This is a genomic window from Achromobacter sp. 1011791174, from assembly GCF_059760925.1.
On record NZ_JCBANH010000045.1, the window covers coordinates 1 to 48,434 of the forward strand.

The 48,434-nt window shown below is 68.6% G+C and carries 43 protein-coding genes; 14 read left to right on the forward strand and 29 right to left on the reverse strand.

Annotated elements, in window-relative coordinates:
- The 3 genes from AC6LJ5_RS16595 to AC6LJ5_RS16605 all read left to right on the forward strand — a co-directional run.
- On the forward strand, positions 1-721 hold a 721-nt coding region (locus tag AC6LJ5_RS16595), incomplete at its 5' end, for an HTD2 family dehydratase (protein WP_498141054.1).
- Positions 718-1,911, forward strand: coding sequence for a CaiB/BaiF CoA transferase family protein (locus AC6LJ5_RS16600; RefSeq protein WP_498141055.1), 1,194 nt, complete (start codon positions 718-720; stop codon positions 1,909-1,911). The genes AC6LJ5_RS16595 and AC6LJ5_RS16600, both read left to right, overlap by 4 nt.
- Positions 1,908-2,735 (forward strand): HpcH/HpaI aldolase/citrate lyase family protein, encoded by an 828-nt coding sequence (locus tag AC6LJ5_RS16605; protein ID WP_103272571.1) that lies wholly within the window; start codon positions 1,908-1,910, stop codon positions 2,733-2,735. Before AC6LJ5_RS16600 ends, AC6LJ5_RS16605 begins: the two co-directional genes overlap by 4 nt.
- A gap of 130 nt (positions 2,736-2,865) precedes the next feature.
- Here AC6LJ5_RS16605 and nadB read toward each other — a convergent pair whose 3' ends face one another.
- Positions 2,866-4,470 (reverse strand): L-aspartate oxidase, encoded by a 1,605-nt coding sequence (nadB, locus tag AC6LJ5_RS16610; RefSeq protein ID WP_498141056.1) that lies wholly within the window; start codon positions 4,468-4,470, stop codon positions 2,866-2,868.
- A 10-nt stretch (positions 4,471-4,480) separates the two neighbouring features.
- Positions 4,481-5,608: a quinolinate synthase NadA gene (gene nadA / locus AC6LJ5_RS16615; protein ID WP_498141057.1), complete on the reverse strand. Its 1,128-nt coding sequence runs from the start codon at positions 5,606-5,608 to the stop codon at positions 4,481-4,483.
- Positions 5,609-5,907: 299 nt separating this feature from the next.
- On the opposite strand from nadA, the gene AC6LJ5_RS16620 reads away from it, so the two are divergent.
- On the forward strand, positions 5,908-6,798 hold the full coding sequence (locus AC6LJ5_RS16620) for a sugar kinase (protein ID WP_498141058.1): 891 nt from the start codon (positions 5,908-5,910) through the stop codon (positions 6,796-6,798).
- Between the two features lie 160 nt (positions 6,799-6,958).
- Here the strand turns inward: AC6LJ5_RS16620 and AC6LJ5_RS16625 are convergent, their stop codons facing one another.
- Genes AC6LJ5_RS16625 through hda form a run of 4 tightly spaced genes read right to left on the reverse strand, consistent with a single transcriptional unit; the run spans position 6,959 to position 10,221 of the window.
- Positions 6,959-7,441, reverse strand: coding sequence for a 2-amino-4-hydroxy-6-hydroxymethyldihydropteridine diphosphokinase (locus AC6LJ5_RS16625; RefSeq protein ID WP_498141059.1), 483 nt, complete (start codon positions 7,439-7,441; stop codon positions 6,959-6,961).
- Between the two features lie 3 nt (positions 7,442-7,444).
- Entirely contained in the window at positions 7,445-8,818 is a 1,374-nt protein-coding gene (pcnB, locus tag AC6LJ5_RS16630) for a polynucleotide adenylyltransferase PcnB (RefSeq protein WP_498141060.1), read from the reverse strand.
- Between the two features lie 6 nt (positions 8,819-8,824).
- Positions 8,825-9,523, reverse strand: a complete 699-nt coding sequence (locus AC6LJ5_RS16635; protein ID WP_103272577.1) for an HAD family hydrolase — start codon at positions 9,521-9,523, stop codon at positions 8,825-8,827.
- Complete coding sequence (gene hda / locus AC6LJ5_RS16640; protein WP_103272578.1) at positions 9,520-10,221, reverse strand: DnaA regulatory inactivator Hda; 702 nt, start codon at positions 10,219-10,221, stop codon at positions 9,520-9,522. The genes AC6LJ5_RS16635 and hda overlap by 4 nt, the downstream gene beginning before the upstream one ends.
- 443 nt (positions 10,222-10,664) lie before the next feature.
- Here hda and purM point away from each other — a divergent pair, with 443 nt between their 5' ends.
- On the forward strand, positions 10,665-11,714 hold the full coding sequence (gene purM / locus AC6LJ5_RS16645; protein ID WP_103272579.1) for a phosphoribosylformylglycinamidine cyclo-ligase: 1,050 nt from the start codon (positions 10,665-10,667) through the stop codon (positions 11,712-11,714).
- Between the two features lie 116 nt (positions 11,715-11,830).
- Here the strand turns inward: purM and miaA are convergent, their stop codons facing one another.
- Complete coding sequence (gene miaA, locus AC6LJ5_RS16650; RefSeq protein ID WP_392411453.1) at positions 11,831-12,796, reverse strand: tRNA (adenosine(37)-N6)-dimethylallyltransferase MiaA; 966 nt, start codon at positions 12,794-12,796, stop codon at positions 11,831-11,833.
- 2 nt (positions 12,797-12,798) lie between these two features.
- A complete protein-coding gene (gene mutL / locus AC6LJ5_RS16655; RefSeq protein ID WP_498141061.1) occupies positions 12,799-14,880 on the reverse strand; it encodes a DNA mismatch repair endonuclease MutL in 2,082 nt (693 codons plus the stop codon).
- 77 nt (positions 14,881-14,957) lie between these two features.
- Here mutL and AC6LJ5_RS16660 point away from each other — a divergent pair, with 77 nt between their 5' ends.
- Positions 14,958-15,593, forward strand: coding sequence for a VTT domain-containing protein (locus AC6LJ5_RS16660; protein ID WP_103272581.1), 636 nt, complete (start codon positions 14,958-14,960; stop codon positions 15,591-15,593).
- Positions 15,594-15,675: 82 nt separating this feature from the next.
- Here the strand turns inward: AC6LJ5_RS16660 and AC6LJ5_RS16665 are convergent, their stop codons facing one another.
- Both AC6LJ5_RS16665 and tsaE read right to left on the reverse strand, forming a co-directional pair.
- A complete protein-coding gene (locus AC6LJ5_RS16665) occupies positions 15,676-17,058 on the reverse strand; it encodes an N-acetylmuramoyl-L-alanine amidase (protein WP_498141062.1) in 1,383 nt (460 codons plus the stop codon).
- A complete protein-coding gene (gene tsaE / locus AC6LJ5_RS16670) occupies positions 16,989-17,537 on the reverse strand; it encodes a tRNA (adenosine(37)-N6)-threonylcarbamoyltransferase complex ATPase subunit type 1 TsaE (protein WP_392411451.1) in 549 nt (182 codons plus the stop codon). The genes AC6LJ5_RS16665 and tsaE overlap by 70 nt, the downstream gene beginning before the upstream one ends.
- A 170-nt stretch (positions 17,538-17,707) precedes the next feature.
- Here tsaE and fumC point away from each other — a divergent pair, with 170 nt between their 5' ends.
- Entirely contained in the window at positions 17,708-19,102 is a 1,395-nt protein-coding gene (fumC, locus tag AC6LJ5_RS16675; protein ID WP_103272583.1) for a class II fumarate hydratase, read from the forward strand.
- A gap of 177 nt (positions 19,103-19,279) precedes the next feature.
- Here fumC and AC6LJ5_RS16680 read toward each other — a convergent pair whose 3' ends face one another.
- The gene (locus AC6LJ5_RS16680) at positions 19,280-20,173 is read right to left on the reverse strand and encodes an AEC family transporter (protein ID WP_103272584.1); all 894 of its coding nucleotides are present in this window, start codon (positions 20,171-20,173) and stop codon (positions 19,280-19,282) included.
- Between the two features lie 244 nt (positions 20,174-20,417).
- Between AC6LJ5_RS16680 and AC6LJ5_RS16685 the strand changes: the two genes are divergently transcribed.
- Positions 20,418-21,410, forward strand: a complete 993-nt coding sequence (locus AC6LJ5_RS16685) for a tripartite tricarboxylate transporter substrate binding protein BugE (RefSeq protein WP_103272585.1) — start codon at positions 20,418-20,420, stop codon at positions 21,408-21,410.
- 109 nt (positions 21,411-21,519) lie between these two features.
- Here the strand turns inward: AC6LJ5_RS16685 and AC6LJ5_RS16690 are convergent, their stop codons facing one another.
- On the reverse strand, positions 21,520-22,416 hold the full coding sequence (locus tag AC6LJ5_RS16690) for a LysR family transcriptional regulator (RefSeq protein ID WP_498141063.1): 897 nt from the start codon (positions 22,414-22,416) through the stop codon (positions 21,520-21,522).
- A gap of 146 nt (positions 22,417-22,562) precedes the next feature.
- On the opposite strand from AC6LJ5_RS16690, the gene ggt reads away from it, so the two are divergent.
- Positions 22,563-24,317 (forward strand): gamma-glutamyltransferase, encoded by a 1,755-nt coding sequence (gene ggt, locus AC6LJ5_RS16695; RefSeq protein WP_498141073.1) that lies wholly within the window; start codon positions 22,563-22,565, stop codon positions 24,315-24,317.
- Between the two features lie 32 nt (positions 24,318-24,349).
- Here ggt and AC6LJ5_RS16700 read toward each other — a convergent pair whose 3' ends face one another.
- The 3 genes from AC6LJ5_RS16700 to AC6LJ5_RS16710 form a co-directional block, all read right to left on the reverse strand.
- Positions 24,350-25,480: a CaiB/BaiF CoA transferase family protein gene (locus AC6LJ5_RS16700; protein WP_103272588.1), complete on the reverse strand. Its 1,131-nt coding sequence runs from the start codon at positions 25,478-25,480 to the stop codon at positions 24,350-24,352.
- 180 nt (positions 25,481-25,660) lie between these two features.
- A complete protein-coding gene (locus AC6LJ5_RS16705) occupies positions 25,661-26,638 on the reverse strand; it encodes a Bug family tripartite tricarboxylate transporter substrate binding protein (protein ID WP_498141064.1) in 978 nt (325 codons plus the stop codon).
- 58 nt (positions 26,639-26,696) lie between these two features.
- Complete coding sequence (locus tag AC6LJ5_RS16710; RefSeq protein WP_498141074.1) at positions 26,697-28,397, reverse strand: acyl-CoA dehydrogenase family protein; 1,701 nt, start codon at positions 28,395-28,397, stop codon at positions 26,697-26,699.
- A 115-nt stretch (positions 28,398-28,512) separates the two neighbouring features.
- Between AC6LJ5_RS16710 and AC6LJ5_RS16715 the strand changes: the two genes are divergently transcribed.
- Positions 28,513-29,418, forward strand: coding sequence for a LysR family transcriptional regulator (locus AC6LJ5_RS16715; protein ID WP_392411449.1), 906 nt, complete (start codon positions 28,513-28,515; stop codon positions 29,416-29,418).
- 45 nt (positions 29,419-29,463) lie between these two features.
- On the opposite strand, the gene purU is transcribed toward AC6LJ5_RS16715, so the two are convergent.
- From purU to AC6LJ5_RS16745, 6 genes are all read right to left on the reverse strand, one after another.
- Positions 29,464-30,318, reverse strand: a complete 855-nt coding sequence (purU, locus tag AC6LJ5_RS16720; RefSeq protein ID WP_103272592.1) for a formyltetrahydrofolate deformylase — start codon at positions 30,316-30,318, stop codon at positions 29,464-29,466.
- A gap of 35 nt (positions 30,319-30,353) precedes the next feature.
- Complete coding sequence (locus AC6LJ5_RS16725) at positions 30,354-31,466, reverse strand: NAD(P)/FAD-dependent oxidoreductase (RefSeq protein ID WP_498141065.1); 1,113 nt, start codon at positions 31,464-31,466, stop codon at positions 30,354-30,356.
- A gap of 49 nt (positions 31,467-31,515) precedes the next feature.
- Complete coding sequence (locus AC6LJ5_RS16730) at positions 31,516-32,040, reverse strand: flavin reductase family protein (RefSeq protein ID WP_103272594.1); 525 nt, start codon at positions 32,038-32,040, stop codon at positions 31,516-31,518.
- A 102-nt stretch (positions 32,041-32,142) separates the two neighbouring features.
- The gene (gene pdxH / locus AC6LJ5_RS16735) at positions 32,143-32,772 is read right to left on the reverse strand and encodes a pyridoxamine 5'-phosphate oxidase (protein WP_498141066.1); all 630 of its coding nucleotides are present in this window, start codon (positions 32,770-32,772) and stop codon (positions 32,143-32,145) included.
- A gap of 160 nt (positions 32,773-32,932) precedes the next feature.
- Positions 32,933-33,592, reverse strand: coding sequence for a gamma-glutamylcyclotransferase (locus tag AC6LJ5_RS16740; protein WP_103272596.1), 660 nt, complete (start codon positions 33,590-33,592; stop codon positions 32,933-32,935).
- A gap of 2 nt (positions 33,593-33,594) precedes the next feature.
- A complete protein-coding gene (locus tag AC6LJ5_RS16745) occupies positions 33,595-34,806 on the reverse strand; it encodes an MFS transporter (RefSeq protein ID WP_369869757.1) in 1,212 nt (403 codons plus the stop codon).
- Positions 34,807-35,274: 468 nt separating this feature from the next.
- On the opposite strand from AC6LJ5_RS16745, the gene AC6LJ5_RS16750 reads away from it, so the two are divergent.
- Genes AC6LJ5_RS16750 through AC6LJ5_RS16760 form a run of 3 tightly spaced genes read left to right on the forward strand, consistent with a single transcriptional unit; the run spans position 35,275 to position 39,796 of the window.
- Positions 35,275-36,444, forward strand: coding sequence for an efflux RND transporter periplasmic adaptor subunit (locus tag AC6LJ5_RS16750; protein WP_498141067.1), 1,170 nt, complete (start codon positions 35,275-35,277; stop codon positions 36,442-36,444).
- A gap of 2 nt (positions 36,445-36,446) precedes the next feature.
- Entirely contained in the window at positions 36,447-38,405 is a 1,959-nt protein-coding gene (locus AC6LJ5_RS16755) for a MacB family efflux pump subunit (protein ID WP_103272598.1), read from the forward strand.
- Between the two features lie 20 nt (positions 38,406-38,425).
- Positions 38,426-39,796 (forward strand): efflux transporter outer membrane subunit, encoded by a 1,371-nt coding sequence (locus AC6LJ5_RS16760; RefSeq protein WP_498141075.1) that lies wholly within the window; start codon positions 38,426-38,428, stop codon positions 39,794-39,796.
- Between the two features lie 43 nt (positions 39,797-39,839).
- Here AC6LJ5_RS16760 and AC6LJ5_RS16765 read toward each other — a convergent pair whose 3' ends face one another.
- The 5 genes from AC6LJ5_RS16765 to AC6LJ5_RS16785 all read right to left on the reverse strand — a co-directional run bounded on the left by AC6LJ5_RS16765 (position 39,840) and on the right by AC6LJ5_RS16785 (position 45,165).
- Complete coding sequence (locus tag AC6LJ5_RS16765; protein WP_498141068.1) at positions 39,840-40,181, reverse strand: hypothetical protein; 342 nt, start codon at positions 40,179-40,181, stop codon at positions 39,840-39,842.
- A gap of 319 nt (positions 40,182-40,500) precedes the next feature.
- A complete protein-coding gene (locus tag AC6LJ5_RS16770; protein WP_498141069.1) occupies positions 40,501-41,577 on the reverse strand; it encodes an HlyD family secretion protein in 1,077 nt (358 codons plus the stop codon).
- Between the two features lie 190 nt (positions 41,578-41,767).
- Positions 41,768-43,249, reverse strand: coding sequence for a TolC family protein (locus AC6LJ5_RS16775; RefSeq protein ID WP_498141070.1), 1,482 nt, complete (start codon positions 43,247-43,249; stop codon positions 41,768-41,770).
- Positions 43,242-44,441: an ABC transporter permease gene (locus AC6LJ5_RS16780; RefSeq protein WP_392411442.1), complete on the reverse strand. Its 1,200-nt coding sequence runs from the start codon at positions 44,439-44,441 to the stop codon at positions 43,242-43,244. Before AC6LJ5_RS16780 ends, AC6LJ5_RS16775 begins: the two co-directional genes overlap by 8 nt.
- On the reverse strand, positions 44,434-45,165 hold the full coding sequence (locus AC6LJ5_RS16785; protein ID WP_392411441.1) for an ABC transporter ATP-binding protein: 732 nt from the start codon (positions 45,163-45,165) through the stop codon (positions 44,434-44,436). The genes AC6LJ5_RS16780 and AC6LJ5_RS16785 overlap by 8 nt, the downstream gene beginning before the upstream one ends.
- Before the next feature lie 224 nt (positions 45,166-45,389).
- On the opposite strand from AC6LJ5_RS16785, the gene AC6LJ5_RS16790 reads away from it, so the two are divergent.
- Positions 45,390-46,247, forward strand: coding sequence for a tRNA threonylcarbamoyladenosine dehydratase (locus tag AC6LJ5_RS16790; protein ID WP_498141071.1), 858 nt, complete (start codon positions 45,390-45,392; stop codon positions 46,245-46,247).
- A 1-nt stretch (position 46,248) separates the two neighbouring features.
- On the opposite strand, the gene AC6LJ5_RS16795 is transcribed toward AC6LJ5_RS16790, so the two are convergent.
- Genes AC6LJ5_RS16795 through AC6LJ5_RS16805 form a run of 3 tightly spaced genes read right to left on the reverse strand, consistent with a single transcriptional unit; the run spans position 46,249 to position 48,384 of the window.
- Positions 46,249-46,560 carry a non-heme iron oxygenase ferredoxin subunit gene (locus AC6LJ5_RS16795; RefSeq protein WP_498141072.1) on the reverse strand — a complete coding sequence of 104 codons (312 nt, stop codon included), beginning with the start codon at positions 46,558-46,560 and terminating at the stop codon, positions 46,249-46,251.
- 16 nt (positions 46,561-46,576) lie between these two features.
- Positions 46,577-47,050 carry an aromatic-ring-hydroxylating dioxygenase subunit beta gene (locus AC6LJ5_RS16800; RefSeq protein WP_103272602.1) on the reverse strand — a complete coding sequence of 158 codons (474 nt, stop codon included), beginning with the start codon at positions 47,048-47,050 and terminating at the stop codon, positions 46,577-46,579.
- A 53-nt stretch (positions 47,051-47,103) separates the two neighbouring features.
- Positions 47,104-48,384, reverse strand: a complete 1,281-nt coding sequence (locus tag AC6LJ5_RS16805) for an aromatic ring-hydroxylating dioxygenase subunit alpha (RefSeq protein ID WP_498141076.1) — start codon at positions 48,382-48,384, stop codon at positions 47,104-47,106.
- Positions 48,385-48,434 lie beyond the last annotated feature (50 nt).

Below are 48,434 nucleotides of genomic sequence, written 5' to 3' on the forward strand. Positions count from 1 at the left end.
GGCCCGCGGCGACGCGTTGCCGCCGCTGTGGCAATGGGCCTTCTTCATCAGCGCCGTGGGCCAGGATGGACTGGGGACGGATGGCCATCCCTCGCGCGGCGGTTTCCTGCCGCCGGCGCATGACCGCAACCGAATGTGGGCCGGCGGCCGGGTCGAATTCGTCCGGCCGCTCAGGGTCGGCGTGCCGGCCGAGCGCGTGTCCACGGTGGCCGACGTCAAGGAAAAGACCGGCCGCACGGGTGCGCTGCTGTTCGTCACCGTGCGCCACGAATACCGCCAGGACGGCGAGGCCGCGATCCTGGAGGAACAGGACATCGTCTACCGCCAGCCCACGCCGCCCAAGCTGTCCGGGTCCGAGCCGGCGCCCGAGGCGCAGTGGCGCGACCGGGTCGAGCCGACTTCCGTGCTGCTGTTCCGTTATTCGGCCGTGACCTTCAACGGCCACCGCATCCACTACGATCATCCCTATGTCACCACTGTCGAGGGCTATCCCGGCCTGGTGGTGCACGGGCCGCTGATCGCCACCGAGATGGTCGCCGCCTTCGTCCGCGCCCATCCCCAGGCCAGGCTGAAGCATCTGTCGTATCGCGGCCTGCGGCCGTTGATCTCGCCCACGCCCTTCCATGTCGCGGGCCGGCTGGAGGGTTCGGGGCTGGCCAGGCTGTGGGCCGAGCAGGACGGCACCCTGGCGCACCAGGCCGAACTGAGGTTCGAGGCATGAGCGCGCCCGCCCCCCGCCCGCTGGACGGCATCACCGTCGTCAGCCTGGAGCACGCCATCGCCGCGCCGTTCTGCACCCGCCAGCTGGCCGACATGGGCGCGCGCGTGATCAAGATCGAGCGCCCCGGCGCGGGTGATTTCGCCCGTGGCTATGACGAGCGCGTGCGCGGCCTGTCCTCGCACTTCGTCTGGACCAACCGCTCCAAGGAAAGCCTGACGCTGGACCTCAAGCGTGACGAGGCCGGCGACGTGATGGAACGTCTGCTGGCCGGCGCCGACGTGCTGGTGCAGAACCTGGCGCCGGGCGCGGCCGCGCGGCTGGGGCTGTCGTTCGAGGCGCTGCATGCGAAGTACCCGCGCCTGATCGTCTGCGATATCTCCGGCTATGGCGAAGGCGGCCCGTACCAGGACAAGAAGGCCTACGACCTGCTGATCCAGAGCGAGAGCGGTTTCGTGTCCGTCACCGGCACGGCCGACGGCCCGTCCAAGGCCGGCTGTTCCATCGCCGACATAGCCGCCGGCATGTATGCCTATTCGGCGATCCTGAACGCGCTGCTGCTGCGCGGCAGGACCGGCGAGGGCAGCCGCATCGACGTGTCCATGCTGGAAAGCATGGTCGAGTGGATGGGCTATCCCATGTATTACGCCTTTGACGGCGCGCCGCCGCCGCTGCGCGCGGGCGCGGCCCACGCCACCATCTATCCCTACGGGCCGTTTCCCGTGGGCGGCGGGGCCACCATCATGCTGGGCCTGCAGAACGAACGCGAGTGGCGCGTGTTCTGCGCCCAGGTGCTGCGCCAGGCCGAACTGGCCGAGGATCCGCGCTTCCTGTCCAACTCGCAGCGCACCGCCAATCGCGAGGCGCTGCGCACGCTGATCGTCGACGCCTTCGCCGGCCTGGACATCGATCAGGTCACGCAGCGGCTGGAGGACGCACAGATCGCCAATGCCCGCGTCAACGACATGGCCGGGGTCTGGGCGCATCCCCAGTTGCGGGCGCGCCAGCGCTGGCGCGAGGTCGGCAGCCCGGCCGGCGCGCTGCCGGCGCTGTTGCCGCCCGCCACCAACAGCGCCTACGCGCCGCGCATGGATCCCGTGCCGGCCGTGGGCGAAAACACCGACGCGGTGCTAGCATCATTGGGGTACGCGCCCGACGAGGTGGCGCGACTGCACGCCGCGGAGGTCGTATGACCCATCCCATCGTTCGTACCGCGCTGTTCGTGCCGGCTTCCCGGCCCGAGCGCATCCCCAAGGCGCTGGCCAGCGGCGCGGACGCCGTGATCGTGGACCTGGAAGACGCCGTCGAGCATCTAGCCAAGGACAGCGCGCGCGAAGCGCTGTGCGACTTCCTGGGCACGCATCCTCAGGCGCGCCTGTGGGTGCGCATCAACGACGCCGCCACGCCCTGGCACGAGGACGATCTCAAGGCGCTGCGCGGCAAGGCCGGCGTGACCGCCATCCTGCTGCCCAAGGCCGAAAGCCTGGCGCAGGCGCGTCATGCGGCACAGACGGGGCTGCCGGTCATTCCCATCATCGAAACGGCGCGCGGCGTGCTCAATCTTGCGGAAGTCGCGGCCACGCCCGGCGTGGCGCGGCTGGCCTTTGGCAGCCTGGATTACGCGCTGGACCTGGGGTTGTCGCCTGACTCGCCGGGCGCCGGGATCGTGCTCGACCATGCCCGCATCCAGGTGCTGTTGCAGACCCGCGCGGCCGGGTTGCCGCCGGCGCTGGACGGGGTGTTTCCCGGCGTGCAGGACACCGCCGGCCTGGCGCGCGCAGCGTCCAGGGCGCAGCAGATGGGCTTTGGCGGCATGCTCTGCATCCATCCGGCCCAGGTGCCGCTGATCCATCAGGCTTTCGCGCCGGCCGCGGCCGAGCTGGACTGGGCGCGGCGCGTGCTTGCCGCGCATCGCGATGGCGGGCCGGGCGCGTTCATGCTGGACGGGCGCATGGTGGACGCGCCGGTCATCGCGCGGGCCAGGCAGGTGCTGGCGCAAGCGGGCGAGTCGGTATAGCGCGCGGGCTTGCCGGCCACTCGGCGTGCGCATTTGGGTGGGGCGAGACCAGGAGGGGAGGCTGCGCGGCCTGGCGACCGGGAGCCGCGTCCCGACTTCGCGTATCCCGCCACCGCGCCTGGAACTAGAGCTAGGGGCCGCCCGGCGCGTCGCTGGGGGCGGGCCAGTCGCTGCTGGCGTGCGCGCCCCGGCTTTCCCGCCGCCGCGCCGCCGCGTCGACGATCAGGCCGCACACATCCAGCTGGTTGCGCAGCGCCAGCCAGCGGGCGTCCCCTCCGGGATCCGCATCGGGCGGCAACTCGCGGCGCCATGCCGCTATCCGCCCTGCCGCGTCGGCCAGCCCCTCATCGCTGCGGATGATGCCCGCTTGCTGCTGCATCAGGCGTCGCAGTGCAGCGCGTATCGTGTCGGGCGTGTGGGGAACTTCCTCCGAGGCGGACCGCGCGGCCGGGCGCGCAGGCACTTGCGCCGGCGCCGCCATGCGCGCCGGCGATGACGCCGCCAAGGCTCCCGCGTTTACTGCATCGCCCGATGCGGCGATGGCGCTTGCCGCCGCCCGTCCCATCACCACGCATTCCAGCAGCGAATTGCTGGCCAGCCGGTTGGCGCCATGCAGGCCGGTGCGCGCGACTTCGCCTACGGCGCGCAGGCCGGCGATGCCGGTGGCGCCGTCCACGTCCGCGCGGACGCCGCCGCAGGCATAGTGCGCGCAGGGCGCGACCGGCATGGGCTGCGTGGCGATGTCGATGCCATGCGCGGCGCACAGCGCCGTCACGGCGGGAAAGTGCCGGTCCAGCCAGGCGCGCGGCCGGTGCGAGATGTCCAGGTGCACATAGGGCAGATCGAGACGCGACATCTCGGCCCAGATCGCGCGCGCCACGATGTCGCGCGGCGCCAGTTCCGCGCGCGGGTCGTGCGCGGGCATGAAGCGCTCGCCGCCCGGCAGGCGCAACACGGCGCCTTCGCCGCGCAGCGCCTCGGTCACCAGGCCGGCCGCGCGGCCATCCACCTGCAGCGCGGTGGGATGGAACTGCACGAATTCCATGTCCGCCACCTGGCAGCCCGCGCGCCAGGCCATGGCCACGCCGTCGCCGGTCGCGGCATCGGGGTTGGTGGTCTGGGCATAGACCTGTCCCAGTCCGCCCGTCGCCAGCACCGTATGACTGGCCAGCCAGGGCGTGATGTCTCCGTCGCCGACGCGCACCCGTGCGCCGAGGCAGCGCCGGGGCGCGCCGGCATCGGCGGGTTCGGCCAGCAGCAGATCCAGCGCGGCCGCATGTTCGATCAGCCTGATGTTGGGCCGCGCGCGGCATTGCCGCAGCAGCGCGGCGTGCACGGCCCGCCCGGTGGCGTCGGCCGCGTGGGCGATGCGGCGCGCGCCGTGGCCGCCCTCGCGCGTCAGGTGCAGCGAGCGGCCATCCTCGTCCCGCGTGAAGGGCACGCCGAGTCCGAGCAGCCAGTCGATCGCCGCGGGGCCTTGCGCCAGGATGCGGCGCACGGCGTCGGCGTCGCACAGCCCGGCGCCGGCGACCAGCGTGTCCTGCACGTGCGCCTCGATGCTGTCGTCCGGCGCCTGCGCCGCCGCGATGCCGCCTTGCGCCCAGGCGCTGGCGCAATCGTCCGCCGGGCCCTTGCTCAGCATGGCCACGCGCAGATGCGGCGGCAGCGACAGGGCGGTGGCCATGCCGGCCAGGCCGGCGCCGATGACGAGCACGTCTGTCGATTCCGGATGCATGGACCTGTCCTCAGGCCGGGCCGAAGTGGCGGTACAGCGCGCCGTCGCGCGCGAAGTCGCCGCTGCTGCGCACCGGCTGGCGAGCCGCGGCGGCGAAATCCAGCATGCGTTCGATGGGCCGGCGCGCGGCCAGCGCGATGGCCGGATCCAGCATGATTTCGCCTCGGCCCGAGGTCAGGGCCTGCTCCACGCCGTCCAGCGCGTTCATCGCCATCCAGGGACACAGCGCGCAGCTCTTGCAGGTCGCGCCATGGCCGGCGGTGGGCGCGGCCAGGAAGGTCTTGCCCGGGTGGCGTTGCCGCATGTCGTGGAGGATGCCCTGGTCGGTGGCGACGATGAAGGTGTCGGCATCGAGCCGGCCGGCGGCGGCGATCAGCTGCGTCGTGGAGCCGACCACATCGGCCAGCGCGGCGACGCCGGCCGGCGATTCGGGATGGACCAGGATGGCCGCTTGCGGGTGCTCGCGCGACAGCGCGGCCAATTCGTCGGCCTTGAACTCGTCATGCACCACGCAGGAGCCGTGCCACAGCAGCATGTCGGCGCCGGTCTGAGTCTGGATGTAGGCGCCCAGGTGGCGGTCGGGGGCCCACAGGATCTTTTCGCCGCGTGCGTGCAGGTGCGCCACGATGTCCTGTCCTACCGAGGACGTCACAACCCAGTCGGCCCGCGCCTTCACCGCGGCGCTGGTGTTGGCGTAGACCACCACGGTGCGGTCGGGATGGGCGTCGCAATAGCGGCTGAACGCGTCGGCGGGACAGCCCAGGTCCAGCGAGCAGGTGGCCTCGCCGTCCGGCATCAGCACGCGCTTGTGCGGGCTGAGGATCTTGGCGGTCTCGCCCATGAAACGCACACCGGCCACCACCAGGGTGGACGCGGGATGGCTGGCGCCGAAGCGCGCCATTTCCAGCGAATCGCCGACGCAGCCGCCGGTTTCGCGCGCCAGGTCCTGCAGCGGGCCATCCACGTAGTAGTGGGCGATCATCACCGCGTCGCGCTCACGCAGCAGGCGGCGCAGCCGGTCGGCGGCCTGGCGCTGCTGGTCGGGGCTTTGCGGCGCGGGCACGCGGGCCCAGGCCTGGCCAACGCCGCAGGCGCCGGCGGAAGTCGGGTGGTCGAACGCGACGGACTTGATGGACATGGCTGTCTCCGGTTCCGGAATGGGTTCGGGAAAATTATACTCATATTGAGTATTAAAGAAAGCGCCCGAAAGCGATGCCCGATTCCGCCGGTTCCAGACTGGCATCATGCCGGGCCGGCATCGCGACGGCGCGGGCGCGGGGAATGGCGTAGCATGGTGCGGCCCGAAGATGGGTGGTTCGCGCGGGAGGCGACCCTTGCACGGGCGGCCAGCCTCCGCCAGGCGGGCCAGCGCCACGACCATCATCCCTTTGCAACGCGATCGCCGCCTCTTGGCGGCGCGACCTACAAGGCAGGAACATGAGCTGCACGTCCCTATTCATCGGACATACCTATATCGACGTCACCCTGCTGGCCGATCATTGGCCGACCGGGGACGAGAAGAGCGTGGCCAGCGACTACGCGGTGTCCTTCGGCGGCAATGCCGTGACGGCGGCTTTCGCCTGCGCCAAGCTGGGCTCCGCGCCCGATCTGATCTGCTCCATGGCGCCGGACTGGCTGGGCCACATGTATGCCGACATGGCGGCGGCCCACGGCGTGGCGCTGCACACGCGCCAGGTGCGCCGGTCCTCGCTGTCCTGCATCATGCCCAACCACGGCAAGCGCGCCATCGTGCGCGCCCGCGATGCCGACTATCTGAACGATTTCCCCCGCCTGGACATCAGCGGCTACCGCGCGCTGCACCTGGACGGCCATCAGCCCGACGCGGCGCTGCACTACGCGCGCGCCTTCCGCCAGGCCGGCATCCTGACCTCGCTGGACGGCGGCGGCGTGCGCGAGAACACCGACGAGCTGTTGCGCTACATCGACGTGGCCGTATGCGCCGAGCGCATGTGCGAGCAGATGGGACTGTCGCCGCAAGGCCTGCTGGAATTCCTGCAGGCCCGGGGTTGCCGCGTCGGCGCCGTCACGCTGGGCGAGCGCGGCATGCTCTGGTATGGCGAGGACGGCAGGATCCGCGAACTGGCTTCACTGGGTGTGCCGGCCGAGCGCATCGTGGACACTTCGGGCGCGGGCGACGTGTTCCACGGCGCCTATGTCTGGTCGTACCTGAATCGTCCTGAACTGCCGTGGTCGGAGCACTTCACGTTTGCCCGCGCGGCGTCGGCGCACAAGATCCAGCATCTGGGCAACGAGGCGGGACTGCCCGGCGTGGAAGATGTTGAACGCGCGATGATGGAATTCAAATAGAGGACCCCACCGAGCGCTGCGCGCCTCCCGCTTCAACAGGGCGCCGCTACGGACCGGCCGAGCCGGCATCGTGCGGCCTCGATTCGGGAGGCCGGTGTGGGGCCGGGCGTGGTGCCTGGCTTGGATGTCGGGATGGGGAGGCGGTTGTCTCGCGGCGCCTTTACAGCGGGGAGATGGGCTGGTCGTGGATGTCGGCCAGCCAGTCGGCGGCCGGGCGGCCGGCGACGCGCAGGGTGGGGGCCAAGTCCAGCAGCGGACGCAGCACGAAGGCGCGCAGGTGCATGCGGGGATGGGGCAGGACCAGGCGCTGATCTTCGAGGGACTGGTCGCCGTGGAGCAGCATGTCCAGGTCCAGCGTGCGCGGCGCGTTCCTGTAGGGGCGCTCGCGGCCGTGGCGCAGTTCCAGGGCCTGCAGCACGTCCAGCAGTTCCAGCGGCGCCAGCGTGGTGTCCAGCGCCGCGGCGGCGTTGACGAAGTCGGGGCCGGTGGCCTCGACCGGAGCGGTGCGGTAGAAGCGCGAGGCGGTCACGGCGGCGATGCCAGGCGTCTGGCGCAGTTCGTCCAGCACCGTCTTGAGGGTGGCCGCGCTGTCGCCCAGGTTGGCGCCGAGCGCGATATAGGCGCGCACGCGATCCGCGCTCATCGCTTACTCCGACGCCGAGCCGCTACGCGGCGAGCGGCGGGGACGGCGGCGGCGACGGTTGGCCGAGGTCGAGGTCGAGGCCGGCGCGTCGGCGGGATCGCGCGGCAGGCGCGACACTTCCTCGATCATTTCGCCGCGCAGGTCGTCGTCGGCATTGGCCAGGTCCATCCACCATTGCGCCAGCACGCTGTCGAACTCGCCGGCGGCGGCGCGCAGCTGCAGGAAATCGCAGGCGGCGCGGAAGCGCGGCTGTTCGATCATGCGGTAGATGGTCTTGCCCATGCGGCGCTCGAAGCGCGGCTGCATGAACCAGATCTCTCGCATGTCCGACGAGAAGCGGCGCTGGATGGCCAGCTTTTCGGTCTGCTCGTCCAGCACCGAGTCGGCGGCCTGCGACAGCGCCGGGATGGTGTGTTCGCCCTGGGCGCGCAGCTGCTTCCAGCGCACCTCGACCTGTTGCCACAGCAGCGCGGCGAACAGGAAGCTGGGGCTGATGGTCTTGCCGGCGCGCACGCGGGCGTCGGTGCGTTCCAGCGCCAGTTCCACGAAATGCTCGCCGCCGGGCTGTTCCAGCACCACGTCCAGCAGCGGCAGCAGGCCCTTGTGCAGACCGTCGGCGCGCAGCTGGCGCAGGCAGTCCATGGCATGGCCGCAGGTCAGCAGCTTGAGCATTTCGTCGAACAGGCGCGAGGCCGGCACGTTCTCGATCAGGTCCGCCATGGTGCCGATGGGCTGGCGCGTGGCCGGGTCGATGGTGCCGTTGAGCTTGGCGGCGAAGCGCACCGCGCGCAGCATGCGCACAGGGTCTTCGCGGTAGCGCTTGGCCGGGTCGCCGATCATGCGGATCTGGCGCTTCTTCAGGTCGGACACGCCGTGGTGGTAGTCGATGACTTCCTCGGTGTGCGGATCGTAGTAGAGCGCGTTCATGGTGAAGTCGCGGCGCGCCGCGTCCTCGGCCTGCGAGCCGAACACGTTGTCGCGCAGGATGCGGCCGTGCTCGTCGGTTTCCTGGTCTTCCGAGGCGGGCGCGCGGAAGGTGGAGGTCTCGATGATCTCCTGGCCGAACACCACGTGCACCAGCTGGAAGCGGCGGCCGATGATGCGGGCGCGGCGGAACAGCGGGCGGATCTGCTCGGGCGTGGCGTTGGTGGCCACGTCGAAGTCCTTGGGTTCCAGCCCGACGATCAGGTCGCGCACGGCGCCGCCGACGATATACGCGTCATAGCCGTGCTGGCGCAGCACCTCGCAGACCTTGATGGCATGGCGCGAGACGTTGCGGCGGTCGATGCCGTGCTTGTCGCGGGCGATGCGCAGCGGTCCGCGATTAGCGGGCGCGAACAGGCGGCCGACGAATTTTTTTATGGTTTCGGTAATCATCAGGGTTCAGGACTTGGAATCTTCCATGTGATCGAACAGATCGATCACGCGCCAGCCGCGTTCCTGGGCGATCTTGCGCAGGGCGGGGCTGGGGTTGGCGGCGACCGGCTGGCTCACCTTTTCGAGCAAGGGCACATCATTGACCGAATCGCTATAGAAAAACGATTCGGGGAAATCCGTAAGCGCCGTGCCCATGCCGGCCAGCCATTGGTCCACGCGCACCACCTTGCCTTCCTTGAAGCTGGGCGTGCCGTGGATGCGGCCGGTGTAGCGGCCATGGCGGTATTCGGCGTCGGTGGCGATCAGGTGGGGGATGCCGAAAGCGCGGGCGATGGGAGCGGTGACGAAGCCGTTGGTGGCCGTGACCACCGCGCACAGGTCGCCGGCCTGCAGGTGCTCGTCGACCAGCGCGCGCGCGGCGGACGTGATCGACGGGCGGATCACTTCGGCCATGAAGGCCTCGTGCCAGGCGGCCAGCTCATAGGGCGGATGCGCGGCCAACAGGCCCAGCATGAATTCGGCCGCCTGTTCGGCGGTCAGCTCTCCCCGGTTGTAGCGCTCCATCAGCTCGTCGTTGCGGCGCCGGGCCTCGTCCGGATCGCCGGCGCGGCCGGTGCGCGCCAGGTAGTCGGCCCATTGATAGTCGCTGTCCAGCGGCAACAGGGTGTGGTCCAGGTCGAACAGGGCGAGACGTGGGGAGGTCATTTGGGTTGCGAGTCGGGGTCCGCGAGCATGGCGCGCAGCAGGGGCAGGGTGATGGGGCGGCCGTTGGCCAGGGAATAGCGGTCCAGCGCGTCGATCAGCGCTGCCAGCTTGCGGATGTCGCGCTCATGGTGCGTCAGCATCCAGTTGATGATCTCGGGCGCCAGGTGCATGCCGCGCTCGGCCGCCTGGGCGGACAGGGCGGCCAGCTTGTCGGCGTCGGACAGCGGATCCAGGCGGAACACCAGGTCCCAGCCCAGGCGGGTGCGCAGGTCCTCGCGCAGCGGCATCGACAGCGGGGCGCGGTCGCCGGCCACGGCCAGCGCGAAGGCGCGGCCGGTGGCGGCGGATTCGCGCCAGCGGTTGTACAGGGCGAACAGGCCGGCCTGCCGGTTGTCGTCCATGCGATGCACATCGTCCACCGCCACGAACTTCGGCATGGGCGACTTGGAGTCGGCGCCGGCCAGCACGCGCAGCATGTTCTCGCCGTTGGCGGCGTGGATGTAGACGGCGTCGGGGCGCGCGGTGAGCGCGCGCAGCAGATGGCTGCGGCCGCAGCCGGCCGAGCCCCATATGTAGAGCGCCCGGCCGGGGGCGAGCGTACGCACCGCCGCGAGCGCTTCCCCGTTGGGGCCGGCGATGAAATTGTTCAGCGAAGGCGCTGGCGCAGGAAGAACGTCGAGCAGCAGCTGGCGGTTCATGGGAAGCTATTCAATCAGGCTTGCTTGCGGAGCGGTCCGGACATCCGGATCCGCGCCACGGGACTCGCGCGGGCTGCCCGGCTGCGGCCAGGCCGCGCGCCGTGTCGCCAGGCCCGTCGCCGGCGCCGCCAGGCCACGCTGGCGGCAGGATCCGGCAACGGATTCCCGCAGTAAAAATCAGGTCAAACAGAATGGGTCAAGAATCGGGTCAATCGGTTGACCAAAACGGCTGGCCAAAACCGATATCGGCCAACCCTACACTTTAAACCACCTGAGGGGCTGTGTCGCGCCAGTCCGCCGTTCAGGCCCTGGCTCCCGGCGGATTCCGGGCGTTTGGGGGGCGTCGGCACCGGCTTGTGGCCAGCTTCGGGCCGCGGCGTCGTAAAATGCCGGGCAACCCACCCCAATTCCCAGCAATTGTTACATATCCCACGGCATTTCTCATGACGAATCAACCCTCCGCTCCCCTGACCTACCGCGACGCTGGCGTCGATATCGATGCGGGCGACGCCCTGGTCGACCGTATCAAGCCGCTCGCGGCCCGCACCATGCGTCCCGGGGTCCTGGCCGGTATCGGCGGCTTTGGCGCCCTGTTCGAAGTGCCGAAGCAGTTCAAGGAGCCGGTGCTGGTGTCGGGCACCGACGGCGTGGGCACCAAGCTGCGCCTGGCGTTCGAGTGGAACCGTCACGACACCGTGGGCATCGACCTGGTCGCCATGAGCGTCAACGACATCCTGGTGCAGGGCGCCGAGCCGCTGTTCTTCCTGGACTACTTCGCCTGCGGCAAGCTGTCCGTGGATACGGCGGCGTCCGTGGTGGGCGGCATCGCCAAGGGTTGCGAGCTGTCGGGATGCGCGCTGATCGGCGGTGAGACCGCCGAAATGCCCGGCATGTACCCGGACGGCGAATACGACCTGGCCGGCTTCGCGGTGGGCGCGGTGGAAAAGTCGGCCATCATCGACGGCAAGTCGATCAAGACCGGCGACGTGGTGCTGGGCCTGGCGTCCAGCGGCGCGCACTCCAACGGCTATTCGCTGGTCCGCAAGATTCTCGAGCGTGCCAACGCCCGTCCCGACCAGGACTTCCATGGCCAGCCGCTGGTCGACGTGGTCATGGCGCCTACCCGCATCTACGTCAAGCAGGTGCTGGCCGCGCTGGCCAAGCACGGCACCGCCATCAAGGGCCTGGCTCACATCACCGGCGGCGGCCTGCTGGACAACGTGCCGCGCATCCTGCAGCCCGGCCTGTCGGCCAAGCTGCACCGCGACGGCTGGGAAATGCCCAAGCTGTTCCAGTGGCTGCAGCAGCAGGGCGGCGTGGAAGACACCGAAATGCACCGCGTCTTCAACTGCGGCATCGGCATGGTGCTGGTGGTGGACGCCGCCCAGGCCGACGCCATCGCCGCGACCCTGCGCGAGCAGGGCGAGACCGTCAACCGCATCGGCGAGATCGTCGAGCAGCAGGACGGCATGGCGCAGACTTTCGTGGTCTGAGCGTGACCGGCCGTTGAACGGTCGGCAGGAAAAAGCCCGCTACGGCGGGCTTTTTCATTTTGGGAGGCAGACGGAGGGCGACGCGTCTGTGACGGGGAGCAGGCCCCGTGGACGTGTCAGGCGCGTTCGCCCAGCGCGGCGGCCACCGCGTCGATCGTGCGCGCCACCGCGTCCCGCGCCAGGCAATCGACGATGACACGCTCAGGCTGCGCCCGCAGCCAGGTGATCTGGCGCTTGGCCAGCTGGCGCGTGGCGGCGATGCCTTGCTCGCGCGCGCCGGCCAGGTCGATCTCGCCGTCCAGGTGCGCCCACATCTGGCGGTAGCCCACGCAGCGCACCGAGGGCAGGCCGGGATGCAGGTCGCCGCGCGCGCGCAGGGCGCGTACTTCATCGATCAGGCCTTGCGCCAGCATGGCGTCGAAGCGCTGTTCGATGCGCGCGTGCAGCGCGGCGCGGTCCGAGGGTTCCAGGCTGATCGTCAGGTACTGGTTGGCGTCCTCGTCCGGCTTGCGCTGCGCGCGCAGCAGCAGCGCGGACATGGGCTGGCCGGACAGGCGGCAGATTTCCAGCGCGCGCTGGATCCGCTGGCTGTCGTTGGGCGCCAGCCGCGCGGCGGTGATGGGGTCCAGCGTGGCCAGTTCGGCATGCAGCGCGGGCCAGCCTTCGCGGGCGGCGCGCGCTTCCAGTTCGGCGCGTAGCGCCGGGTCGGCCTGCGGCAGGTCGTCCAGCCCGTCGCGCAGCGCCTTGTAGTACATCATGGTGCCGCCGGCCAGCAGCGGTACGCGGCCGCGCGCGCGGATCTCGTCGATCAGGCGCAGCGCGTCGGCGCGGAATTCGGCCGCCGAGTACGACTGCGCGGGGTCCAGGATGTCCAGCAGATGCTGAGGCACGCGCGCCTGCTCGGCGGGCGAGGGTTTGGCGGTGCCGATGTCCATGCCTCGGTAGATCGTGGCCGAATCGACGTTGACGATCTCCATCGGCCAGCGTTCTGCCAGCGCCAGCGTGGACGCGCTCTTGCCGGCCGCGGTCGGGCCGGCCAGACAGATGACCGGCGGCAGGCCGGATGCGGAAGAAGAAGGCAAGGCTATTGTCCGCGCAGGAAGAGCTTGTCCAGGTCGGACACCGACCACTGCACCCAGGTCGGGCGGCCGTGGTTGCACTGATCCGCGCGTTCGGTGGCTTCCATCTGCCGCAGCAGCCCGTTCATCTCTTCGATGGTGAGCTTGCGGTTGGCGCGCACCGAGCCGTGGCAGGCCATGGTGGACAGCAGCTCGTTGCGCTGCTCGGTCAACAGGCGCGACACGCCCACGCCGCCCAGGTCGCGCAGCACGGCGCGGGCCAGCGTTTCGATGTCGCCGCGCGCCAGCATGGCGGGCACCGAGCGCACCGCGATCGAGGTGGGGCCGGACGGGCGCAGCTCGAAGCCCAGCTCGGCGAGCTGTTCCTCGAATTCCTCGGCGACGGCCACGTCCTTTTCCTGGGCGTGGAACACCACTGGCACCAGCAGGTCCTGGCGCGGCAGGCTGCGCGCGTCCAGCGCCTGCTTGAGCTGTTCGTAGACCACGCGCTCATGGGCCGCGTGCATGTCCACCAGCACCATGCCGCGCTTGTTCTGCGCCAGGATGTAGATGCCGTGGACCTGGGCCAGGGCCATGCCCAGCGGGTGTTCCTCGTCGGCGGGCAGGGCGGCCGAGTCGCGCAGCGGCGTCGTGCGCGGCGCGGCGTCTTCGTTCAGCGGACGGTACAGCGACTGCCAGTCGGCCGCCGGAATGCCGGCGGGTTCGGCGTGCAGGCGGAACGGCACCTGCGTATGCGGCCGTTGCGGCGCGGGCGAGGGACGCAGGCCGTAGGGCGCGGCGTTGCCGCTGCTGGTGTAGCCCGGGCGCGCGGATGACGGCTGCGAGGCGTGACCCGATGCGTGCATCCCGGATGCGGGCGTACCGGCGGCGGGCGTACCGGCGGCGGGCATGCCGGCGGCGGGCATGCCGGCGGCGGACGCGCCCGAGGCCGGCGCATGCCACGAGGCCCGCGAGGCATCCGCGTCCGGGGAGATGGATGCGTTCCGTGCGGCGTCCGTGGCGCTTGCGCCAGCGTCCTGCGCCGGCAGAGCGCCGGGTTCCGCGTCATGGGCTTGCGGCGTGACGGCGGACGCGCCGCCGGTCTGCGCCAGCGTCTGGCCGACCGCGTGCGAGACGAAGCGGTGCACGGCGCCGCTGTCGCGGAAGCGCACCTCATGCTTGGCGGGATGGACGTTGACGTCCACCGCGGCGGGATCGATGTCCAGGAACAGCACATAGGCCGGCTGGCGGTCGCCATGCAGCACGTCGGCGTAGGCGGCGCGCAGCGCGTGGCTGACCGTGCGGTCGCGCACGAAACGGCCGTTGACGTACAGGTATTGCCGGTCGGCGCGCGCGCGGGCCGCGGTCGGGCGGGTGATCATGCCGGCCAGGCTCACCGTGCCGACGGCATGCGACAGCAGCAGGCCGTGCTCGGCGAACTCCGCGCCCAGCACGTCGCGGATGCGCTGCGGCGGATCGGCGGGCAGCCATTGGCGCTGCGCGCGGTCGTGGTGGAACAGGCGGAACGCGATGTGCGGATGCGCCAGCGCGATGCGTTCCATCGCGTCCACGCAATGCCCGAATTCGGTGGCTTCCGAGCGCAGGAACTTGCGGCGCGCCGGCACCGCGTCGAACAGCTGGCGCACGTCCACGGTGGTGCCGGGCGGGCCCGAGGCGGGGCTGACCTGCAGGCTGCCGCCGTCGATCTGCCAGGCGTGCTCGCCGTCGCGCGTGCGCGAGATGATGGACACCTGCGCGACCGAGGCGATGGAGGCCAGCGCCTCGCCGCGAAATCCCATCGACGCCACCGATTCCAGTTCGGTCAGCGAGCGGATCTTGCTGGTGGCGTGGCGCGCCAGCGCCAGCGGCAGTTCCTCGGGCGGAATGCCGCCGCCATCGTCGGTCACGGCGATGCGGCGGATGCCGCCGCCTTCCAGCCGCACTTCGATGGCGCGCGCGCCGGCGTCGATCGCGTTCTCCAGCACTTCCTTGAGCACGGATGCCGGCCGCTCGATGACCTCGCCGGCCGCGATCTGACTGATCAGCAGGTCGGGCAGCGCGAGGATGGAACGGCGGTCGGTCGGGGGACGGGTATCGGGGGTGGCCATGGTGACGATTTTAGCCTCAGGACCGCCTGGGCTATAGTCGGTGACGGATTTCACTACCGCATGGCAGGATGGCGTCGATGCTGGATTTTTTCAATATGGTGTTGCATATCGACCAGACCTTGAGCGTCTGGGTCGACCAGTACGGCGCCTGGGTGTATCCCGTGCTGTTCCTGATCGTGTTCGCCGAGACCGGGCTGGTGGTGCTGCCCTTTCTGCCTGGCGATTCGCTGCTCTTCATCGCCGGGGCGCTGGGCGCGACGGGCAAGATCGATCCGGTCATGCTGTCGGTGCTGCTGCTGATCGCGGCGGTGACGGGCAATACCTTGAATTACACGATCGGCCGCTATATCGGTCCGCGCGTGTTCTCGATGAACCTGCGCTTCCTGGACCGGGGCGCGCTGATGCGCACGCATGCCTTCTATGAAAAGCACGGCGGCAAGACCATCGTGCTGTCGCGCTTCATCCCCGTGGTGAGGACTTTCGCGCCTTTCGTGGCCGGCGTGGCCGAGATGCCGTTCGGGCGCTTCCAGCTGTTCAACGTCGCCGGCGCGCTGGCCTGGGTGGGCGGTCTGGTGGCGGCCGGCTACTTCTTCGGCAACATTCCGTTCATCAAGGACCACCTGAACACCATCGTGCTGCTGGGCCTGGCCGCCGCCATCGTGCCGGTGGTCGGCGCGGGCCTGTTCAAGCTGATCCGTTCGCGCCGCCAATAGACGCGCCGCGCAAAAGAACAGGGCCATGCGCCGTCAGCGCATGGCCCTGTTCTTTTCAGGACGCGGGAATGGGACGTTCCGGTCAGCTCACATCGCCCAGCCTTGCCAGCGGAGGATTCGCGGTGAAGTAACGCTGGATCCCCGTCATCATGGCCTGCGCCAGCTTGTCCTGGTGCGAGGCGCTGCGCAGCAGCGCTTCTTCCTGCGGATTGCTGATGAAGGCCGTCTCGACCAGGATGGACGGAATGTCCGGCGCCTTGAGCACGGCGAAGCCGGCCTGTTCGACGCTGTTCTTGTGCAGCCGGTTGATCTTCTTGATCTCGTCCAGGAAGGAATTGCCCACCTTGAGCGAGTCGTTGATCTGCGCGGTGGTGGACAGGTCCAGCAGCACCTTGGCGACCTGACGGTCGTGGCTGCCCAGGTTCACGCCGCCGATCAGGTCGGCGGCGTTTGCCTTGTCGGCCATCCCGCGGGCCTGCGCGCTGGGGGCGCCGCGCTGGGACAGCGCGAACACCGACGAACCGTTGGCGGACGGCTTGATCCAGGCGTCGGCGTGGATGGACACGAACAGGTCTGCGTGCGCGCGGCGCGCCTTCTGCACGCGCACGTGCAGCGGTACGAAGTAGTCGTCGTCGCGCGTCAGGTAGGCGCGCATGTTCGGCTGGCTGTCGATCAGCGCCTTGAGCCGGCGCGCGATGCGCAGCACCACGTCCTTCTCGCGCAGGCCGCTGCTGCCGATCGCGCCCGGATCCTCGCCGCCGTGGCCGGGGTCCAGCGCGATGGTCAGCATGCGCTGCTTGCCGCGTCCGGCGGAGGCGGGCGGCGGCTTGGGCGTCGGAATCGGCGCGGCGGGCTGCTGGCCGCGCGCCAGCGGCGGCTCGGGCGGCGGGTTGTTCTTGCTGCCTGGATTGCGCTGGATGTCTTCCAGGATGCGGGCCAGCGGATCGTCGACGTCGGGACCGCCCTGCTTGTTGATCACCGCGATCAGCGGATCCTGCGCGACCTTGGGATACAGGTCCAGCACCAGGCGGTACTGATAGTCGGCAACGGGCTTGAGCGTGAACACCTGCGGCGCCACCGCCTGCTTCAGGTCGAACACCATCCGCACCACGTTGGGCCGGTTCTGCGCCACGCGCAGGCTCTGGATATAGGGGTCGTCGGGCCGGACCTTGGACACCAGATCATTGAGGGCCGCATTGATGGTCAGGCCCTCGATGTCCACCACCAGGCGGTGGGGATTTTCCAGCGTGAATTGTTCCGCCTTGAGCTCGCTGTCCAGCTCCAGCGTGACGCGGGTGTATTCGTCGGCCGGCCAGGTCCGCACCGCGAGGATGGTGGCGGCCTGGGCCAGGCGTGGCAATACGGGGAGGACGAGCAGCGTGGCGGCGACGCTGATCAGGCGGCGTCGGGCGGCGCCTGCCTTGGGCAGGGCGCTGGCGGCGGGGGGACAATCGCGTTCAACCATGTTTGTCCTCGGGCGGTGTACGCGGTCAGGCTGGCGTCGCGTCCTTCGCCCGCGTAGGCGAGGGAAATCTGCAGGTCGGGCGGGGGCAAGAGACCCTCTGCCCGCTCCGGCCATTCGATCAAAACGACCGCATCGTCACGCAGTAAATCCCGGAATCCTGCGTCCAACCATTCGCGCGAATCACTAAATCTATAAAAATCAAGGTGATAGAAGTATAAGTTAGAAACTTTATAGGATTCAAGCAGCGCGTAGCTTGGGCTTTTGATCCGGCCCTTGATGCCGCATTCGCGCAACAGCGCGCGGGTGAAGGCCGTCTTGCCCGCACCCAGGTCGCCTTGCAGGTGAATCGCGCCGCCCGCCGGGATGCCGGCCTGGCCGGAAACCAGCGGCGCGAGCTGCCGCGCCAGCGATTCCGTGGCGGATTCGTCGGGCAGGTGCAGGGTCAGGCTGCTCAGGGGGACAGGCTTGGGCGCGGACATGGGACAGGGCCAGAGGTGGTAAAAAGCGGTACAGGGATATATCGAATGTCAGCGATTATAGGAATGCGGGTTTCTGCTAACCTATAACGTTATCCATAATTGATTGCTATTCTCAAATGCGTCGGGGTGAATCCGCCCGCGAACGACGCCGCTACGGAGCTGTACGCGCCATGAAGACCCGCATCGAAAAAGATACCTTCGGCCCCATCGAGGTCCCCCAGGACCACCTGTGGGGCGCCCAGACCCAGCGCTCGCTGCATTTCTTCGCGATCTCGACCGAGAAGATGCCCGCGCCGCTGGTCACCGCGATGGCGCAGCTCAAGCGCGCCGCCGCCAAGGTGAACGCCGACCTGGGCGAGCTGGATCCGAAGATCGCCGATGCCATCTCGCGCGCCGCCGACGAAGTGATCGCCGGCAAGTGGCCTGACGAATTCCCGCTGTCCGTGTGGCAGACCGGCTCGGGCACGCAGAGCAATATGAACATGAACGAGGTGCTGGCCAACCGCGCCTCCGAGCTGCTGGGCGGCGAGCGCGGCGAAGCGCGCAAGGTCCATCCGAACGACCACGTCAATCGCGGCCAATCGTCCAACGATACCTTCCCCACCGCCATGCACGTGGCCGCCGCCGTCCAGGTCGAGCACCATCTGCTGCCTTCGTTGAAGGCCTTGCGCGCCACGCTGGCCGCCAAGAGCGCCGAGTTCTACGATATCGTCAAGATCGGCCGCACCCACCTGCAGGACGCCACGCCGCTGACGCTGGGCCAGGAAATCTCGGGCTACGTGGCCCAGCTGGACCTGGCCGAGCAACAGATCCGCGCCACGCTGCCGGGCCTGCACCAGCTGGCCATCGGCGGCACCGCCGTGGGCACGGGCCTGAACGCGCATCCGCAGTTCAGCGCCAAGGTCTCGGCCGACCTGGCGCACGCCACCGGCACGGCCTTCGTGTCGGCGCCCAACAAGTTCCAGGCCCTGGCCTCGCACGAAGCGCTGCTGTTCGCGCACGGCGCGCTGAAGTCGCTGGCCGCCGGCCTGATGAAGATCGCCAACGACGTGCGCTGGCTGGCCAGCGGTCCGCGTTCCGGCCTGGGCGAGATCAGCATTCCCGAGAACGAGCCGGGCAGCTCCATCATGCCGGGCAAGGTCAATCCGACGCAGTGCGAAGCCGTGACCATGCTGGCCGCGCAGGTGCTGGGCAACGACGTCGCCATCAACATCGGCGGCGCCAGCGGCAACTTCGAGCTCAACGTCTTCAAGCCCCTGGTCATCCACAACTTCCTGCAGTCGGTGCGCCTGTTGACCGACGGCATGGCCAGCTTCGACCAGCACTGCGCCCAGGGCATCGAGCCCAACCACGCGCGCATCGCCGAACTGGTCGACCGCTCGCTGATGCTGGTGACCGCGCTGAACCCGCACATCGGCTATGACAAGGCCGCGCAGATCGCCAAGAAGGCGCACAAGGAAGGGTTGTCGCTGAAGGAGTCGGCGCTGGCGCTGGGCTTCCTCAACGAGGAACAGTTCGCCCAGTGGGTGGTGCCGGCCGACATGACCAACGCCAAGAAGCCCTGAGGCCAAAGGCGCGGTCGACGCGCAGAGGCTGAAAGCACGAATGCCGCCCCGTCGGGGCGGCATTTTTTTGCGCGGACGCAGCAGGCGGAAGGCGCGCCGTTGCCAGGACAGCCGGCGCCACGACGCGCGTGGCGCGGGCGTCCGTTATCTTGCAATGGTTGGAAGGACTTGCCGCGATTATTGCGTCAGCATCAGCCACAGCGGAATGGTCAGCGCCGAGGCCAGCGTGCCCAGCGATAGCAGCAGGGCCACCATGCGCCCGTCGCCGCCCATGCGCATGGCCAGCACATAGGCGGCCGATGCCGTGGGCAGCGCGCCGAACAGCAGCAGCATGCGCGATTCCAGCGGTGGCATGCCCAGCAGATGCGCCACCAGCAAGGCCACCAGCGGCAGCGCGGCCAGCTTCACGGCCAGCATCCAGGCGATCAGCGCGCCATAGCCCTTGCCGCCTTCCCAGGCCAGGCTGGCGCCCACGCACAGGATGCCCAGCGCGATCGCCGCCGCGCCCAGCCGCGCCAGCACCGTGTCGACCGGGCCGGGCAGCTGCAGGCCCGCCAGGTTGCAGGCCAGGCCCGCCAGCGTCGAGACCACCAGCGGATTGCGCGCCAGCTCGCGCAGCAGGTTGGCGCCGCTGTGACGCGCCAGGCCATAGACCGCGACCACGTTGGCCATGGGCACGGCGAAGCCGATGATCAGCGCCATGATGGTCTGCCCCTGCGCGCCGCCGACGCTGGCCGACAGCGCCAGGCCGATATAGGTGTTGAAGCGGTAGCCGCATTGCGCGGCGGACGCCAGCCCGATCGACGAGGGTCGCAGCACCGGACCGGCCAGCCACGACAGCGCGACGCCGACAGCGATCATGGCGGCCGTGGCCTGCAGCAGCAGGGCGGCGTTGCCGGCGCTGATGGGGGTGCGCAGGATCGCCTGGAACAGCAGCGCGGGGAACAGCACGAAGTAGACGAGACGCTCGGCGCCTGCGAAGAATTCGCGCGAAAAGCCCAGCTTGTGGCGCAGCGCCCAGCCCAGCGCGACCAGCATGAAATCGGGGAAAACCAGCAGTGCGACCGACATGGGGAATGGCTTTTTTCGTTGCGCCGGCAGGGGATTTTCTGCCTAGGCGGGTGTAAGCATTTGCTGCTATTCTCCGACATTCTGGCGGGCGCGTGTTCCATCAGCAACGCATAATCAGCGCCGCACAACGCGGCGGCGCGCATAACTAAGCGCCCCCATCGCCAATCGTCGTCCGTCCACAGACGGCCGGCCCGCTACACAATCCGCACACAGGCGGATTCGCTATCTTGGAGGAAACACACCAATGAATAAAGCTCGCACCCTGGCCGTGGCCATCGCGCTGGCCACCGGCGCCGCCGGCACGCTGGGCGTCTCGGCCGCGCACGCCGCCGACAAGTATCCCAGCAAGGCCATCCGCGTCATCGTCCCGTTCGCCCCGGGCGGTTCCACCGACATCATCGCGCGCCTCGTGACGCAGCGCATGAGCCAGGAACTGGGTCAGCCCATGGTCGTGGAAAACAAGGGCGGCGCTGGCGGCGCCATCGGTGCATCCGAGGCCGCGCGCGCCGAGCCGGACGGCTACACGCTGTCGATCGCCACCGTGTCGACCATGGCAGTGAACCCGGCCTGCCGTCCGAACGACCTGCCCTACGATCCGATCAAGGACTTCCAGCCGGTCACCAACTTCGCCAACACGGCCAATGTGGTCGCCGTGAATCCGAAGTTCCCGGCCAAGGACTTCAAGGGCTTCCTGGAAGAGCTGAAGAAGAACCCCGGCAAGTATTCCTACGGCAGCTCGGGCACCTGCGGCGTGCTGCATCTGATGGGTGAGTCGTTCAAGATGGCCACGGGCACCGACATCGTGCACGTGCCGTACAAGGGCTCGGGCCCGGCCGTGGCCGACGCCGTCGGCGGCCAGATCGAAATCATCTTCGACAACCTGCCGTCCTCCATGCCGCAGATCCAGGCGGGCAAGCTGCGCGCCATGGCCATCGCGTGGCCGGGCAACATCGATGCCATCAAGGACGTGCCGACCTTCAAGGACGCCGGCTTCCCGGTGCTGAACCAGCCGGTCTGGTACGGCCTGCTGGCGCCCAAGGGCACGTCGATGGAAGTCGTGAACAAGCTGCGCGACGCCGCCGTCGTGGCGCTGAAGGACCCGAAGGTCATCAAGGCGCTGGATGACCAGGGCTCGGCGCCGTCGGGCAATACGCCGGAAGAGTTCGCCAAGGAAATCAAGGAACAGTACGACTGGGCGAAGGACGTCGTGAAGAAGCAGAACATCAAGCTGGACTGACGGCTTGACGCAGGGACCGGCCGGGCCGGTCCCGGGTTTGCACGGGCGCCCTGGGGCGCCCGTTTTCATTGCGGCCAGTCCTGGCGTCGCGATGGCGGCGCGCCCGCGATCAGGCTTCGGTCAGGCGCGCCAGCTGCGTGTCGCAGGCCGCGCGCAACCGTTCGATCAGGTCGCGGTGCAGGGCCGACATCGGGTCCTGGTTGCGCATCATGATGCTGATGGGCACGCGCAGCGCGGGTTCCAGCCGGCGCAGGTGCATGCCCGGCCGCAGCAGCGCACTGGCGGTGATGGCGTCGACGATCGCATCGCCGCAGCCGGCCTCCACCAGCGCGCAGGCCATGTAGTGCGTCTTCACCTGGATCGCGGGGTTCACCTCCACGCCTTGCGCGTCCAGCGCCAGCTGCAGCAGCGCGCCGGCGGCGTCGCGCGCGTCCAGCACGATCAGCGCGTGGTCCGGCGGCAAGTCGGCCAGGCGCAGCGGACCCGCTCCCGGATCCAGGCTCAGGTGCACCAGTTCGGTCTGGCCCAGGCCGATGCGGGTCAGGCCGGGATAGTCATTGGTGTCGAAGGTGACGATGGCGTCCAGCTCGCGCGTCAGCAGCCCCTGGACCAGCTCGGCGCTATGGTAGGTATGCAGGTCGAAGGTGACGCCGGGATGCGCGTCGCGGCTGGCGCGCACCACGCCGGGCAACAGGCCCAGCCCCAGCGCCGGCGCGCTGCCCAGCCGCAGATGGCCGTGCGGCCGGTCGCGCAGGCTGGCCGCCAGCCGGCGCACGCTGTTCAGGTCCTGGTTCAGCCGCGCCACCTCGGGCGTCAGGATCTCGGCCTCGCGCGTGGCCACCAGCCTGCCCTTGACGCGCTCGAACAGCTTGAAACCCAGCTGGGCCTCGGCATGCGCCAGCAGCTTGCTGGCGGCGGGCTGGGAAATGTGCAGCGCGGCCGCGGCCTCGGTCAGTGAACCGGTGCGGCGGATGGCTTCGAAAATCTCGATGTGACGCAGGCGCATGACGCGAAAAGCGGGAAGAGCGGGCAGTGCCGGAACCGGGATTCTATGCCGGATGCCTGCAGGGCGCCCCGGCCGCGCCCTTGGCGGATTTGAATATCATTGGGGGCTGCCACGCCCACCGTTTCCAGCCGGAGTCCGCCATGCCCTTGCCCGTTCGCGCCGTTCTTGCCGCCGTCCTTATCGCCGCCGGCGTGTCAGCCCCGCCCGCCGCGTGGGCGCGCGGCCCGCAGGCGGCGGACCGGAATCCCGAGGCGGCGACGGGCTATGCCGAACGCGAGCTGGTGCGCGCGCCGCATTTCATGATGGTGTCGGCCAATCCCTGGGCCACGCGCGCGGGCGACGAAATGCTGCGGGCTGGCGGCAGCGCCGTGGATGCGGCCATCGCCGCGCAGCTGGTGCTGAACCTGGTCGAGCCGCAGTCCTCCGGCATCGGCGGCGGCGCTTTCCTGGTGCTGTACTCGGCGGGGAAAAAGCGCGTCCTGACCTACGATGCCCGTGAAACCGCGCCGGCGGCCGCTCGCCAGGACCGCTTCCTTGATGCCGACGGCAAGCCCTTGTCCTTCGCGCAGTCCGTCAACAACGGCATGGCCGTGGCCACGCCGGGACTGCTGCGCGGGCTGGAGCTGGCGCACAAGGAGCACGGCAAGCTGCCCTGGGCGGACCTGTTCGCGCCGGCCATCCGCCTGGCCGAGCAGGGCTTTCCGGTATCGCCTCGCTTGCACGCGCTGCTGGCCGGCAACAAGGCGCTGCCGAAGCAGCCGGCCGCCGCGGCCTATTTCTACGCGCCCGACGGCCAGCCCTGGCCGGTGGGGCATGTGCTGAAGAATCCCGAGTTCGCCCAAACGCTGCGCGAGATCGCGGCGCGCGGCGCCGACGCCTTCTACCGTGGCGCGATCGCGCGCGATATCGTCGCGGCCGTGCACGGTCACGCCAAGCCCGGCGATCTGAGTCTGGACGACCTGGCGGGCTATCAGGCCAAGCGTCGCGAGCCGGTCTGCGGCGCGTACCGGGGCTACGAGCTGTGCGGCATGGCGCCGCCCAGCAGCGGTCCGCTGGCGGTGTTGCAGATGCTGGGCGAGCTGGAGCAGTACCCCATGTCCCGCTACGCGCCCAATAGCGCGCAGGCCGTGCACTACTTCGCGGAGGCCGGCAGGCTGGCCTTCGCGGACCGCGATTTCTACGTGGCGGATCCCGACTTCGTGAAGGTGCCGGTGCGCGCGCTGCTCGATCCCGCCTATCTGCGCGCGCGCGGCGCGCTGATCCAGCCGGACCGCAGCATGAAGGTCGCGCTGCCCGGCGACCCCGAGGGCAAGCTGCTGGGCCTGGGCCGCGACGCGGCGCTGGAACAGCCGTCCACCAGCCACCTGGTGGCCGTCGACGCGCGCGGCGACGCGATCAGCATGACCACCACCATCGAGAACGAGTTCGGCAGCAAGATCTTCGTGCGCGGCTTCCTGCTTAACAACGAGATGACCGATTTCTCGTCGTCGTTCAAGGATCCCGAGGGCCGGCTTGTGGCCAACCGCATCGAACCGGGCAAGCGCCCGCGCAGCGCCATGGCGCCCATGATCGTGCTGCGCGACGGCAAGCCTTACATGGTGGTCGGCTCGCCGGGCGGCAGCGCCATCATCAACTACGTGGCCAAGACGCTGGTGGGCGTGCTGGATTGGGGCCTGGACATCCAGGCCGCGATCTCGCTGCCCAACATGGGCAGCCGCAACAAGGATACCGAACTGGAAAAGGGCACGGCGCTGGAGGCGCTGGCGCCCGCGCTGGAAGCGATGGGGCATCCGCTGCGCATCACCGAGTTTCCCAGCGGCATCCACGGCATCGTGATCGGGCCGGACGGCTTGCAGGGCGGCGCGGCTCCGCGCCGCGAAGGCCTGGCGCAGGGCGGCTAGGCGAGCCGCGCACGCGGCCCTGCGCCGCGCCGCTAGCCGGCCTCTGGTTCCAGGCCGCCCAGCGCCGGCGGCAGCCTGCGCAGCCTGGCGGGCGTGCGCGACAGCTTGATCGGCGAGCCCACGCCCCGGTAGTCGCCCTGTTCCAGCAGCATGCCGCGATGGCGGGTATGCGGATGGGCCAGGGCCTGGTCCACGGTCTGCACGGCGGCGGCGGGCACGCCCGCGCGCAGCAGCCGGTCCGCCAGCGCAGCGGCCTCGTGCGTCGCCAGCAGCGCCGACAGGGCGTCGCGCAAGGACTGGCGGTTGGCCAGCCGGTCGGCGTTGGCCGCGTAGCGCGGGTCTCGCGCCAGTTCGGGCGCGCCCAGCGCGGTGGCCAACTGCGCGAACTGGCGGTTGTTGCCCACGGCCAGGAAGATCGGGCCGCTGGCGGTGGGCAGCGTTTCATAGGGCGCGATGTTGGGATGCGCATTGCCGCTGCGGGCCGGCGTCTTGCCGCTGTAGAAATAGTTGGGCGCGTGCGGGTGCAGCAGCGACAGCGCGCAGTCGTACAGCGTGATGTCCAGGAACTGCCCCAGGCCGCTGCGCGCGCGCTCGTTCAGCGCCAGCAGCACCGCCACGGCCGCGTTCAGGCCGGTGACCATGTCCACCACGGGCAGGCCGACGCGGGTGGCTTCGCCATCGGCCTCGCCATTCACGCTCATCAGGCCGCACATGGCCTGGGCGCAGGCGTCGTAGCCCGGCAGGCCGCCCAGCGGCCCGTCGGCGCCGAAGCCGCTGACGCGGCAATGGATCAGCTTCGGGAACGCCTGGCTCAGCGTCTCGTAGCCCAAGCCCCATTTCTCCAGCGTGCCGGGCTTGAAGTTCTCGACCAGCACGTCGGCGTCGGCCAGCAGCGCGCGCAGCAGCTCCTGGCCCGCCGGCAGCGACAGATCCAGCGCCATGCCGCGCTTGTTGCGGTTCACGCCGATGAAGTAGGACGCCGTCTCGCCCAGGAACGGCGGCCCCCAGCCCCGAGTTTCGTCGCCGCCCGGCGGCTCGATCTTGAGCACGTCGGCGCCGTGGTCGGCAAGAATCTGCGTGCAATACGGACCGCCCAGCACGCGGGACAGGTCGATCACCGTGCAGCCGGCAAGCGCGCCGGCGTCGGAAAGCTTGGGGAACATAGGTACTCGCTGGTTCGTGGTCAGTGTTGCTTCCCTGGGGAGCAGATGCGTCATGCGCCTGCCGCCACACCCCCGGCGCTCCGCACCCAGCGGCTGTCCCAAGATCGGGGCAGCGCGGATCCGGCTCCGCCGGTCCGCAGCTGCGCCCCCTGGGGGGAAGCGCGCAGCGCTCGGGGGGGCTCAATCTATAGAGACGTTGGCGCTTTTGATCAGCGCGCGCCATTTGGGCACTTCCTCGGCGATGAAGCCCGTCAGCGCGGCCGGACTCTGGTCCTGCGCCGCAACGATGCCCTGGCTTTGCAGCGCCTGTTTCACGTCGGGGTCCGCCAGCGCCGCGCGGAACGCCTGGTTGAGCTGGTTCACCGTCGCGGCCGGCGTGTCCTTGGGCGCCACGATGCCGAAGAACACGCTGACGTCATAGCCATTCAGCCCCTGTTCCGAAATGGTGGGCAGGTCGGGCAGCGCGTCCGAGCGCTGCGCGCTGGCCAGGCCGATGGCGCGCAGCTTGCCGGCCTTGATGTGGGGCAGCGCCGTCAGGATGTCGGTGAAGGACATGGATACCTGGCCGCCGAGCAGGTCGTTCAGCGCCGGGCCGGTGCCCTTGTACGGGATGTGCATGATCTGCGTGCCGGCCATCTGGTTGAACAGGATGCCGGCCAGGTGCGAGGACGCGCCGTTGCCCGACGAGGCGTAGCTGAGCTTGTCCGGGTGCTGCTTGGCGTAGGCGATCAGCGCCTGCACGTTGGTCGCCGGTACCGAGGGATGAACCACCAGGATGTTGGGCAGGTGGCCGATGCGGATGACGGGCGCGAAGCTTTTCTCGGGGTCATAGCCCTGGTTCTTGTACAGGCTGATGTTGATCGCCAGCGGGCCGGAGGTGCCGAACAGGATGGTGTAGCCGTCGGGCTTGGCGTGCGCCACATATTCCGAGCCGATGTTGCCGCCGGCGCCGGCGCGGTTCTCGACGATGACGTTCTGGTTCAGCGGCTGCCTGAGCTTTTCGGCCAGGCGGCGCGCCATCGCGTCGGTCGGGCCGCCGGGCGGGAAGGGCACGACCAGCGTGACGGGACGCGTGGGGTAGGCGTCGGCGGCGGACGCTGGCGCGGCGGCGGTGAGCGTGGCGCTGGCCAGCAGCAGCGGGATGAGCAGGCGTTTCATGGTTGTCTCCATTGTGGTGGCGCGCCGGCTGTGCCGCCGGCGTCGTGGGCGCGCGGTGCTACAGCGCGTATTGCAGGATGGCGGCGCAGTCGGCGCTTTCGTTCGCGGGCGCCGAATACGGGTCGCGCGCGGCCAGGCGATGCCGCAACACCAGGTCGGCCAGGACCGCGCGCGTTTCCAGGCCCGGCTCGCGGGCTTCCCGGCGCAGGGCGGCGATGGACACGGCGTGATACAGCAGCGTCGCCGCCTGCCGCGCCAGTTCCGCGCGGTTGCCCTCGGCCGCCATGGCGGCGAACGCGAAGCTGCGCTCGATGGCGTCCTGCTGCGTGGCGGCCAGCGCGTCCGTGCACGGCACGCCTTCGGCCAGCAGCCGGTCGACGTGGCGGCGCAGGGCCGGCAGCGAGTTTTCGCGGTTGATGGCGCGCAGTACGTCCAGCGCGACGATGTTGCTGGTGCCTTCCCAGATCGAGCCCAGGTGCGCGTCGCGCACCAGGCGCGGCTCGGTCCATTCCTCGATGTAGCCGCAGCCGCCGCGCACCTCCATCGCGTCGCCGGTGACCTTGCGGGCGTCGCGGCAGGCGCGGAACTTGATCAGCGGCGTCAGGATGCGCGCCAGCGCCGGGTCCGCGCGGCCCTGGTCGGCCTCGGCCAGCGCGCGCGCCGTCTGGAACATCACGCTGCGGGCCTGCTCGGCCCAGACCGTCATCTTGGCCAACTGGCGGCGCATCAGCGGCATGTCGATCAGGCGCTGGCCGAAGGCGCGGCGCTGCTGCGAGAAGTAGACCGCCTCGGTGACGGCGCGGCGCATCAGGCCGGCCGCGCGCATGCCGTTGGACAGGCGCGAGTTGTTGATCATGTCGGCCATCTGCTTGAAGCCGCGGCCGCGCTCGCCCACCAGCCAGGCGGTGGCGCCTTCCAGGCGGATCTCGCCGCTGGCCATGGAGCGGGTGCCGAGCTTGTCCTTCAACCGCAGGATGCGGTAGCGGTTGCGGCTGCCGTCGTCCAGCTCGCGCGGCAGCAGGAACAGCGACACGCCCTTCAGGCCGGGCTGCGTCTCGCTGCGCGCCAGCACCATGGCGAAGCCGGCGTCGGGGTTGGAGCAGAACCACTTGTCGCCGCTAAGACGCCAGCTGCCGTCCGGCCGCGCCTCGGCCACGACCTCGGTGGCGCTGACATCGGAGCCCGCGCCCTGCTCGGTCATGAACATGGCGCCCTGGCGCAGGCTGTCGAAGTCCAGGCTCGTGACCTGCGGCAGCACCTTGTCGACGAGTTCCGGCGCGCCGAACTTGCGCAGCGTGCGCGCCAGCGAATCGGTCATGCTGACCGGGCAGCACAGGCCGAACTCGGCCTGCACGAACAGATGGCTGAGCGCGTACTTGGCCGCTGCCGGCATGGGCTCGGGCCAGCCCAGCGCGCCGCCGCGATGCGACAGCGCGGCCAGGCCGAATTCGCTGTAGGCCAGGCGCTCCAGCTCGACGTAGGCCGGGTGCTTGTCGATGCGGGATTCGTCGGCCCCGGCGCGGTTGCGCACCGACAGCGTGGGCGGATGCCTGTCGGCGTCGGCGGCCAGCTCGTCCATGCGGCCGCCGGCCAGCGCGCCCAGCCGGTCCAGGTGCGGCAGCAGGTGCGCGTGCAGCGCCGCAGGCAGGTACAGGCGGCTGAGCGCGGCCGCGTAGGGATCGGCGCGAAACAGGTTCAGGCCGCGCGAATCGGGCACGGGCGTGGCGGCGGTCGGCGGGGCAGGCATGGCGGTGTCCATGGGGCGGTCCTGGGCAGCGGAGGGATGCTGCATGGTGCGCGGCTGGATTAATCTATGCAAATACTTGATTTGTCTGGATTGATCCAAAAAAAATATTGATGATGGGAGACAGGCGATGGACCTGGAACCGCGCCTCTTGCGCTATTTCATCGCCGTGGCCGAGGAGCGGCATTTCGGCCGTGCGGCGGCGCGGCTGCATATTTCCCAGCCGCCGCTCAGCTATGCCATCCGCCAGCTGGAGCAGGGCGTGGGGGCGCGCCTGCTGGAGCGCACCAGCCGCCAGGTGGCGCTGACCGAGGCGGGCAAGGTGCTGTACCGCGAGGCTCAGGCGCTGCTGCGGCAGGCCGAGGACGTGCGCGTGCTGGTGCGGCGCGTCGATGCCGGGCTGCGCGGGCGGCTGCGCATCGGCTTCGTCGGTTCGATGCTGTACCGCGGCCTGCCGGCGCTGTTGGCGGCCATGCGGGCCGAGCTGCCGGAGGTGGAGCACGTGCTGGCCGAGCTGAATTCCCATGACCAGATCGAGGCCGTGCATCGCGGCGAGCTGGACCTGGGCTTCATCCACGCCAACCCGTTACCCGAAGGCGTGCAGGCGCAGGACCTGGTGGCGGAACCCTTCGTCGTCTGCCTGCCGTCCGGCCATGCGCTGGCGCGGCGCGGCAGCCTGGCGCTGGTCGAGCTGGCCGGCGAGGACTTCGTGTTCTTCGCGCGCGCGGCCTCGCCCAGCTATTACGAGACGGTGCTGTCGCTGTGCGTGACGGCCGGCTTCACGCCGCTGGTGCGGCACGAGGTGCGTCACTGGCTGAGCGTGGCCGCGCTGGTGTCGCAGGGGCTGGGGGTGGCGATCGTGCCGGCCTGCCTGTCGCGCAGCGGGCTGGCCGGCACGCGCTTCATCGGCTTCGAGCACGAGGCGCGCTCGGTCAGTCAGGCGATCTGGCCGGCCGGGGGCCGCACGCCGTTGCAGGAAAGCGCGATGCGGCTGGTGATGGCGCGCATGCCGACGTTGCGGCCTGAAGCGGGCTAGGGCAGGGCCGGAAGGGCAAGGCCGCCGCCGGCCGGATCCGCGCGATCAGCGGAAGACGACGGTCTTGTTGCGGTTCAGCAGGATGCGGTGTTCGACGTGGCTGCGCACCGCGCGCGACAGCACCAGCGATTCGATGTCGCTGCCCACCTGGGTCAGATCGGCGGCCGTCATGGTGTGGTCCACGCGTTCGATGTCCTGGTCGATGATGGGGCCTTCGTCCAGGTCCGAGGTCACGTAGTGGGCCGTCGCGCCGATGATCTTCACGCCGCGCGCGTGCGCCTGGTGATAGGGGCGCGCGCCCTTGAAGCTGGGCAGGAAGCTGTGGTGGATGTTGATGGCGCGGCCGTTCAGCGCGCGGCACATGTCCGCCGACAGGATCTGCATGTAGCGGGCCAGCACCACCAGGTCGATGTGCTCGCGGGCCGCCAGGTCCAGCACCTGCTGTTCTTGCTGCGCCTTGGTGTCGGGCGTGACGGGCAGGTGGTGGAAGGGGATGCCGTAGGTGGCCGCCAGCGGCGCGTAGTCGTTGTGGTTGGAGACGATGGCCGCGACTTCGGCGCGCAGCTGGCCGCTGTGCACGCGGAACAGCAGGTCGTTCAGGCAGTGGCCCTGCTTGCTGACCATGATCAGCAGGCGCGCCTTGCGGCGGGCGTCGTGCAGTTGCAGGTCCATGCCGAACTCGGCCGACAGCGTGTCCAGGCGCGCGCGCAGCGCATCGGGCTGGATGTCCGACGGCAGGTCGAAGTGCACGCGCAGGAAGAAGCGGCCGGTTTCGTCGTCGCCGAATTGCTGGGAATCCAGGATGTTGCAGCCCAGTTCGAACAACAAACCGCTGACGCGATACACGATGCCCGTGCGGTCGGGGCAGGACAGGGTCAGGATGTAGTCGTTGTGCTGCATGGTCTGGAGGATGCGTGGATGAAAGGAAGGTCGGATCAGGCGGCAGCCAGGCGCGCCAGGGTTTCGTCGGCCAGGGCCAGGCTGGACGTCAGGCCGGGGGATTCTATGCCGAACAGATTGACCAGGCCGGGCACGCCGTGGTCGGCGGGGCCGGCGATCATGAAATCGGCGGCCGGCTCGCGCGGGCCGGAGATCTTCGGGCGGATGCCAGTGTAGCCGGGCGCCAGCGCGTGGTCGGGCAGGGCGGGCCAGTAGCTGCGTACCGCCTCGTAGAACACGTCGGCGCGGGCCGGGTCCAGGGTGTAGTCCTCGCTGTCGACCCACTCGGTGTCGGGACCGAACTTGGCCTGACCGCCCAGGTCCAGCGTCAGGTGCACGCCCAGGCCGGCGTGCTGCGGAACGGGGTAGATCAGCCGCGAGAACGGCGCGCGGCCGGACAGCGTGAAATAGCTGCCCTTGCACAGGTAGCTGGCGGGGATGCTGGCGGCCGGCACGCCGTCGATGCGGCGCGCCAGCGCCGGCGCCTGCAGGCCGGCCGCGTTGATCAGGGTGTTGCAGCTCAGGCGCATCGCGTCGGCGCCGCCGAATCGCAGCTCGAAGCCGCCCTCGGGCCGCACGCGCCCGGATTCCAGCGGCGTGTGGAACACGCACTGCGCGCCGGCGTTCTCGGCGTCGCCCTGGTAGGACAGCATCAGGGCATGGCTGTCGACGATGCCGGTGGATGGCGACAGCAGCGCGGCGGTGCAGCGCAGCGCCGGTTCCAGCCGCATGGCCTCTTCGCCGGAAATGTATTGCAGGTCGTCCACGCCGTTGGCGCGCGCGCGCCGGGCGATGTCCTCCAGCTGGGCCGCCTGGGCCGTGTCGGTGGCCACGATCAGCTTGCCCAGGCGCTTGTGCGGCACGCCGCGCTCGGCGCAATAGGCGTAGAGCAGATGCTTGCCGCGCACGCACAGCCGGGCTTTCAGGCTGCCGGCCGGGTAATAGATGCCGGCGTGTATGACTTCGGAGTTGCGCGAGCTGGTGCCGGTGCCGATGGCCTCGGTGGCTTCTGCCACCAGCACCTCGCGTCCGCGCAGCGCCAGGGCCCGCGCGATCGCCAGGCCGACCACGCCCGCGCCGATCACGACGCAGTCGATGTCGGCGCTCATCGGCGGGCTCCGGCGGCGGACAATGCCTGTGCGCGAGAGCGGCGGGTCGTCATGGCGTTTTCCTGGCGGCGTGGGCGCCGGCGGGGGTGAGGTCGAAGCCGCCGGCATGGAAGACCAGCGGCGGCTCGCCGCTGTGGCCGCAGCGCTCGACTTCGCCGACCATGATGACGTGATCGCCTTCGACGTAGCGGCTGCGGTTGTGGCATTCGAACCAGGCGGCGCAGCCGCCGTCCAGCATCGGCGTGCCGCCCGGCGCCCGCGCCACGGTCAGGCCGTTGAAGCGGTCGGGCGTCCTGCCGGTGGCGAAGCGGCGCGCCAGCGCGATCTGGTGGGCGCTCAGCACATTGACGACGTAGCGATCGCAGCGCTCGAAGGCTTCCCGCGACGACGAGCCGCCGGACAGGCTCCACAGCACCAGCGGCGGATTCAGCGACACCGAGTTGAAGGAGCTGACCGTCAGCCCGATGGGCGCGCCATCGGCGTCGGCGGCGGTGACCACCGTCACGCCGGTGGCGTAGCGTCCCAATGCGGTGCGGAAGAAGGCGGCGTCGAAGTCAGGCTTGGAAACAGTCATGTAAGTTCACGGCGGCGCCACCCTTATCGGGGCAGCGCGGATCCGGCTCCGCCGGTCCGCAGCTGCGCCCCTGGGGGAAGCGCGCAGCGCTCGGGGGGGCCTCTACGGCGATAGGCGTTCGATCTTCCAGCCGGCGCCGTCGGGGACGTAGCGCAGGCGGTCGTGCAGGCGCGACGGGCGGCCCTGCCAGAATTCGAAGGCGGTGGGTTTCAGGCGGTAGCCGCCCCAGTGCGGCGGGCGCGGCGGCTGGTCGCCGTAGCGGGCGCGGAATTCCTGCTCGCGGGCTTCCAGTTCTTCGCGCGTGATGGGCTGGCTCTGGCGCGAGGCCCAGGCGCCGATCCGCGAGCCGGCGGGCCGGCTGTGGTAATAGGCGTCGGATTCCTCGGGCGCGACCTTTTCCACCACGCCCTCGATGCGCACCTGGCGTTCCAGCGGCTGCCAGAAGAACAGCAGGCAGGCGCGCGGCTCGGCCAGCAGGTCCGTGCCCTTGCGCGATTCGTAGTTGGTGAAGAAGGTGAAGCCGCGCTCATCGTAGCCCTTGATCAGGACGATGCGCGCGCTGGGCTGGCCGCTGGCGTCGACCGTGGCCAGTGTCATGGCATTGGGTTCGGGCACCTTGGCGGCCTGGGCCTCGTCGAACCAGCGGGAAAACTGTTCCAGCGGCGAAGCGCTGGCCTGGCTTTCCAGCAAGACGTTCTTTTCGTAGCTTTGACGCAGATCGGAGACGGACATGGGACTTTGATTCAGCGTTGATGACAGGGAGTTTATACCGCCCGGGCGGGCGCTCCCCTATTGACCCTGCGCAGGGCTTGCTCATATCGGGCGCAGGCGGGAGCCGGCCTGTCCGGCGCCTGTTGCCGGATTGCGTCGCGCCGGCGTGTCCGGGCCGCCGTCAGGCCGTCTCGGGCAGCGCGTGGCTGTCGGCTTCCAGGCGGCGGGCGATGGCGTCCAGCCGGGAATCATGGATGCCCGCCGCGCGCAGCGCCTGGGCGGTCTGCACCACGTATTCGGTGCAGGGGCCGTAGCGGCCGGAGGCCCGGCGCACGATGGCCAGCAGCTCCGGCTCGGGCAGGGCGCGGATGTAGGCCGGGTTGTCGCGGTTCATGACGAAGACCAGGGCACGGACCTGTCCGGCCTCGGTGCTGCAGTTGATCCAGCGCGGCAGATAGGCGCCGGTGGACATCTCGCGGTCCCACAGCGCCGGGAAATAGTCGGGCACCTGGTCGCCGGCCAGCCGGTAGGCCACGCCGCGGCAGGAGCCGCCCCGGTCCAGGCCGAACACTAGTCCGGGGCATTCCGGCGTGCCCCGATTGACCCGGGACCACAGGCACAGCGCCCGGTGATGGCCGTGCAGCGTGGCCAGCCGCCGTTCCTCGAAGGCGAAATCCGGGCGCCAGATCAGCGAGCCGTAGCCATAGACCCACACGTCCTCGCCCTTGCGCCAGTGGCGCAACGCCTCGTCCAGCGAGGCCTGGCGCTCTTCACGGGTCCAGAGCCGGAAAGGCAGGCTGGCGCCGGAAACGCCGGCGTCTTGAGTGGCGGGGGACTGCATGGTTACGGTTTGGCGTCGGTTTCGAGCGGCGGATTGCGGTTCGCCCAGCCTCCCGCCATCAGGGCCACCGAATAGGCCCAGAACAGCGGCGCGACCCCGATCACCGAGCCGAGCGCGCCGAACGTGAGCGGCAGCGACACCTGGGATCCGTTGATCAGCGCCATGCGCAGGCCCACGGCTTCGGCCGCGCGGCCGGGCGGGGAGTGCTGGTGCAGCAATGCAAGCATACTCGGTTGGCAGCATCCCAGCGCAAGCCCCAGGATGAATGACAGCACGATCAGCACGCTAACGTCGCTGAACAGCGGGTAAAGCAGGAAGTCCACGGCCGCCGTGGCCATGGCCGCGCGCACCAGGGTCCAGGAACGGACCCGGCGCTGGATCAGCGGCAATACCAGCCGGATGACGAAGGTTGCCGCCGCGAACGACGCCAATATGATGCCGATGGTGGTGGCCGACAGACCGATCGCCACGCCGAAGATGGGCACCACGAACAGATGCGTGTCCCAGGCGCCGGACAGGATGGTGTTGACCATCAGGATGCGGCGCAGGGCCGGCACCGCCAACAGTTCGGTCACGCGGCGGCGCTCGGCTTCCTTGGCGCCGGCCAGCAGCTGGGAGTTGATCGCGGCGAGCTGGCGCCGCAGCAGGTACAGGCCGCCAGCCGACAGCAGCGGACCCAGCGTCAGCAGCCCGAAGGCCAGCCGCGTGCCCAGATGGTCGATCGCCAGCCCCGCGATCAGCGGCCCGGAAAAGCCCGAGCCGGCCAGCGCCAGCGACATCAGGGAGAAGTTGCGCAGCCGTTGCGTGGGTTCGGCGTGGCCGAGCAGGTCCTGGGTGGCGACCTGGTGCAGCATGAAGCCGATGCCAATCGAACAGGAGGCGATCAGCAGCGCCGCCTGGGTCTGGGAAATGAAGGGCAGCGCCGTGCCGACGGCGACCAGCGCCGTGCCGATGATCAGCGGGCGCTGCACGCCGACCCGGTCCACCCAGCGGCCGGCGCGTACCGAGAACAGCATGGGCAGCACGGCGAACACCGCCACCAGCGTGCCGACCTTGAAGGTCGACAAGCCCATCTGCAGCGCGGTCAGGGACACGGTGATGCGCCCGCCGGTCAGGGCCACATGGTTCATCATGGCCAGCAGGCAAAGCAGCGCCGCCCCGGAAAATTCCGGGGAAACAGGCTTGGAGGAGGGGGAGCGATGAGAGGTAGACACGGCGTAACTTGGATTCATTCTGTCGGCATCGTCGCGCTATGTCGAGGCGAGGATGTTTTGCGCTGCCGCAAATACTTTGTCAGATGCGTAACAAGATAGGAGCCATCTAGCGGCCAAGTCGCGCCGTTAGGCGGCAGGTGCGCGCAAGATGGCGGCACGTTCGCGGCAAGGCCATGGGCCGCCGGGCCGCCGGGCGCGCCGTCCAGGCTGTATCGTTCTCGCAACGGAACAATCCGGCGGGGCCGGCGGCCCCGCAAAACAGGCCGGGCGGGCGGCTTTACCGATCTTCACCCTTTTGAGACACATTGCCGGTTCTTTGGATGCCCGATGTGTTTAGGATGTGGGGGACATAAGGAAGCCAGGATCAATGAACCGCAACGCCCACGTATCATCCGCCCTGCGCACCGCATGCGCCTGCCGTTCCCTGCCGGGGCGCGCCCTCCGTTCCGGGACGGCGGCAATATGAAGATGAAGCAGCCTCGCAGCAAGCTCGCGCGCTACGGCCTGATCGCCGGCGTCCTGCTGGTCGTGGCCTACGGCGTGCATGCGGCATTCCTGTCGTCTCCCCCGCCGCCGACCTTCGCGTCCGCCGAGGTCACACGCGCCGACCTGGAGGACAGCGTGCTGGCCAGCGGCACCATCGACGCCATCGAGCGAGTCAGCGTCGGCGCCCAGGTGTCCGGCCAGCTCAAGTCGCTGAAGGTCGCGCTGGGCGATCGCGTCCAGAAGGGCCAGCTGGTGGCCGAAATCGACGACATGACCCAGCAGAACGAGCTGCGCAACAAGCAGGCCGCGCTGGAAATGCGCCGCGCCGCCCGCACGGCCAAGGTCGCCACGCTCAAGCAGTCCGAGCTGGCCTATCGCCGCCAGCGCCAGATGCTGGCGGCCGACGCCAGCTCGCGCGAGTCCTTCGAGTCGGCCGAGGCCACGCTGGCCGTGACGCGCGCCGAGATCGCCTCGCTGGACGCCCAGATCGTGCAGGCCGAGGTCGACGTGGACATCGCCAAGGTCAACCTGGGCTATACGCGCATCGTCTCGCCCATCGACGGGGTGGTGGTGGCCGTGATCACCAAGCAGGGGCAGACCGTCAACTCCATGCAGAGCGCGCCCACGATCATCAAGGTCGCCAACGTGGCCACCATGACCATCAAGGCGCAGATATCCGAAGCCGACGTCACCCGCGTCAAGCCCGGCCTGCCGGTGTACTTCACCATCCTGGGCGAGCCGGACGAGCGCTATCACGCCACGCTGCGCGCGGTGGAGCCGGCGCCGGACTCGATCCAGAAGGACGAGACGACGGCGTCACTGACGTCCGCCTCCGGCAGCGCGACCAGCGCGGCGATCTACTACAACGGCCTGTTCGACGTGCCCAATCCCGACGAGCGGCTGCGCATCTCCATGACGGCGCAGGTCTTCATCGTGCGCGGCGAGGCCAAGGACGCCATCGTGGTGCCGTCCTCGGCGCTGGGCAAGCGCGGCCAGGATGGGCGCTACGCCGTGCGCGTGGTCGGCAAGGACAACAAGACCGAGGAGCGCCAGGTGCGCATCGGCATGAACAACAATGTGCGCGCCGAGGTGCTGGAAGGGCTGCAGCCCGGCGAGCGCGTGGTCACGGTCGATTCGGTCGCGGGCCATTGATCATGGGCAGTCCCCTGATTTCCCTGTCTGGCGTGCGCCGGGAGTTCCCGGCGGGCGAGCAGACCATCGCGGTGCTCAAGAACGTCGACCTGACCATCGAGGCCGGCGAGATGGTGGCCATCGTCGGCGCGTCCGGCTCGGGCAAGTCCACGCTGATGAATATCCTGGGCTGCCTGGACCGCCCCACCAGCGGCGACTACCGCGTGAGCGGGCGCAGCACCGGCGAACTCGACCCCGACGAGCTGGCCGAATTGCGCCGCGAGCACTTCGGCTTCATCTTCCAGCGCTACCACCTGCTGGCGGACCTGAGCGCGACGGGCAACGTGGAAGTGCCGGCGGTCTACGCCGGCAAGCGGCGCGAGGCGCGCCACCAGCGCGCCGGCGAATTGCTCGGGCGCCTGGGCCTGGGCGACCGTACCGATCACCGCCCCGGCCAGCTGTCGGGCGGCCAGCAGCAGCGCGTCAGCATCGCGCGGGCGCTGATGAACGGCGGCGAGATCATCCTGGCCGACGAGCCGACCGGCGCGCTGGACACGCACACCGGCCAGGAAGTGCTGCGCATCCTGGAAGAGCTGAATGCCGCCGGCCACACCATCATTCTGGTCACGCACGACATGAACGTGGCCCGCCATGCCCAGCGCATCATCGAGATCAGCGACGGCGAGATCGTGTCCGACCGCCGCAATCCCGATGCCCCGCGGCGCGAGGCCGAGCGCGAGGCGCCGGCGGCCATGCCGCGCCGGCCCGGCTGGCAGGCCTATCTGGATCGCTGCGGCGAAGCGCTGCGCATGGCGCTGCTGGCCATGAACGCGCACCGTCTGCGCACCTCGCTGACCATGCTGGGCATCATCATCGGCATCGCCGCCGTGGTGTCGGTGGTGGCGCTGGGCGAGGGTTCGCGGCGCAAGATCATGGACGACATCGCCGAGATCGGCACCAACACCGTCGAGGTCTTCCCCGGCAAGGACTTCGGCGACGAGAAGGCGGCGCAGATCCATACCCTGCTGCCGTCGGACGCCGATGCGCTGGCGCGCGAGAGCTACGTCGACAGCGTGACGCCGGAAGTCGGCACCACCAGCACGGTGCGCTATCGCAATGTCTCGGTCAACGGCTCGATCCAGGGCGTGGGCGAGCAGTTCTTCCGCGTGCGCGCATTCAAGCTGGCCCAGGGCAAGTTCTTCGACGAGACCGCCGTGGCGCGCCGCGCCCAGGAGGTCGTGATCGACGACAGCACGCGCCGCAAGCTGTTCGGCTCGCATACCGACCCGATCGGCCAGGTGATCTTCCTGGGCTCGATGCCGGCGCGCGTGATCGGCGTGACGCAGAAAAAGGACACGGTATTCGGCAGCAACGAGACGCTGAACGTCTGGATTCCCTACACCACGGCGCTGTCGCGCGTGCTGGGCCAGCGCCATCTGCGCAGCATCACGGTGCGGGTCAAGGACGACGTGCCGCCGGTCGCCGCCGAGAAGGCCATCGTGCAGGTGCTGACGCGCCGGCACGTGACCAAGGATTTCTTCGTGTTCAACACGGACGCCGTGCGCAAGACCATCGAGCGCACCACGGCGACCATGACGCTGCTGGTGTCCATGATCGCGCTGATTTCGCTGATGGTCGGCGGCATCGGCGTCATGAACATCATGCTGGTGTCCGTTACCGAGCGCACCCGCGAGATCGGCGTGCGCATGGCGGTCGGCGCGCGGCGCGGCGACATCATGCAGCAGTTCCTGATCGAGGCCGTGCTGGTCTGCCTGATCGGCGGCATGGTCGGCATCGCGCTGTCGCTGGGGCTGGGCGTGCTGGTGTCCAAGGCCACGGGCGGCTCGTTCCGCATGATTTATTCCTCGGCGTCGATGGTGGCGGCGTTCACCTGCTCCACCCTGATCGGCGTGTTGTTCGGCTACCTGCCGGCGCGCAACGCGGCGCGCCTGGACCCCGTAGAGGCCCTGGCCCGGGAATGAGGACGATGAGAGTTTCCATGATGCACAAACCGGCGGCGTTGGCGCTGCTGCTGGCCCTGTCGGGTTGTGGCGGCCTGCTGCGCACCGACTACCAGCGACCCGAGGTCCGGGAACCCGCGGCCTGGACGCGGGCGTCGGGTGAGTCCGCCGCTGGCGCGCTGGCCGAGGGCGGCGCCTGGTGGCGCAATTTCAACGATCCCGAACTGAACCGGCTGGTCGAGCTGGCGCTGGCGCGCAACAACGACCTGGCTGCCGCCGCGATCCGGCTACGGCGCGCGCAGTATCAGGCCGGCCTGGCCGAGGACAAGCTGATACCGCAACCGGGCGCGTCCGCCAAGCTGAGTCAAAACCGCAACCTGTACGGGGACCGGGCCATCTCTCGAAGCAATGGCGTCGAGCTGACCGTCAGCTATGAAGTCGATCTGTGGGGCAAGCTGTCGCGCCAGCGCGATGCCGCGCAATGGGAGGCGCTGGCTACCGGACAGGACCGCGAATCGACGGCGCTTTCGTTGGTTGGCACCACCGCCACGTTGTATTGGCGGACGGCGTTCATCAATCAGCGCATCTCCACCAGCGAAGAGAGCATCGCCTATGCCCGCCGCACTCAAGACCTGGTGCGTGCGCAGTATCGGGCGGGCGGCGCGTCGGCGCTTGAGCTGGCTGAGGCGGAGCAGGCCGTGGCTAGCCAGCAGGCCGCGCATGCCTTGCTGGTGCAGCAACGCGTGGAATTCACCAATTCGCTGACGATACTGTTTGACGGCCCGCCCGATCGCAGCATGGCCGACCCGACTCGCCTCCCACGGTACCCGCTGCCCGAGGCGCGCGCCGGCGTGCCCGCCGATCTGCTGGGCCGCCGCCCTGATCTGCGCGCGGCGGAGTTGCGCCTGCGCGAAGCGCTGGCGAACGTGGATGCCAGCCGCGCCAGCCTTTATCCGCCCGTGACATTGACAGGCGCGATAGGCAGCGCGAGCCCGACCCTGTCGAATATGCTGCAAAACCCGGTCGCCTCGCTGGGTGTGGGGCTGACGCTGCCGTTCCTGCAATGGAATCAGATGCAGCTGAACATCAAGATTTCCAAGACAAACTACGAAGAGCGAGTCGTCAAATTCCGCCAGGCGTTGTATCAGGCGATGGCGGATGTGGAAACCGCATTGTCCAACCGCACGCAGCTGCGCTTGCAGGCCGAACAACTGGAGGCGTCCTTGCACGCCGCGCGCGAGGCCGAGCGCCTGTACGAGGTGAGATACCGCGCGGGTGCGGTGCCGCTGAAGGACTGGCTCGACGCGCAGGAAAAGCGCCGCACGGCGGAGATTGCCAGGGACGAAAATCAGTTGAACCGCCTGGTGAACCAGGTGACGGTTTACCAGGCGCTCGGCGGAGACGACGTCTAGGCCTGAGCCGGGACGCGCTCCGCCGGGAATCCCACAGGCGGATTTACTCCCATTCCACGTAGATCATGTGGTTGCCCGTATACGTGGGCTGGGCGGGGTAGGTGCCGCCATTGAGCTTGACCCGGACGATGAAGGAGCTGGAGGCCTTGTAGCCACCGAAGTGAGTCGTGCGGGACTGGAGATTCTTGGAGACGTCAAAGCAGCGCGACGTGCCCGGCAGCATGCAAATTTCGTAGGTCGCGCTGGTATTGCCGTTGCCGTACGGGCTCAGGTCCCACGACAGATACGTGATGACCGCGTTGGCCGGCGGCGTGTAGGACGCGAAGAAATTGGAGCTGTTGACGTAGGTGTTGGGAGTGTTGACGACGGGGGCCGGATTCAACATCACCCAATTGCCGGCGGAGGCAGGCAGGGAAACGCCTGCAAAAAGGATGCCAAGCGAGAGTGCGACGATTTTCTTCATTCTATATTCCAGTTGCTAGTTTATAGGTGAGGCGCGCAAATGCAGGAACATCGTCCGATATCCAGATGCTGCCTGGCGTATGCGGTTGCGGTATTCCTCAATTGATAACGGCGCTTATCTGGAATTATTTAGATCGCACGGCAATATTAAATGGGTCAGTAATTTTTTTGGATTATTCAATGTGCTCAGTCGACAATATGTTCTCGCATGGTGCTAAGCGCCGCCGCGATTAACGTCTCGTTCATTCGGCGTCATCGGGTACTTCGACGTAGCCGGCAGGAACGCCGAATACTTCGACGCCCGCGGTAGTAGCCCGTCCTGCCGTCACGGCGATCCGGCGGCCTGGCTGTTCTGCGGTGTCGCGGTGAACCACCGTCAGGTCGTCGCCAATGCGGGCCAGCGCTGCAGCGGGCACGACCACGGCCTGATCGTTCCGGTAGGTGATGATCGACAGCCGGGCGCTCATTCCCAGCCGTACCTTAGCTTGCTGCTCGATGGTCAAGAGGGGAAGGCTCACGGTGACCAGGTAAGAGGCGCCAACGCCCTGCGTGTCGTTGGTGATGGACTGCCGGCCCACTGCCGAGATGCTTCCTTGCAGGACAAGGCCCTCGAAGCCATCGCCGCTGACTTCCACGGGCAGTCCCTCTCGCAGTTGATTGACGTCCGCTTCGTCGACCTTGGCGATCGCCTTCAGGTGTTCGACGCTGGCCAGGCCAATGAGCGGTTGGCCGGGCGTGACGCGGGAGCCGACCTGGACCGGCGCCATCGGCGCGGCGGTCGCGGGGCCGGGCACGTTCACCGCGACGCCGGCAAAGGGAGCCTTGATCGTGCGCCGTTCGCGGGCAGCCGCCAGATCGCCATGTTTGGCGGTGGCGTTGGTCAATTCCATATCGGCAATCTGGAGGTTCTCGCCCTGGCCGCGCGCCAGCGTGCTTGTCAGTTCGGCCTGCGCCGACGCCAGGTCCAGCCGCTGTTGCCTCGCCTGCTGGTCCAGCGCGTCGACTTCCATGCGAGGCACGATGCCGCGATCCAGTAGGCTTCTGGTTTCGGCCAGCTTGCGTTCGGTATCGGCCAGGCCCATGCGCGCCGTCGCCACGGCGCGCCGTGCGCGGCCCACTTCCTGGCCACTCTCCCAGCTTGCGAGATCCTGGACGGCGCGCTTCGCCTTCAACAGCTCCGCCAGCGCCTGGCGCACCTGCACGTCCAGCTGGGCGGTGTCCAGGGTGTACAGGAGCTGATCGCGCTCCACACGCTGTCCCACCGTGATCCGCTTGTCCTGGATGGTGCCGTCGAAGGGGGCGCTGACGGTCAGAGTCATGTCCGCCTCCAGCCGTCCGACCAAGCCCAGGCGCAGGGTCAACGGTTCGGGCCGGACCAGTTGCCAATGCGTTCCGGGCGCGGTTGCCGGGGGGGCCGGGCGCCAGGGCGACCAGGCGGCCAAGGCGAGTCCGCAGAGTGCCGCGGCGGCGGCACCGATCGCGGCGGTTCGTTGCCAGTCGAATCGAGACTTAGTCATTGAGTGCGATATCCCAGCTCTTCAACGTCATGCCCAGCCGCTGATCCAATTCCGTCTGCGCATTCAGATAACCAATCAGGGCGTTCAACCGCGCATTTTCGGCGTTGCGCAGGTCGGTTTCAAAGCTGAGCACCTGAAAGTTGCTGGAGCGGCCCGCCTGGAGCTTCTCGCGTTCAAACTCCAGTTTCTTTCTCGACAGGTCGCGTGCGCGCCCGGCAATCTCGTACTGTCGCCAGCGCGACCGTACATCGCGGATCGCATTTGCCACCTCGCGCTCCAGTTGCTGTTGCGCTTCCTTGATGCGGACAGCCTGGGTGTCCACGTTGACTTTCGCCTGCACTTCGCCTTGGCGCGTGGCGGGGTTGCCGATGGGAACCTCGATCTGAATGCCGGCATAGCTTTGCCAATTCCGATTGGCGCGGCCCTCGTATCCTCCACTGAACTGGTCCCGCGCCTGATTCGCGCCGCCCACCAACGAGACATCCCACAGGCTGTTGTTGCGCGCCACAGTCAGATTGATTTCCGCCTGCTCTCCCGCGATGACCTGGCTGAGATAGTCCGGTTGGTGTTCCAGTGCGAGTCGCTGCGCTTCCAGCTCGTTGATCTGCAAGGGTTCTGCTTTCGGGGTGTCGCTGGCCTTGACGGGATTGCTCAAATCGAGCGCGAGCAATTGCAGCAACGCCAGCCGGCTTGCCTCCACCTGATTGCGAGCTTCTTCCACCCCCAGTTCCTGATTCGCGGTGTCCGCCTCTGTCTGGATGATCTCGAATTGCGCCATGCGGCCGGCGGCGATCAGCGCCTTGTTGATGTCCAGCAGTTGCCGGGACCTGGCCAGGGAATCGCTGGCGATGGTCAATTGTTCCTGGGTGCGCAGCAGGTCGCGATACGCAAGGATGATGCGGGTGACCGTCCGGGAAACCGTGGCCTGCAGCCCCAGCCGATTGTTCTGTTCCATCAGGCGCGCCAGCCGGACGGGCGCGGTTGCCACGTCGTGGCCCGCGCCGCGTAGCAAGGGCTGTATTACGGTGAAGGTCACGCCGTTCCTGCGCTGATTGCCGTACCGGTCGGAGCGATTGATCTGGGAGTTCCAGCTCAGGCTGAATTGCGTGCCGATCGGGCTGACCATGCGGGCGACCGGCGCGATCACGCCCTCGCGGGTGCCGTCATCGCTGCCTTTGGTCGCCACATACCGCCCGCCGAGTACCAGCTTGGGATTGAAATAGTCTTCGGCGACGCGCAGATCGTACTTTTGGGCGATGCGGTTCAGGTAAGCGCTCTGTATGGTGCGATTGCCACGCAATCCGAGAAACACAGCGTCGCTCAGGCTGAGGTCTATCAGCCTTCCGTTCAACGATGTCGTCGCGGGCTGGCGCAACGTCGCGCGCGAAGGGGTAAAGGCATCTTCTGCCCAGGCCGGATGCAGGATCGTTGCGCCGGCAAGCAGGCAGCCGCAAAGCAGTCGGACTTCAAGCATCGCGCAGCGCCTCGACCGGATGGAGCCTTGCCGCGGATACCGCGGGGTGAATCCCGAAGAAAACACCAATCAGGAGCGAGCTTCCCACCCCAAGGGGCAGGGAGTAGGGGGCCAGTGAGAACGTCCAGCCCGAGTACCGCGAGAAAGCATAGGCGCTCAATAGTCCCAGCAAGGCGCCGAGTAGCGCGCCGGCAATGGACAGGGCGCCCGCCTCGAGCAGGAACAAGGCACGGATGTCCCTGGGGCGCGCGCCCAGCGCCAGACGGACACCGATTTCCCGGCGTCGTTCCGCGACGTTCATCAGCATGACATTCATGACTCCCACACCGCCCACCAGCAAGGAGATGCCGCCCAGTCCGGCGAGCAGGTATGAAAACGTATCGGCCTGATGCTTCAGGCCGTCCAGCAGCTGCCTGGGTATCTGCACATCCACCGGGCGGCCTCCCAGCTGGTCTTGCAGATACTGTTGAAGATCATGGGCCGTCACCGCCAGATCCGCGGCGGGGTCGGCTCTGGCCAGGATGCTGCCGACCTCCGGCGAGGAATGCAGGCGTCGGAGTCCATCGATGGGCACCATGATGGACAGGTCCGCCATGATCGGTATCAGTGAATTGGGGGCGAGATTGCGGGTGACGCCGATGACGTCGAAAAGATAGGATCCGATCTGCAGGCGGTCGCCAGGCTGCAGCGGGCGGCCTTCTCCTCCGAGCTCCCGCGCGAGTTGCGCCCCGACGACGGCGAAGGTGCTCTTTTGGTCGAATTCGGACAAGAAGCGTCCCGTTGCCATGGTCAGATTGATGACCGGCGCCAGATCCGCGGTCGCGCCGATCAGCCTGGCGTGCGCGGTCTTGCCGCCATGGCGGACGGTAGTCGCGAAAAAGGATAATGGCGCGACACGTGACAGCGCCGGCACCGCTTGGCGCAAGGCGGCGGTATCCAATGTGGCTGGTAGCGGGCGCGCGTTCTGGACGATGGGAAAGTTCACCACCAGCCTGTCGGTGCCCATCTGCCTGAACGCGCGCATGACGTCTTCGGCCGCATTGTGTCCGATGTTGAGCAGCGCGATGATCGCCGCGCTGCCTACCATGATGCCCAGCAAGGCGAGAATGGACCGCCGGCCCAGCGACCGCAGGCTGTGGACGGCCTCATCCAGCAACCATGCGAAGGACGGGCCATGCGTGATGTCAGGCATGGGCGGCGACCGGCGCCTGGCCGGCTTCAAGCACTGCTCCGGCCCTGACCTGCAGCCGTCTCTGGAACAGGCTGGCGAGCCCGGCATCGTGCGTGACCATGATGAGCGTGACGGCATGCTCCCTGTTCAGGTCGAGCAGCAATGTCATGATGTCATGGGCGGTCGCGCTGTCCAGGTTCCCCGTGGGCTCGTCCGCCAGGATCACGGAGGGATTGCAGATCAGCGCGCGGGCGATCGCCACCCGTTGGCGCTGGCCGCCGGACAGGTCGGCGGGGCGGTGGCCCGAACGGTCGGCCAGTCCGACCCGTTCCAATTGCTCCGTCGCCAGTTCGCGGGCCTGGCCACGGGGCATGCCGCGGTAGGCCAGGGGCAAGGCCACGTTTTCCAGCGCGGTGAGGCGCGGCAGCAGGTTGAATGCCTGGAATACAAAGCCGATGTGCTGATTGCGGATCCGGGCCCGTTCGTCCGGCGCAGCGCGCAGCATATCCTGGCCGTTGAAATGGAAACGGCCAGACAATGGGGGATCCAACAGCCCGAGTATGTTCAGCAGCGTGCTCTTGCCCGATCCGGAAGATCCGAGCAATGCGCAAGTCTGTCCCCTGTGGATGGTCAGGCTCACATTGTGGAGGACCGGGACGAGCCGGTTTTCCATCCGGTAAGACTTGCCTATGGCCTCCAATGCAATCAGGGCGGGTTGGTCAAGGATTCTTTGCGTGCCGGTCAAAGTCTGTCCCACGCGTTAAGGCGTTGCGCCAACGATAACCGCGGGGCGCGCGCCACAATCGGCGGAAGTGCGGCAAAGTTCGGCCGTTTTTGCAGTGGCAGTGGATTATCTGCGTTCGACAATATGGTTTGAACAATAAATGCTGGCAGGCGCCGGAACATAATCCCGGTGCATATTGCGTGGTCCCGTGGGGGAGTGGCTGCCGTCTGCCCTAAAATAGGCCCATGACCTCGCTCGAATCCCCCGGCGATACCGCCAACCTCGACCGCCGCTTCGGCGGTCTTTCTCGTTTGTATGGACAGCAGGCGCCCGCGCGCCTTCAGGATGCCCACGTCGCCGTGGCCGGCCTGGGCGGCGTCGGCTCGTGGACGGTGGAGGCGCTGGCGCGCTGCGGCGTCGGCGCGCTGACGCTGATCGACCTGGACCACATCGCCGAATCCAACGTCAATCGGCAGATCCATGCATTGACGCAGACGTTGGGCCAGTCCAAGGTCCAGGCCATGGCCGAGCGGGTTCAGGCCATCAATCCGCAATGCGTGCTGACCCTGGTCGACGATTTCGTCTCGCCCGAGAATGTGGCGCAGGTGCTGCCCGGCCCCTATACCGTCATCATCGATTGCACCGACCAGGCTGCGGCGAAGATCGCCATGATCCTGCAAGCGCGCGCGCTGGGCGCGCCCATGCTGCTGTGCGGCGGCGCGGGCGGCAAGACCGATCCGCTGGCGCTGCGCGCCGGCGACCTGTCGGCGGCGGTGAACGACGCGCTGCTGTCCAAGCTGCGCAACAAGCTGCGCAAGGAGCACGGCTTTGCGCGCGCGTCCGATCGCAACGGCAAGGCGCTCAAGCGGGTGCCGAAGATGGGTGTGCATGCGCTGTGGTTCGACCAGCCCGCCATCCTGCCCGACGCCTGGACCCGTCCGACCGAAGGCGAGGACGCGGTGGGCGCCGCCGGCCAGGCCATCGCGCCGCAGGGCCTGTCCTGCGCCGGCTACGGCTCGGTGGTCACGGTGACGGCGGCCATGGGCATGGCCGCCGCCAACGAGGCGCTGCGCCTGGCGCTGAGCGCGCCGGCGTCGGCCTAGCCTACAAGGCTACGAACACGATCCCGTCCTCGATCCGGACGGGGTGGGTGACCAGGTTTTCCCTCAGCGGCGAACACAGCGCGCGCCCGTCGCGCACGTCGAAGCGGCCCTGGTGCAGCGGGCATTCGATCTCGTGGCCCATGAGAAAGCCGTCGCACAGCCTGGCATTGCCGTGCGTACAGAGGTTGTCGGTGGCGTAGACCTCGCCGTCCACGCCGTACAGCGCGATTTCCCTGCCGCCGGCCGTCACGGCGATGACGTCTTCGTCCGGCACGTCGGCCCGCGCGAGGGCCCTGGTCCATTCTGTGCTCATGCGTTCTGGCTCCTGGTCAGATCGGATAGATGAGGGAGTTCGGAATCAGCTCGCTGTCGAAGATGCACAGGCGCGATTCGAATTTCAGGCCGTCCGGCGTGCGCCGGATCACGTCCTCGTATCGCCCCACGTTGTAGACCGTGGTCAGCTGGTTCGGCTTGGTGCGGAACACGGCATAGCTGGCTTCGGACACGATGCGCCCGGCATCCACCGACAGCACGCGCGGCGCGCCGACCACATGGCGCTGGTAGTACGGGTCATGGAAGATGGTGTCGGTCGCGCCGTAGACGCGGTCCTTGAGCATGCCGCGGCTCTCGAAGGACATCGTCGCCAGCGGAAAACCCCGTTCGTGATTCTCGCGCGGCACCACTTTGTAGACGCAGTCCTCGACAAAGAAGTCGGGCCACTTGTCCCATTCCCCCGCGTCCAGCGCCGCTGCATAGTCGGCATAAAGCTGGCCGATCTGCCAGTACAAGCCAAAGTCAATCATGTTCAGTCATCCCCGGCGCAAAGCGCCACAAGGCAAGAAGAAACGCGCCCCACTCAGGCAATACCGTCCTCATCCGGGCAGCGCGGATCCGGCTCCGCCGGTCCGCAGCTGCGCCCCTGGGGGAAGCGCGCAGCGCTCGGGGGGGCCATCCTTTTTTTCCAGTATTGGTACATGCCGCGTATCAGCGTCTCGGTGACCATGTGCTCCGTGTTCTCGGCGGTCTTGCCGCCCAACTCCGCCACGCTGCGGTGCCAGGGCTTCTGCGCGAAGCCGGCCTGCGAGAACTCGATCACCTCGCCGTCGTCGGCAGACACGAAGCCGGCCGGGCCGAACAGATTGGCCTGACGCAGGCGCCGCCGCGTCATTTCCGGACTGTCCTCGGCGAAGCCGAAATGCGTCCAGACGAAGTCGAAGGCGTCATGGCCGACGGGCTGGATGTGGCGGGTCGACAGGGAATTGACCTGCTGCTGGATGATGACGCTGGGGAACAGCGTCATCAGCACGGCGGTCGGCCCGTTCCACCAGGGCTCGGGCACGATGTCCAGGAAGCGGTCGTCGTTCAGCGACATCTGTTCCTTGAAGCTCGACACGCCGCTGGTGACGCTGCCCTTGCCGCCCTGGCCGCGCGTGGAGATCATCGCGGCGTGCCGAAAATGCCGGTCCATCTTCAGTTCCGAGCGGTTGTCGGCGCGCCACAGACCGAAGGTGACGAACCAGGTGTGCAGCAGGCCGGGGTGATAGGGATCCTTGATGTTCTCCTGCATCAGCTTCCAGTTGCCCGGGATGCGCTGGCGGCTGTAGCCATGGATCACCAGCTCGCGGCCATCGAAGACGCGGTCGAAGTAATGCAGGATGTCGGGTCCCAGGTAGTCCTCCAGCGGCTCGACCTCATGGTCGAATGACGCGAACACCACGCCGTTGCGGCAGGCCACCGCCAGCTTGGTCAGGCCGTGTTCCTCGGGCTTGAAGTCCGGCGGCATGCCGCCGTTGACCTTGCCGTCCTGCTTGACGCCGCGCCGGAACGGCACGCCGATCAGGTTGCCCTGCAGGTCGTAGTTCCATTGGTGATACGGGCAGACGAACTCGCTGCGGTTGCCGTGGCGCTCGCGGCAGAACTGCACGCCGCGATGCGCGCAGACGTTCTCCACCACGCGCACCTGTCCATCCTGGTCGCGCAGCAGGATGACCGAGCGTTCGCCCACGGCGGTGCGCTTGAAATCGCCGGGCTTGGGGATCTCGGCTTCCAGGCCGACATAGCTCCAATGGCCCTGATAGAAAAAACGCTCCAGCTCGCGCTGGTGCAGGGCCGCGTCGGTGTAGACGGCGAAGGGAATGCGGTGGGCTCCCTCTTCGGGCCAGGACGGCGACGCGCCGGCCGGCGCGT

Coding starts and splice junctions, on each gene's coding strand:
- AC6LJ5_RS16600 (WP_498141055.1), top strand. CDS start 718: ATGAGCGCGCCCGCCCCCCGCCCGCTGGACGGCATCACCGTCGTCAGC.
- AC6LJ5_RS16605 (WP_103272571.1), top strand. CDS start 1,908: ATGACCCATCCCATCGTTCGTACCGCGCTGTTCGTGCCGGCTTCCCGG.
- nadB (WP_498141056.1), bottom strand. CDS start 4,470: ATGCATCCGGAATCGACAGACGTGCTCGTCATCGGCGCCGGCCTGGCC.
- nadA (WP_498141057.1), bottom strand. CDS start 5,608: ATGTCCATCAAGTCCGTCGCGTTCGACCACCCGACTTCCGCCGGCGCC.
- AC6LJ5_RS16620 (WP_498141058.1), top strand. CDS start 5,908: ATGAGCTGCACGTCCCTATTCATCGGACATACCTATATCGACGTCACC.
- AC6LJ5_RS16625 (WP_498141059.1), bottom strand. CDS start 7,441: ATGAGCGCGGATCGCGTGCGCGCCTATATCGCGCTCGGCGCCAACCTG.
- pcnB (WP_498141060.1), bottom strand. CDS start 8,818: ATGATTACCGAAACCATAAAAAAATTCGTCGGCCGCCTGTTCGCGCCC.
- AC6LJ5_RS16635 (WP_103272577.1), bottom strand. CDS start 9,523: ATGACCTCCCCACGTCTCGCCCTGTTCGACCTGGACCACACCCTGTTG.
- hda (WP_103272578.1), bottom strand. CDS start 10,221: ATGAACCGCCAGCTGCTGCTCGACGTTCTTCCTGCGCCAGCGCCTTCG.
- purM (WP_103272579.1), top strand. CDS start 10,665: ATGACGAATCAACCCTCCGCTCCCCTGACCTACCGCGACGCTGGCGTC.
- mutL (WP_498141061.1), bottom strand. CDS start 14,880: ATGGCCACCCCCGATACCCGTCCCCCGACCGACCGCCGTTCCATCCTC.
- AC6LJ5_RS16660 (WP_103272581.1), top strand. CDS start 14,958: ATGCTGGATTTTTTCAATATGGTGTTGCATATCGACCAGACCTTGAGC.
- AC6LJ5_RS16665 (WP_498141062.1), bottom strand. CDS start 17,058: ATGGTTGAACGCGATTGTCCCCCCGCCGCCAGCGCCCTGCCCAAGGCA.
- tsaE (WP_392411451.1), bottom strand. CDS start 17,537: ATGTCCGCGCCCAAGCCTGTCCCCCTGAGCAGCCTGACCCTGCACCTG.
- fumC (WP_103272583.1), top strand. CDS start 17,708: ATGAAGACCCGCATCGAAAAAGATACCTTCGGCCCCATCGAGGTCCCC.
- AC6LJ5_RS16680 (WP_103272584.1), bottom strand. CDS start 20,173: ATGTCGGTCGCACTGCTGGTTTTCCCCGATTTCATGCTGGTCGCGCTG.
- AC6LJ5_RS16685 (WP_103272585.1), top strand. CDS start 20,418: ATGAATAAAGCTCGCACCCTGGCCGTGGCCATCGCGCTGGCCACCGGC.
- AC6LJ5_RS16690 (WP_498141063.1), bottom strand. CDS start 22,416: ATGCGCCTGCGTCACATCGAGATTTTCGAAGCCATCCGCCGCACCGGT.
- AC6LJ5_RS16700 (WP_103272588.1), bottom strand. CDS start 25,480: ATGTTCCCCAAGCTTTCCGACGCCGGCGCGCTTGCCGGCTGCACGGTG.
- AC6LJ5_RS16705 (WP_498141064.1), bottom strand. CDS start 26,638: ATGAAACGCCTGCTCATCCCGCTGCTGCTGGCCAGCGCCACGCTCACC.
- AC6LJ5_RS16710 (WP_498141074.1), bottom strand. CDS start 28,397: ATGGACACCGCCATGCCTGCCCCGCCGACCGCCGCCACGCCCGTGCCC.
- AC6LJ5_RS16715 (WP_392411449.1), top strand. CDS start 28,513: ATGGACCTGGAACCGCGCCTCTTGCGCTATTTCATCGCCGTGGCCGAG.
- purU (WP_103272592.1), bottom strand. CDS start 30,318: ATGCAGCACAACGACTACATCCTGACCCTGTCCTGCCCCGACCGCACG.
- AC6LJ5_RS16725 (WP_498141065.1), bottom strand. CDS start 31,466: ATGAGCGCCGACATCGACTGCGTCGTGATCGGCGCGGGCGTGGTCGGC.
- AC6LJ5_RS16730 (WP_103272594.1), bottom strand. CDS start 32,040: ATGACTGTTTCCAAGCCTGACTTCGACGCCGCCTTCTTCCGCACCGCA.
- pdxH (WP_498141066.1), bottom strand. CDS start 32,772: ATGTCCGTCTCCGATCTGCGTCAAAGCTACGAAAAGAACGTCTTGCTG.
- AC6LJ5_RS16740 (WP_103272596.1), bottom strand. CDS start 33,592: ATGCAGTCCCCCGCCACTCAAGACGCCGGCGTTTCCGGCGCCAGCCTG.
- AC6LJ5_RS16750 (WP_498141067.1), top strand. CDS start 35,275: ATGAAGCAGCCTCGCAGCAAGCTCGCGCGCTACGGCCTGATCGCCGGC.
- AC6LJ5_RS16755 (WP_103272598.1), top strand. CDS start 36,447: ATGGGCAGTCCCCTGATTTCCCTGTCTGGCGTGCGCCGGGAGTTCCCG.
- AC6LJ5_RS16760 (WP_498141075.1), top strand. CDS start 38,426: ATGCACAAACCGGCGGCGTTGGCGCTGCTGCTGGCCCTGTCGGGTTGT.
- AC6LJ5_RS16765 (WP_498141068.1), bottom strand. CDS start 40,181: ATGTTGAATCCGGCCCCCGTCGTCAACACTCCCAACACCTACGTCAAC.
- AC6LJ5_RS16770 (WP_498141069.1), bottom strand. CDS start 41,577: ATGACTCTGACCGTCAGCGCCCCCTTCGACGGCACCATCCAGGACAAG.
- AC6LJ5_RS16775 (WP_498141070.1), bottom strand. CDS start 43,249: ATGCTTGAAGTCCGACTGCTTTGCGGCTGCCTGCTTGCCGGCGCAACG.
- AC6LJ5_RS16780 (WP_392411442.1), bottom strand. CDS start 44,441: ATGCCTGACATCACGCATGGCCCGTCCTTCGCATGGTTGCTGGATGAG.
- AC6LJ5_RS16790 (WP_498141071.1), top strand. CDS start 45,390: ATGACCTCGCTCGAATCCCCCGGCGATACCGCCAACCTCGACCGCCGC.
- AC6LJ5_RS16795 (WP_498141072.1), bottom strand. CDS start 46,560: ATGAGCACAGAATGGACCAGGGCCCTCGCGCGGGCCGACGTGCCGGAC.
- AC6LJ5_RS16800 (WP_103272602.1), bottom strand. CDS start 47,050: ATGATTGACTTTGGCTTGTACTGGCAGATCGGCCAGCTTTATGCCGAC.